This window comes from Cupriavidus sp. PB-02 (assembly GCF_058252315.1).
On sequence record NZ_CM177694.1, the window covers coordinates 2942842 to 3000037 of the forward strand.

Sequence of the window (57196 nt, forward strand, 5' to 3'; positions counted from 1 at the left end):
CTCCTCGCCGCGCGCGGTCAGCATGATGATGGGGATCTGGCGGGTGCGGTCGTTGGCTCGCAACTCCTTGGCGAAGTTAGCACCCGACTTGCCGGGGAGCATCCAGTCCAGCAGCACCAGGTCAGGCAGCACGTCGCTCATCAGCGACAGCGCCTGCTCGGCGTTGTAGGCCCGGATCGGATAGTGCCCCGCGTGCTGCAGGTTGACGGCGATCAGTTCAGCGATCGCCGGTTCGTCTTCGACAACGAGAATACTGCTTGGCATGTGTATCGTTCTCCGTATAGAACCCGTTTCATGATGTAACGGATTCTTAGGCCGCTCAGCTCAGCGCTTCGCGCTCCATGTCCTCGCGCGAGACATGGCGGACGTCCGTCCCCTTGACAATGTAAATGATAAATTCCGCGATGTTCTTGGCGTGGTCGCCGATGCGCTCGATCGCCTTGGCAATGAACAGGAAGTCCAGTGCGACCGAGATCGTACGCGGGTCTTCCATCATGTACGTGATCAGCTTGCGCACGAAGCCGCGGAATTCCTCGTCGATGGCCTTGTCGTCCTTGACGATGCGCGCCGCCGCCACGGTATCCAGGCGGGCAAAGGCGTCCAGCGCCTGGCGCAGCAGCGAGATCGCCATCTCGCCCGAGAGCTTGACCTCGGCGTAGTTGATGCTGTGTGCCGACGCATCTTCCATGATGTGCTTGGTGCGCTTGGCGACCTTCTCGGCCTCGTCGCCGGCGCGCTCGAGGTTGGTGATGGTCTTGGAGATGGCCATCACCAGGCGCAGGTCGCGCGCGGTCGGCTGGCGCCGGGCAATAATGTTGCCGCAGTCGGCATCGATCTCGACTTCCAGCGCATTGAGCTGCTGCTCGCGGGCGATGACCTGGTCGGCGACCTCACCGTCGAAATCGGACAGCGCGCGCATGGCGAGCTCGATCTGCGACTCGACCAGGCCGCCCATCTGCAGCAGCTTGGTATTGATCGCGTTGAGGTCGGCGTCGAACTGGGTCGACAGGTGCTTGTCTGGCATGGGATTCTCCTGGCCGCTGTTTGTATGCTACGCCTTGCGGTGACAATCGGCCGAATCAACCGAAGCGGCCGGTAATGTAGTCTTCCGTTTCCTTGCGGTGCGGCTTGATGAAGATCTTCTCGGTTTCGCCGAACTCGATCAGCTCGCCCAGGTACATGTAGGCGGTGTAGTCCGAGCAGCGCGCCGCCTGCTGCATGTTGTGGGTAACGATCACGACCGTGTACTCGTCCTTGAGCTCGGCGATCAGTTCTTCGATGCGGCCAGTGGAGATCGGGTCCAGCGCCGAGCACGGCTCGTCCAGCAGCAGCACTTCCGGGCGGATGGCGATGCCGCGCGCGATGCACAGGCGCTGCTGCTGGCCGCCGGACAGGCCGTAGCCCGACTGGTTCAGCTTGTCCTTGGCCTCGTTCCACAGCGCCGCCTTGGTCAGCGCCCATTCCACGCGATCATCCATTTCCGAGCGCGACAGCTTCTCGAACAGGCGTACGCCGAAGGCGATGTTGTCGTAGATCGACATCGGGAACGGCGTCGGCTTCTGAAACACCATGCCGACCTTGGCGCGCAGCAGGGCGATGTCCTGGCGCGCAGTCAGCAGGTTGTCGCCGTCCATGTTGATCTCGCCTTCGGCACGCTGCTCGGGGTACAGCGCATACATCTTGTTGAAGGTGCGCAGCAGCGTCGACTTGCCGCAGCCCGACGGCCCGATAAAGGCCGTGACCTTGCGGTCGGGGATCGACATGTTGATGTTCTTCAGCGCATGGAACTGGCCGTAGTAGAAGTTCAGGTTGCGCACGTCGATCTTGGCGCGTACCGAATCGGGAATGTCGATGACGGTGGATGTCATTGCGTTTCTCGCTTGCAGTCTTTGGGGCAGGACGGGTTGCGTGGTCCGGCCGCTTATTTCTTGAACAGGATGCGCGCCAGGATATTCAGGGCCAGCACGCCGATCGTAATCAGGAACACACCCGCCCAGGCCAGCTGCTGCCATTCGGTGAACGGGCTCATGGCGAAGCGGAAGATCGTCACTGGCAGGTTGGCCATCGGCTTGTTCAGGTCGCTGGTCCAGAACTGGTTGGACAGCGCGGTGAACAGCAGCGGCGCGGTTTCGCCGGCGATACGGGCCACTGCCAGCAATACCCCGGTCACAATCCCGGCGTACGATGACTTCACCGTGATCGACATCACCATCTTCCACTTGGGCGTGCCCAGGGCGAAGGCGGCCTCGCGCAGCGCGTTGGGCACCAGGTTCAGCATGTTCTCAGTGGTTCGCACCACGATCGGCACCTGCAGCAGCGCCAGCGCGCAGATCCCGGCCCAGCCCGAGAAGTGGCCCATGCGGGTCACCACCAGCGCGTAGACAAAGAGGCCGATCACGATCGACGGCGCCGACAGCAGGATGTCGTTGATAAAGCGGATAAAGCTGGCCAGCGGCGAGCTCTTGCCATACTCGGCCAGGTAGATGCCGGCCAGGATGCCCAGCGGCGTGCCGAACAGCGTGGCCATGCCGACCATCACGAAGCTGCCGAAGATGGCATTGGCCAGGCCACCGCCGGCGGTGTTGGGGGGCGGCGTCATCTGCGTGAACAGGTTCAGCGAGAGGCCACCCACGCCCAGCGTGACGGTGGTCCACAAAATCCACGCCAGCCAGAACAGGCCGAAGCCCATCGCCACCAGCGAGGCGGTCAGCGCATACAGGTTGGTGCGGCGGCGGCGCGCCTGCAGCCGGGCACGGATGGCATCCGCGTCAGGGCGGACCGCCGGAATCGATACGCTAGAGGTAGACACGGCTTGGCTCGCGTGGCTCATTTGGTACCCTCATTCTTTGCCAGTCGCAGCAGCAGCAGCTTGGACAGCGCCAGCACCACGAAGGTAATGAAGAACAGGATCAGGCCCAGCTCCATCAGCGCGGCGGTGTGCAGGCCGGCGCCGGCTTCGGCGAACTCGTTGGCGAGCGCCGAGGTGATGCTGTTGCCCGGCGAGAACAGCGAGGCGCTGTCCAGCAGGTTGGTATTGCCGATCACGAAGGTCACGGCCATGGTTTCGCCCAGCGCGCGGCCCAGGCCGAGCATGACGCCGCCGATGACGCCGGCGCGGGTGTATGGCAGCACCACGTTCCACATCACTTCCCAGGTGGTGCAGCCCACGCCGTAGGCGGATTCCTTGAGCAGCACCGGCGTGACTTCGAACACGTCGCGCATCACCGAGGCGATGTACGGGATGATCATGATCGCCAGGATCACGCCCGCGCACAGCAGGCCGATGCCCAGCGGCGCGCCCTGGAACAGCTTGCCGACCACCGGCAGCTGGCCGACCGTGGCGGCCAGGGGCTTCTGGAAATACTCGCCGAAGATCGGCGCGAACACGAGCAGGCCCCACATGCCGTAGACGATCGACGGCACCGCGGCCAGCAGTTCGATGGCGGTGCCGAGCGGGCGGCGCAGCCACGCCGGCGACAGCTCGGTCAGGAACAGCGCGATGCCGAAGCTCACCGGCACCGCGATGATCAGCGCGATCAGGGAGGTCACGATGGTGCCGTAGATCGGCACCAGCGCACCGTAGACATCGGCGGGGGGATCCCACTCCGCGGTCCACAGGAAGCGCGCGCCGAAGGTCTGGATCGACGGCCAGGCGCTGATCGCGAGCGAGACGATGATGCCGCCCAGCAGCAGCAGCGTCACGATGGCGGCGCCGCGCGTCAGGCCGCCGAACAGGATATCGCCGGTGCGGCTCGGGGGCTGGACGTTGCGGATCTCGGAAGGGGTAGTCGCCATGTTGGGAATTCAGGGTGGATCGCCGCTCCCGCCTGGGCGGGAGCCCGGTGTCCGGGCCAGTTTCGGGCAGCCCGGACACCGGCCCCGCATTCACGCGGGGCCGACGATGCCGTCAGATCAGTACAGCGCCTTGCCCGAGGCGTCCTTGACGCTGGTCTTCCAGGTCGAGCGGATCTGGTTGACCACGTTTTCCGGCAGCGGCACGTAGTCCAGGTCGGCCGCCATGTTGGCGCCGCTCTTGTAGGCCCAGTCGAAGAACTTCAGCACTTCCGCGCCCTGCGCAGCCTTTTCCTGGTTCTTGTGGACCAGGATGAAGGTCGCGCCGGCGATCGGCCACGCATCCTTGCCCGACTGGTTGGTCAGGATCTGGTAGTAGCTCTTGCTCCAGTCGGCACCGGCGGCGGCGGCCTTGAAGGCATCGTCGCCCGGCTTGACCACGGCACCCGATGCGTTCTTCATGTTCACGTGGGTCATCTTGTTCTGCTTGGCGTAGGCGTACTCAACGTAGCCGATGGCGCCGTTCAGGCGCTGCACGAAAGCGGCCACGCCTTCATTGCCCTTGCCGCCGGTGCCGCCACCCGGCCAGTTGACCGTGGTGCCCTCGCCCACCGAGCTCTTCCAGTCGGGGCTGACCTTGGACAGGTAGTTGGTGAAGATGAAGGTGGTGCCCGAACCATCGGCACGGCGCACCGGCAGGATGTCCTGGTTCGGCAGCTTGGCTTGCGGGTTCAGCGCCTTGATCGCGGGGTCATCCCACTTCTTGATCTTGCCCAGGTAGATGTTGGCCAGCACCTCGCCGGTGATGGTCAGGTCGCCCGGCTTGATGCCTTGCAGGTTGATCACCGGCACCACGCCACCAATCACGGTCGGGAACTGGACCAGGCCCTGCTTGTTCAGTTCCTCGTCCTTCAGCGGCGCGTCCGAGGCGCCGAAATCGACCGTCTTGGCGCCGATCTGCTTGATGCCGCCCGACGAGCCGATGGATTGATAGTTGACCTTGTTGCCCGTTGCTTTTTGGTATGCGTCGGCCCACTTGGAATACACGGGCGCCGGGAAAGAAGCGCCTGCACCGGTAATTTCCGCCGCGAACGCAGTGCCTGCTACCACCATCGAAACGATGCCTGCCACGGCAGTCTTGACCAGCTTCATATGTCCTCCAGAGAACATTGGTTGGGAATGACAAATTTTTGACAAGACGAACTCTAAGCCCCCCATATGACAATTCCGTGACATCTTTAAATCTTCTCGAAACCCACTGCCAGCAAGGGATCACGGGCGCCAGCGCACTGTCATGACGCCGAAATATGACGGCGGTTAATTGCGTTCCAGCACAAAAAAACGCCGGGACTGGCCCGGCGTTCTTCGTGAGGGTGAGGCGTATCAGGCGCCCAGCGCGTCTGCCAGGGTTTTGGCTGCGCGCTCGGCCATCTCGGCCTGTTCGGCCTCGACCATCACGCGCACCACCGGCTCCGTACCCGAAGCGCGGATCAGCACCCGGCCGCGACCTTCCAGCTGCGGCTCGATGGTTGCGCGCGCGGCCTGCAGGCCGGCATGCGACTGCCAGTCGAAGCCCTTCTGCACACGCACGTTGATCAGCGTCTGCGGGAACAAGTCCACGCCTTCCAGCAGCTGCGCCAGCGTCTTGCCGCTGCGGCGCAGCGCCGCCAGCACCTGGAGCGCCGACACGATGCCGTCGCCGGTGCTGTGCCGGTCCAGGCACAGCAGGTGGCCGGAGCCTTCGCCGCCCAGCGTCCACTTGCGCTTGTTCAGCTCTTCCAGCACATAACGGTCGCCCACCTTGGCGCGCACGAACTCGACACCCTGGCGCTTGAGCGCCAGCTCCACCGCCATATTGGTCATCAGCGTGCCGACGGCACCCGGCACCGACTGGCCAACGGCCTGGCGGTCGCGCACGATCAGGTACAGCAGTTCATCGCCGTTGTAGAGGCGTCCGCTCGCGTCCACCACCTGTAGCCGGTCGGCGTCGCCGTCGAAGGCCAGGCCCAGGTCCGCGCCATTGGCCCTGACCGCCTCGATCAGCTTGGCCGGCGCGGTGGCACCGTAGCCGTCGTTGATATTGCGGCCGTCCGGCTGGTTGCCGATGGAAACGACGTCGGCGCCCAGTTCATGGAACACATGCGGGGCGATGTGGTAGGCCGCGCCGTGGGCACAATCGACCACCAGCTTGAGCCCGTGCAGGTCCTGCTCATGCGGGAACGTGCTCTTGCAGAATTCGATATAGCGGCCGGGGGCATCGTTGATGCGGCGCGCGCGGCCCAGTTCCTCGGAAGGCGCGCATACCATCGACTCCTCCATGGCGGCCTCGATTTCGGCCTCTACCTCATCGGGCAGCTTGTCGCCATCGGCGGAGAAGAACTTGATGCCGTTGTCGTAGTACGGGTTGTGGCTGGCCGAGATCACCACCCCGGCCGACAGCCGCAGCGCGCGCGTCAGGTAGGCGATGCCGGGGGTGGGCAGCGGCCCGGTCAGCAGCACGTGCACGCCGGCCGAGGTGAAGCCGGCTTCCAGCGCGGCTTCCAGCATGTAACCGGAAATGCGCGTGTCCTTGCCGATCAGCACGGTCGGGCGACCCTGCCCGGTCCTGGCCCCGTGGGCCAGCACCTTGCCGGCGGCATGGCCCAGGCGCATCACGAAATCCGGCGTGATCGGCGCCTCGCCAACCCTGCCCCGTATGCCATCCGTCCCGAAGTACTTGCGTGTCATTCGCTGATTCCCTTTCCGTTCTCTGTTCGTTGCTCCGTCAGGCGCTCTCTGGCGCTCTGTCCTGCACTTTTCCGGCGATGCGCCTCAGACCCCACCGACGGCTTCGTTGCGCACCGCCCACCAGGTCTTCACGGCATCCACCGTCTGCCCGACATCATGCACCCGTACGATAAATGCTCCGCGCTCTACCGCACACACCGCCGCGGCAATGCTGGCAGCGATCCGTTGTTGCGGCGCGCGCCCGCCGAGGATCGCACCTAGCGTGGATTTGCGCGAGATGCCCGCCAGCACCGGCAGGCCCTCCAGCGCCAGCCGCGGCAGTTGCCCCAGCAGGCGCAGATTATGATCGGGCGTCTTGCCGAAGCCAAACCCCGGATCGAGGGATAGTCGGGCGTCGTCGATACCGGCAGCGCGCAGCGCGGCGATGCGTTCGGCCAGGAACTCGGCCACCTCGGCGACCACGTCGTCGTAGTGCGGGTCTTCCTGCATGGTCTGCGGGTCGCGCTGCATGTGCATCACGCACAGGCCGGCCTGGCCGGCTTCCGGCGCCGCCAGCGCCTCGACCGCGCCCGGCATGCGAAAACCCCAGATATCGTTGATGAGATCGGCTCCGGCCGCAAGCGCGGCGCGCATGACCTCGGGCTTGTAGGTGTCGATCGACAGCGGCTTGCCGCAGTCGCGCAGCGCTTCGACCACCGGGATCACGCGGGCCAGCTCGTCTTCCAGCGGCAGCGCGGCCGAGCCCGGGCGGCTGGACTCGCCACCGATATCAATGATGTCCACGCCCTCCGCGATCATCTGCTCGGCATGGCGCAGCGCCGCATCGCGGCTGGTGTGCTGGCCGCCGTCGGAGAACGAATCGGGCGTAACGTTGAGGATGCCCATCACCAGCGGGCGCTGGTCCAGCGCAAAGCGAAAGCGTCCGCACTGAAAGTACCGGGTCTGAGAAGTCTGCTGCAAGGTCGGAATACTTGAGGAAAGTCTGTGCGCGAACCCGTCGCGCAAAAAGAAAAGCCGGTGCACCAGGCACCGGCTTCGGGTACAGCCACTACACAGCTACCACCATTACGTCGTCAGGCCGACGAAATCGCGGGATCAGGCCGTGGCAGGCGCGTTGGTCGGCGCCACCGGCGAGCCGCCCGGAGGCGTGCTGCCGCCGCCGTTCTGGCCCGACGCGCTGCGCGGCGGACGCGGCGGCTTGCCGGCCATGATGTCGTTCACCTGGTCGGCATCAATGGTTTCCCATTCCATCAGCGCGTTGGTCATGGCCTCGACCTTGTCGCGGTTCTCTTCGAGCAGGCGCTTGGCCAGCGCATATTGCTCGTCGATGATGCGGCGGATCTCAGCGTCGACCTTCTGCTGCGTGGCTTCCGATACGGTCTTCGACGACAGCTTGCCGAACATGCCGTCCTGCTCGGTGTCCACGTAGACCATGGCGCCAAGCGAGTCGCTCATGCCGAAGCGGGTCACCATATCGCGGGCGATCTTGGTGGCACGTTCGAAGTCGTTGGAAGCGCCGGTGCTCATGGCGTTGAGGAAGACCTCTTCCGCCGCGCGGCCGCCGAAGAGGATGGCGACCTCTTCCAGCATGCTGTCCTTGTACTTCGAATACTTGTCATGCTCCGGCAGCTGCCAGGTCACGCCCAGCGCCCAGCCACGCGGCATGATGGTGACCTTGTGCACCGGGTCAGCCTTGGGCAGCAGCTTGGCCACCACCGCATGGCCCGACTCGTGGTAAGCCGTGGCCCGGCGCTCTTCTTCGCGCATGACCGTCGACTTGCGCTCCGGACCCATGTAGATCTTGTCCTTGGCATCCTCGAAGTCCTGCATGTCGACCACGCGCTTGCTCCGGCGGGCGGCAAACAGCGCGGCCTCGTTGACCAGGTTGGCCAGATCGGCGCCCGAGAAGCCCGGGGTGCCGCGCGCGATGATCGAGGCGTCGACATCGTTGCCGATCGGCACCTTGCGCATATGGACCTTCAGGATCTGCTCGCGGCCGCGGATATCCGGCAGGCCCACGTAGACCTGGCGGTCGAAGCGGCCCGGACGCAGCAGCGCCTTGTCCAGCACGTCGGCACGGTTGGTCGCGGCGATCACGATCACGCCCGAGTTGGCCTCGAAGCCGTCCATCTCGACCAGCATCTGGTTCAAGGTCTGCTCGCGCTCGTCGTTGCCGCCGCCCATGCCGGCGCCACGATGGCGGCCGACCGCGTCGATTTCATCGATGAACACGATGCAAGGGGCCTGCTTCTTGGCGTTCTCGAACATGTCGCGCACGCGGGCCGCGCCCACGCCAACGAACATTTCCACGAAGTCGGAACCCGAGATACTGAAGAACGGCACCTTGGCCTCGCCGGCGATGGCGCGCGCCAGCAGCGTCTTGCCGGTACCCGGAGGGCCGACCAGCAGCACGCCGCGCGGGATACGGCCGCCCAGCTTCTGGAACTTCTGCGGGTCCTTCAGGAAGTCGACCAGTTCGACCACTTCTTCCTTGGACTCGTCGCAGCCGGCCACGTCCTGGAACGTGACGGCGTTCTGGTTCTCATCGATCAGGCGCGCACGCGACTTGCCAAATGAGAAGGCGCCGCCTTTCCCGCCGCCCTGCATCTGGCGCATCATGTAGAACCAGAACACGATGATCAGCAGGGTCGGCCCAAGGTAATACAGGGCCTGGACCAACACGTTAGGTTCGTCGTCCGCCTTGCCGGTCACCTGGACGCCGTACTTCATCAGGTCGCCGACCATCCAGATGTCGCCCGGCGAGATGATGGTGTACTTGGCGCCTTCCTTAGGCGAGACCACCAGGTTGCGGCCCTGCACGTCGACACGCGACACCTTGCCGTTCTTGGCGTCATCCATGAACTGCGAATAGGTGACGCTGTCCTGCGCACGGGGCTTGTCGAACTGCTTGAAGACGGTAAACAAAACCAGCGCGATCACGAGCCAGATTGCCGCCTTTTGAAACAGGTTGTTATTCAAGGCCGAACTCCTTTGCAATTGCCTTGCCAACGGATAGCTGCATTGTAATGCAGCGCCCGCCCTCGGGGGGAAACAGCGAAACTATGACGCCAATAGCAGCGGGTGGGGCACTTTCCCCTTCTTTTTTCGCCCTGGCCTGGATCGGGGTCGGAATCGGTCAATCCACCGTCTTGAGGTAACGCCCAAGGATAAAGGTCTCGGAAGACTTGTCTCGCGACGCCTTGGGCTTGCGTTTCGCGACCAGTTTGAACTGCCGTTTGAACTTCTCCACGATCTGGCTGTAGCCGCTCCCGTGGAAACACTTTACCAGTAATGCCCCCTCCGGCTTCAGATGGGCCTGCGCAAATTCCAGCGCGAGGTCGCACAGGTACTCGATCCGGGCCGAATCCGCGGAAGCCACACCCGACAAGTTGGGGGCCATGTCGGACAATACAAGGTCGATCTTGTCGCCGCCGGAGGCGTCCAGCACCACACTTTCGAGCTGGCGGAATACCGCTTCCTCACGGAAATCGCCCTGGATAAAAGTGACGTCGGCGACAGCCTCCATCGGCAGCAGGTCGATCGCGACCACGGCGCCGTCGATCTTGCCGTCCCTGGCCCGCGGCGACGCCGCCAGCTTGTTGCGGGCGTACTGGCTCCAGCTGCCAGGCGCCGCGCCCAGGTCGACGATCACCTGGCCCGGACGGATCAGCTTGTCCTGCTCGTCGATCTCCTTGAGCTTGTACGCCGCGCGGGCGCGATACCCCTCCCGCTGCGCCATCTTCACATACGGATCGTTGATGTGGTCGTGCAGCCACGAATGGTTAAACTTGTTTTTTGCCATGCCTAATACCAGCCCTGTTACCTGCCTGTTCCCCGCCCCCGTTGCCTGCCAACGCCGCGCGCCGAAGGATTTTCTACTGTTTTGATGATTTTGCCGCCCGACAGTGCCGGATTGACGGATAATACGCGCCAATCCGCATCCCGACCGCCGGCGAACCCCATGGGCCCCGCCGGTTTGCCGCCCCGGGCGGTCGTCGGAAGCCTGCCCTTGCCCGGCCGCCGTGTCCATGATTGCCGGCGTGGGCTGCAGCGCCAGATTTCCCAGCGCCTCAGCGCTCTATCCCTATTTAAAGCGCCTAATAATTCAGCGCCAACCTATGCCCGCTCTACAACTCGTCCCTGCCCAGCGCTCCGACCTGCGCTCCCGTGCCCATGCCCTGAACCCGGTCGTGATGATCGGCGCTGAAGGCCTGACCCGCAACGTGCTCGCCGAGATCGACCGCAGCCTGGCTGCCCATGACCTGATCAAGATCCGCGTGTTCGGCGATGACCGCGAAGCCCGCGTCGCCATCTACGAAGAGATCTGCGACGCGCTGAGCGCCGCGCCGATCCAGCATATCGGCAAGCTGCTGGTGATCTGGCGTCCGGGCGAAGCGCGCCTGAAGGAAAACCAGCCGGAAGACCTGGGCCGGCATGCGCCAGTCCGCCGCGGTGGCGCCGCCCCGCGCACGGTTACGGTCAAGAAGCCCAGCGCCGCGCCGAACCGCCGCCCGACCCGCAAGGAAGTGACGGTGCTCGGCAATGAGCGCGTTACCGCCGGCGGCAATGTGAAGCGTTCGCGCGCACGCCCGACCAGCCAGAAGAAGAAGGCACTGGGGTAATCACCCCGGCAGCCTGTGCAGGACAGGTCCGCCGCCCGGCGGCCCTGACTCCGGCGCGCCACCACCGTGGCACCGCCGGGAAAGCCGGGCTCACTCCCCGGCCGAACGCGGCGCCGAAGCGCGCCACACCAGCACCAGCGCCAGCAGGCTCTGCACCAGGTAGAAGGCGCTCGATACGCCGTGCAGCATGCCGAATTGCGCCTTGTAAGGCGATTCCGAGACCCCGACGCCCAGCGCCAGCGCCTTTTCCTTCAGGCTGCCCATGAACGGCTGGGTGCCGAAGTAGCCGACCAGCACGCAGCACAGCATGCCCAGCACCAGCCAGCGCAGCGCGCGGTAGCGATTGGCGCCGCGCCGGATCATCACGTTGCACAGCACCAGCTGCAGCACGCCGATGGTGACGCCGACGATGGCCTCGGTATGAAACAGGTGACCGGCGATCATGCCCGCCATCTCGCGGCTGGGCAGCACGGAAAACAGTGTCGGCGCCACCATGTAGCCGACCGTCCAGAGGCTGCCCGCCCATACCACCGTCAGCAGCAAAAAGATGCGGTGCGGCAGCGGTGGCAGGCTGTTATAGGAAGATGAGAACACAAGCCGGTCTTTCCGGTGGCCGGGCAAGCGCGAAGCGAGCCGGCCGGACCGGCGTCAGATATAGCGGACAGTAATGACTTCGTACTCGCGCTCGCCGCCAGGGGCCAGCACGGTCGCGACGTCGCCTTCGAACTTGCCGATCAGCGCACGCGCGATCGGCGAGCTGACCGAGATCTTGCCGGTGTCGAGGTCGGCCTCGTCATCGCCCACGATCTGGTAGCTGACGGGCCTGCCCGACTCGAGGTCTTCCAGGTCAACGGTGGCGCCAAAGACGATGCGGCCGTCGGTGTCGAGCTGGGTCGGGTCGATGACCTGCGCAGCGGAGAGCTTCGACTCCACTTCCAGAATGCGACCCTCGATAAAGGCCTGCTTTTCCTTGGCGGCGTCGTACTCGGCATTTTCCGAGAGATCGCCCTGGGCGCGGGCTTCCGAAATGGCATTGATCACCGCCGGACGCTCGACAGCCTTGAGGCGCTGGAGCTCTTCCTTCAGGAGCTCGGCGCCACGCTTGGTAATCGGAATGGTGCTCATGTCTCGTTCAACAAAAAAATGAGCCGCAGCGGAGCTGGAGCCATCCCCGGCAATGCTGCCAGGGCACTTCCGCTCAACCGCGGCTTTCAGACAGGATCGAACGCGGGCACGCCGGTTCGATCGACGAATTTGACGTAGTTTAGGCCAAGAAGCCCGCCGGCATCAACTCCGGCGGGCTTCCGGGCATCTGACCGGGCGCAAGCGCCCGATCGGTGGCGATGTGCCGCCTGCCTTACCTGGATAATCCTCAGGCCAGCGAGGCGTGCAGCCCCTGCAGGTCATAGACCTCCAGGCTTTGCATATGTTTCAGCCCCTCCACCGCGGCGCGGGCACCGGCGATGGTGGTGTAGTACGGCACGCGATTGGCCAGCGCCGAGGTACGGATCGAGCGCGAATCGGCGATTGCGGTGCGGGTTTCGTCCACCGTGGTGAACACCAGCGCCAGTTCGCCGTTCTTGATCATGTCCACGATATGCGGACGGCCGTCCTTGACCTTGTTGACCGTCTTTACCGGGATACCGGCGGCCTCGATGGCCGACGCGGTGCCGCGGGTGGCGACAATCGGGTAGCCCATGTCGTGCAGCATGCGGGCCACGCCGACGGCGCGCGGCTTGTCGCTGTCCTTCACGGTGATCAGCACGGTGCCCTTCTCCGGCAGGCGCGAACCCGCGGCCAGCTGGCTCTTGAACAGTGCTTCGCCGAACGCCTTGCCCACGCCCATCACCTCGCCGGTCGAACGCATTTCAGGCCCGAGCACCGGGTCGACGCCAGGGAACTTGTTGAACGGGAACACCGCTTCCTTGACGCTGTAGTACGGCGGGATGACCTCTTCGCCGATGCCCTGGTCGTCCAGCGACTGGCCGGCCATGCAGCGCGCGGCGATCTTGGCCAGCGACAGGCCGGTGGCCTTGGACACGTACGGCACGGTACGCGAGGCGCGCGGGTTCACTTCCAGCACGTAGACGGTATCGACGCCGTTGTTCTGCTGGATCGCGAACTGCACGTTCATCAGGCCGACCACGTTCAGGGCCTTGGCCATCGCGGCAGTCTGGCGCTTCAGTTCAGCCACGGTCTCGGCCGACAGCGAGTACGGCGGCAGCGAGCACGCGGAATCGCCCGAGTGCACGCCAGCCTGCTCGATGTGCTCCATCACGCCGCCGATGAATACGCGCTTGCCGTCGGAGAGGGCATCGACGTCGCACTCGATGGCGTCGTTCAGGAAGCGGTCCAGCAGCACCGGGGAGTCGTTCGACACCTTGACGGCCTCGCGCATATAGCGCTCGAGGTCGCGCGGCTCGTGCACGATTTCCATCGCGCGGCCGCCCAGCACGTACGACGGGCGAACCACCAGCGGGTAGCCGATCTCTTCGGCCAGGCGCAGCGCTTCGTCCTCGGCACGCGCGGTACGGTTGGGCGGCTGGCGCAGGCCCAGCTCCTGCAGCAGCTTCTGGAAGCGCTCGCGGTCTTCGGCCGCGTCGATCATGTCGGGGCTGGTGCCGATGATGGGCACGCCGTTGGCTTCCAGGTCCAGCGCCAGCTTCAGCGGGGTCTGGCCGCCGTACTGAACGATCACGCCAACCGGCTTTTCCTTGTCGACGATTTCCAGCACGTCTTCCAGCGTCAGCGGCTCGAAGTACAGGCGGTCCGAGGTGTCATAGTCGGTCGACACGGTTTCCGGGTTGCAGTTGACCATGATGGTCTCGTACCCGTCCTCGCGCAGCGCCAGCGCGGCATGCACGCAGCAGTAGTCGAACTCGATGCCCTGGCCGATCCGGTTCGGGCCACCGCCCAGCACCATGATCTTCTTCTTGTCGGTCGGATGCGCCTCGCACTCGCCATGCTCGGCCTCGTAGGTCGAGTACATGTAGGCGGTGTTGGTGGCGAACTCGGCCGCGCAGGTGTCCACGCGCTTGTAGACCGGGCGCACGTTCTGGGCGATGCGCGCCTCGCGCACGGCCTTGGCGTCGGTCTTCAGCAGCTTGGCCAGGCGGCGATCGGAGAAGCCCTTCTGCTTCAGGAAACGCAGCTCGGCCGTCGACAGGCTGTCCAGCGTGCGCGACTTGACCAGACCTTCGGTCTTGATGATGTCTTCGATCTGGGCCAGGAACCATGGGTCGATGTCGGTCTCGGCATAGACCTCTTCCAGCGACATGCCCAGGCGGAACGCGTCGCCCACGTACCAGATGCGGTCCGGACCGGCTTCGCCGATCTCCTCGACGATCTCGTCGCGGTCGGTGGACTTCTCGTCCAGGCCGTCCACGCCGACTTCCAGGCCGCGCAGGGCCTTCTGGAACGATTCCTGGAAGGTGCGGCCCATGGCCATCACCTCGCCCACCGACTTCATCTGGGTGGTCAGGTGGCTGTCGGCCTGCGGGAATTTCTCGAAGGCGAAACGCGGCACCTTGGTGACGACGTAGTCGATCGACGGCTCGAACGAGGCCGGGGTCGCGCCGCCGGTGATCTCGTTCTTCAGCTCGTCCAGCGTGTAGCCCACGGCCAGCTTGGCCGCGACCTTGGCGATCGGGAAGCCGGTGGCCTTGGAGGCCAGCGCCGACGAACGCGACACGCGCGGGTTCATCTCGATGACGATCATGCGACCGTCCTTCGGGTTGATCGAGAACTGCACGTTGGAGCCGCCGGTGTCCACGCCGATCTCGCGCAGCACGGCCAGCGAGGCGTTGCGCAGGATCTGGTATTCCTTGTCGGTCAGGGTCTGTGCCGGGGCTACGGTGATCGAGTCGCCGGTGTGGATGCCCATCGGATCCAGGTTCTCGATCGAGCAGATGATGATGCAGTTGTCCTTCTTGTCGCGGACCACTTCCATCTCATACTCTTTCCAGCCCAGCAGCGACTCTTCGATCAGCAGCTCGCGCGTCGGCGACAGGTCCAGGCCGCGCTTGCAGATCTCTTCAAACTCTTCGCGGTTGTAGGCGATGCCGCCGCCGCTGCCGCCCAGCGTGAACGACGGGCGGATCACGATCGGGTAGCCGCCGCTGCCGGTTTCCTGGGCAATGCGCGACTGCACGGCCATGGCTTCGTCCATCGAGTGGGCGATACCCGACTTGGCCGAACCCAGACCGATCTTGGTCATGGCGTCCTTGAACTTCTGGCGGTCCTCGGCCTTGTCGATGGCCTCCGGCGACGCGCCGATCAGCTCGACCTTGTACTTGTCCAGCACGCCGTGGCGATGCAGGTCCAGCGCGCAGTTCAGCGCAGTCTGGCCGCCCATGGTCGGCAGGATCGCGTCCGGGCGCTCCTTCTCGATGATGCGCTCGACCACTTCCCAGGTGATCGGCTCGATGTAGGTCACATCGGCCGTGTTGGGATCGGTCATGATGGTCGCCGGGTTGGAGTTGACCAGGATGACCTTGAAGCCTTCCTCGCGCAGCGCCTTGCAGGCCTGGGCGCCGGAATAGTCGAACTCGCACGCCTGGCCGATGATGATGGGGCCCGCGCCGATGATCAGGATGCTCTTGATGTCTGTGCGTTTTGGCATTGCACGCTCTCTTTGTTGGCCGGCCCGCTTGCATGCGGGCCGCGCCGGTAATCAGGGAATCCGTCCGGATTCGAAAATGTCAGCTTGTCCGCCGCTGCGCCTAGTTCACGGTGGCCGTCGCCAGCTTGGCGCCGAAGCCGATGAACATTGCGCCCACCCCGCTCGACATGCCCGCCGACAGGCGCCGGCGGCGCCGGAATGCGTCGGCCAGCTTCGCGCCCACGAAGATGATCGTGGTCAGGTAGGCGAAGCTGCAGAACTGGGCGACCAGACCCAGCACGGAGAACGACAGCACCGGGTAGCCGAAGGCCGGGTCGACGAACTGGATGAAGAACGAGATGAAGAACAGGATCGCCTTCGGGTTCAGCAGGCTGATCAGCAACGCCTTGCGGAACGGGTCGGACTGGTCGGCCTTGCTAACCGGCGCGGTGGCGGCCGCATCGCCGCGCGCGGCCCAGTTGCGCACCGCGCCGCGCAGCATGCTGAAGCCGATCCACGCCAGGTAGGCCGCGCCGACGTACTTCACCACGTAGAACAGCGCCGGGCTGGCCTTAAGCAGCGAGGCCACGCCCGCCGCCGACAGCACCATCAGCACGAAGTCGCCCAGGAACACCCCGCATGCGCCCTTGTAGCCGGCGCGCACGCCGCGCTGCGCCGCCACCGACAGCACGTACATCGAGTTCGGCCCCGGCAGCAGCACGATGAAGATCGTGCCCAGCACATAGGTCCAGAAATCGGTGATGCCGAAGGCGGTATGCATGAAGGCGTTCATGGGATGTCCGTGAGGTCTGCGCTGTTCTTCTTGCGTCCGCTTACTTGCGCGCGTCCGTCATCAACTTGATGAAGCGATCGAACAGGTAAGCCACGTCGTTCGGGCCGGGCGACGCTTCCGGGTGGCCCTGGAAGCAGAAGGCCGGCTTGTCGGTCAGCGCGAAGCCCTGCAACGAACCGTCGAACAGCGACTTGTGCGTCACGCGCACGTTCGACGGCAGCGTGTCGGCATCGACCGCGAAACCGTGGTTCTGCGACGTGATCACCACGCGGCCATCGTCCAGGTCCTTGACCGGGTGGTTGGCGCCGTGGTGGCCGAATTTCATCTTCAGGGTCTTGGCGCCGACCGCCAGGGCCATGATCTGGTGGCCCAGGCAGATGCCGAAGGTCGGGATGCCGCGCTCGATGAACTCGCGCGTGGCGGCGACGGCGTAGTCGCACGGCTCAGGGTCGCCGGGGCCGTTGGACAGAAACACGCCGTCCGGATTCAGCGCCAGCGCGTCGGCGGCGCTTGCCTGTGCCGGCAGCACCGTCACCTTGCAGCCGCGCTCGGCCAGCATGCGCAGGATGTTGAACTTGACGCCATAGTCATAGGCGACCACGTGGAACTGCGGCTTGTCCTGCTTGCCGTAGCCCTCGCCCAGCTTCCATTCGGACTGGGTCCACTCGTACGGTTCCTTGACCGAAACCACCTTGGCCAGGTCCATGCCGGCCAGGCCGGGGAACGAGCGGGCCAGGTCGATGGCCTTCTGGACGTTGTCTTCGCCGGCCAGGATGCAGCCGTTCTGGGCGCCCTTCTCGCGCAGGATACGCGTCAGCTTGCGTGTATCGATGCCAGCGATCGCCACCACCTTTTCCTGCTTCAGGTAGTGCGCGAGGGTGTGCTCCTTGCGGAAGTTCGAGGCCAGGATCGGCAGATCCTTGATGATCAGGCCGGCGGCATGGACTTTCGTGGCTTCGACATCCTCAGGATTGACCCCGTAGTTACCGATATGCGGATACGTCAGCGTGACGATCTGCCGGGAGTAACTCGGGTCGGTGAGGATTTCCTGGTAACCGGTGATGGCGGTGTTGAACACCACTTCGCCGATGGTATGGCCGGAAGCGCCAATGGAATAGCCACGAAAGACCGTGCCGTCTGCTAGCGCGAGAATGGCGGACGGAAAAGACGGTAACACGGGTAGGCTCCTGCTGGACTCACCCCGTGCCCGACCAATCGACGCCTCGTGCCTCCCAGGCTGGATCCGTGACGGCGGCAGCGGCATTGCGCCGATGCGGTCGGATCCGGTCGCGCCATGCTCTTTGCGTCACATTAAAAGTGGCGGGCAAAGGCGGCGCGGATGGGGGCGGCGGAAGGTGGAAAGCGGTAGGCGCTAGGGTGAAGGGTTCTGAAAGCGAAACTTTCGAATTATATCCCGCGCCACCCAATTTCTCAAGTTTTCAAGGACTTGCACGCGCCGGGGGCGTCGTCGCCACCCGGCCCGATATGCTACTCGGCGGTATGTCGCCACCGAGTGTCGTGCATCGGTGGCGACACTAAGCCTGCGGCGGCACCACGGCTGTCACCTCGATTTCCACCTTGGCGCGCGGCTCGACCAGGTCGGACACCTCGACCGCGGTCATTGCCGGGAAGTGCCGGCCGATGATGGCCCGGTAATGTTCGCCAATCGCCCCATAGGCGCCGACGTATTCTGCCTTGTCCTTCACATACCAGGTCATGCGCACGATATGTTCGGGGCGCGCCTCGCCTGCGGCCAGCACGTCGACCACGTTGCGCAGCGCCTGCGCCACCTGCAGGCCGAAGTCGTCGGTCTCGAACTCGCATTTGCCGTTCCAGCCGATCTGGCCGCTGACAAAGACGAGGCGACTGCCGACCTGCATTTCGGTCAGCGTGCCGTTGGCGTAGCCACGCGGGGGCGCCCAGTCGGGCGGTTGCAGGATCTTCATGGTGCTTCTTCCTGTTGATATCTGGATAAGTGGATGGAATTCCTGGATTCAGGCCGTATCGACCAGGTAGGCCGACATGGCCTCGCGCACGGCATCTGGCAACGGCTGCGGAGCAATCGAGCCGGTATCGACGCAGACCAGCCGCTGCGTCACTTCCATGCGGGTATCGTCATGCGGGCCGGCGAAGCGGATCGCGAGGGTAAAGCTGGACTGGCCCAGCTTCAGCACGCGCAGCTCGCGCGTCAGCACCTCGCCCAGCCGGCTGGGCGCCAGGAAGCGGCACTCCAGCTCGGCGGTCGGCACGCCGGCGCGGCCCTCGCCATGCATGGCATCGAAGGGCCAGCCCAGCGCCTCGCCGAACCAGTCTTCGATCAGGTCGTTGAGCATCTCGAAATAGCGCGGGTAGAACACGATGCCCGCGGCGTCGCAGTGCTTGAAGCGCACCAGCACGGTGTTGCGGAAGACGTGGCTCATGGCTTCCCCGCGCCGTTGCTGTTACCGCCAGTGCCGCCGTTGCCCTGCTCCGCCATCTGGCGCAGCCGGAAGCGCTGCAGCTTTCCGGTCTCGGTGCGGGGCAGCGCCGGCACGAACTCGATGCGGCGCGGGTACTTGTAGGGCGCGATCTGGCGCTTGACGTAATCCTGCAGCGCGGTGCGGGTGGCGTCGTCCGCTGCCACGCCTTCGCGCAGCACCACATATGCCATCACCACCTGGCCGCGCCCGTCGTCGGGCGCGCCGACCACGCCGCATTCGGCCACCGCCTCGTGCTGCATCAGCGCGCTTTCCACTTCCGGGCCGGCGATGTTATAGCCGGCCGAGATGATCATGTCGTCCGAGCGTGCCTGGTAGAAGTAATAGCCGTCCTCGTCGACGACGAAGGTGTCGCCCGGCAGGTTCCAGCCAGCCTTCACGTAGTTGGCCTGGCGCGGGTCGTCCAGGTAGCGGCAGCCGGTGGGTCCCTGCACCGCCAGCTTGCCGACCTGCCCGGGCGGCAAGGGCTGCATGTCCTCGTCGACGATCTGCGCGACATAACCGGGCACCACGCGCCCGATCGCGCCGGGCTTCACGTCCGCGCCGGCGCTGGAAATAAAGATGTGCATCATCTCCGTGCCGCCGATGCCGTCGGTCATCTCGATGCCGGTGGCCGCCTTCCAGCTCTGGCGCGTGGCGTCCGGCAGCGCCTCGCCGGCCGACACGCTCTTCTTCAGGCTGCTGAGGTCGAAGCGCGGTGCCAATGCGGCCATCTGGCGGTAGAAGGTCGGCGCGGTGAAGACGATGGTGGCACGGAAATCGTGGATCAGTTCGAGCAGCGTTTCCGGCGTCAGCTTCTCCGCCAGCACGGTGCTCGCGCCGATGCGCAGCGGGAAACACAGCATGCCGCCCAGCCCGAAGGTAAAGGCGATCGGGGGCGTGCCGCAGAAGATATCGTCCGGCTGCGGGCGTAGCACGTGGCGCGGGAACAGGTCGCACATCGCCAGCACGTCGCGGTGGAAGTGCATGGTGCCCTTGGGCTGGCCGGTAGTGCCGCTGGTGAAGGCGATCAGGCAAATATCGTCGCTGGCGGTGTCGCAGGCATCGAAGGTATCCGGCTTGCCCGCCATCGCGGCTTCCAGCGAGCCCTCGCCTTCGCCGTTGAAATACAGCGCGCGCGCCAGGCTCGCACAATGGAATTCGCCGCCCGCCTGCTGGTTGGCGTCGAGTTCCTCGCGCAGTCGCGCATCGCACAGTGCGGCGCTCACTTGCGCCTTGTCGATGATCTGCTTCAGTTCCTTGGCACGCAGCAGCGGCATGGTCGGCACGGCGATCAGCCCCGCCTTGATGGTGGCGAGCCAGCTCGCGGCCATCATCAGGTTGTTGGGGCCGCGCAGCAGCACGCGGTTGCCCGGCACCAGCCCCATGTCTTCGACCAACACATGGGCGATGCGGCTTACCAACGCCGCGAGCTGCGCGTAGGTGACCGTCTCGATCTTGCCGTCGCGGCGGTGGCGAATGGCGATGCGCTCGCCGTGGCCTTCGCGCACATGGCGGTCGACCAGTTCCACCGCGCTGTTCATCCGCTCGGGGTAGTCGGTGCCGGCATTGAAGCGGAACACCGGCCACATGTCCGGGGGCGGCAGGCGGTCGCGGGCGAAAGTATCGAGGTGGGCTGTGGTCGCCATGACTTGTCTCCGGTCTGCTCTCTGTGTCGATACGGCAGTTCTTGGTCGCTGGGTGGCCGGCGCTGCCGGCTCAGGCCTTGCGGCCGGCGAGCGTCTCGCGCGCAATGATCAGTTTCTGTACTTCGGTGGCGCCTTCATAGATGCGCAGCGAGCGGATCTCGCGGTACAGGCTTTCCACCCGCGTGCCGACCTTGACGCCGAGCCCGCCGAACATCTGCACCGCGCGGTCGATCACCTGCTGTGCGTTCTCGGTGGCCACCATCTTGGCCATCGCGGCTTCGCGCGTGGTGCGCTGGCCCTTCACGTCGCGCAGCCATGCGGCGCGGTATGTCAGCAGCGCCGCCGAGTCAATCGCCGTGGCCATATCGCCGATGGCGGCCTGCGTCAGCTGCAGGTCGGCCAGCACGCCGCCGAACATCGGGCGCTCGCAGGCACGCGCCAGCGCATCGTCCAGCGCGGCGCGGCCGAAGCCCAGCGCTGCCGCCGCGACCGAGGCGCGGAAGATATCGAGCGTCATCATCGCCACCTTGAAGCCCTGTCCCGCTTCGCCCAGCAGGTTGCCGAGCGGCACGCGGCAGTTGTCGAAGCGCAACGTGGCGAGCGGGTGCGGCGCGATCACGTCGATGCGCTCGGCGATGGTCAGGCCCGGCGTATCGGCATCGACCACGAAGGCGGAGATGCCGCGCGCGCCCGGCGCCTCGCCGGTGCGCACGAACACGCAGTAGAAATCCGCGATGCCGCCGTTGGAGATCCAGGTCTTGGCGCCGTCGATCACATAGTGGCTGCCGTCTTCCGACAGCCGCGCGGCGCATTGCATCGCGGCAACATCGGAACCGGCATCCGGCTCGGATAGCGCAAAGGCAGCGATCGCTTCGCCGCGCGCCACGCGCGGCAGGTAGCGCGCACGGACCGCATCGCTGCCGGCCAGCGAGATCGCGCCCGAGCCCAGCCCCTGCATCGCAAAGGCAAAGTCGGCCAGGCCATCGTGGCGCGCCAGCGTTTCGCGCAGCAGGCACAGCGAGCGCGAATCCAGCGCGGGCAGCGCGCCGCCGTGCGCGGCCGGCACGCAGTAGCGCAACCAGCCGGCTTCGCCGAGCTGGCGGACCAGTGCGCGGCAGGCGGCGTCGGTATCGCTGTGGTCGACATGCAGATGCTGCGCGCACCAGGCGTCGAGCTCACGCTCCAGCGTGCGGTGGGCGTCGTCGAACAGCGGCAGGTCGAGATAGGTCTTGTCTGACATCGCAGTTCCCCGGGGCTCAGTCGCCTTCAAACACAGGCTTCGACTTGGCGACGAAGGCCTCGTAGGCGCGGCGGAAGTCGCGCGTCTGCATGCAGATGGCCTGGGCTTCGGCCTCGGCCTCGATGGCCTCGTCCAGCCCCATATTCCATTCCTGGTGGAGCAGCTTCTTGGTCACGCCGTGGGCGAAGGTCGGGCCGACGGCAAGTTGCGCGGCCAATGCCTGCGCCTGTGCCAGCACCGCCTCGGACGGATGCAGTGCGTTGAAGAAGCCCCACTGGAGGCCCTCCTCCGCGCTCATCGAGCGGCCGGTGTAGAGCAGCTCGCTGGCCCGCCCCTGCCCGATCACGCGCGGCAGCAGCGAGCACGCGCCCATGTCGGCACCGGCCAGGCCGACGCGCACGAACAGGAAGGCGGTCTTGGCCTGCGCCGTGCCCAGGCGCATGTCCGACGCCAGCGCCATCATCGCGCCCGCTCCGGCACAGATGCCGTCGACCGCGCTGATCACCGGCTGCGGGCAGGCGCGCATCGCCTTGACCAGGTCGCCGGTCATGCGCGTGAAGTCGAGCAGCTCCGGCATGGTCATTTGCGTCAGCGGTCCGATGATCTCGTGCACGTCGCCGCCCGAGCAGAAATTGCCACCAGCGCCGGTCACAACGACCGTCTTGATGTCGCTGGCGTAGCACAGCGCGCGGAACAGGTCGCGCAGCTCGGCATAGGAGTCGAAGGTCAGCGGATTTTTGCGCTCCGGCCGGTTCAGCGTAATGGTGCCGACCTTGCCATCGTCGGACACCGACCACAGGAAGTGTTCAGGCTGGTAGCCGGCAAAGCTGCGCTTGTGGTGGCGCATGTCGAGTGCGATCTCTGTCATGTTCTCTCTCAGGTCTTTGTTCTGTCGTTGTCAGCCGGCCATCACCTCGCCGCCGGCCACCGGGATCGCCTGCCCGGTGATCGCTGCGGCGGACGGCTGGCACAACCAGGCCACGGCGTCGGCCACTTCCTCGGGCTGCACCAGGCGGCGCTGCGGATTGCGCGCGGCCAGTTCGGCGCGCGCCTGTTCTTCAGTGCGGCCAGTCTTGCCGACGATATTGGCCACCGCATCGCGCACGATGTCGGTTTCGGTATAGCCGGGGCAGACCGCATTGACGGTGACGCCCTTGGCCGCCGTCTCCAGCGCCAGCGCGCGGGTCAGGCCGATCACGCCATGCTTGGCCGCGCAGTACGCGCTGACGTAGCCATAGCCGATCAGCCCCGCCGTGCTCGCCACGTTGACGATGCGGCCCCAGCCGGCGTCGAGCATCGCCGGCAGCGCCGCCTGCGTGCACAGGAAGGTGCCGGTCAGGTTGACGTCGAGCATGCGCTGCCACAGCGCGGCGTCGGTCTTCAGGAACGGGGCGCTGTGCGCCTGGCCGGCGTTGTTGACCAGCATCGACACCGGGCCCGCCTGTTCCGCGGCCGCGGCGAAGGCACGTGCCACGCTGTCGGCATCGGCGATATCGGCGGTGACGAAGAACACGGCGGCGCCTGCGGGGGCATGCTCGCGCAGCGTTTGCACCGTCGCCTGCAACGTGCCGGCATCGCGGCCCAGCAGCGTGACGCCGGCACCATCGGCCAGCAGCCGCCGCGCGATCGCGGCGCCGATGCCGCGGCCGCCGCCGGTGACCAGCGCGTGGCGCCCGGCCAGTGAAGCTGTGCTGCCTGTCATCCCTGCTTCTCCTGCGCAGCCGCGCGTTCGAGATTGGTTTCCAGCTGGCGCTTGCCGGCCTGGTATTGCTTGGGCCAGGCGATATCGCGGTATCCGATCCGCGCCGCTTCCTGCAGCGTCCAGGCCGGGTTGGCCAGGTGCGGGCGCGCGATCGCGCACAGGTCGGCTCGGCCGGCGGCGACGATCGAGTCGACATGGTCGGCCTCGAAGATCGCGCCCACCGCGATGGTGGCGATGCCGGCCTCGTTGCGGATGCGGTCGGCGAACGGGGTCTGGTACATGCGGCCGTAGGTCGGGGCCTGGTCGGGGCTGACCTGTCCGGACGAGCAGTCGATCATGTCGGCGCCGGCGGCCTTGAAGGCGCGCGCGATTTCCACCGCATCGTCGGGCGTGATGCCGCCTTCGACCCAGTCGTGCGCGGAGATGCGCACCGACATGGGCTTGTCTTCAGGCCACACCGCACGCACCGCCTTGAACACTTCCAGCGGATAGCGCAACCGCGCCGCCAGCGAGCCGCCGTATTCGTCTTCACGGGTATTGGTCAGCGGCGAGATAAAGCTCGACAGCAGGTAGCCGTGCGCACAGTGCAACTCGAGCCAGTCGAAGCCGGCTTCGGCGGCGCGCCGTGCGCTGGCCACGAAGTCGTCGCGCACGCGATCCATGTCGGCACGCGCCATCTCGCGCGGCGTCTGCGATTCGCCCGGCAGGTAGGGCAGCGGCGATGCCGAGATTACCGGCCAGTTGCCCTCCGGCAGCGGATGGTCCATCGCCTCCCAACCGAGCTGCGTCGAGCCCTTGCGGCCCGAGTGGCCGATCTGCATGGCGATACGCGCATCGCTGTTGGCATGCACGAAGTCGACGATGCGCCGCCAGGCGTCGCGCTGTTCATCGTTCCACAAACCCGGGCAGCCCGGCGTGATGCGCGCGTCGGGCGACACGCAGGTCATCTCCGCCACCACCATACCGGCGCCGCCCAGCGCGCGCGAGCCCAGGTGGACCAGGTGGAAATCACCCGGCACACCGTCGGTACACGAGTACATCGCCATCGGCGACACCACCACGCGGTTCTTCAGCGTCACGCCGCGCAGGCGGAACGGCGTGAACATCGGCGGCAACGGCTGGGGCTCGCGCAGCTTCAGGCTTTCCTGCGGCACGCCGGCCTGCTGGGCAAGCCAGTGCTCGAACTGCGCCACGTAGCCAGCATCGCGCACGCGCAGGTTCTCGTGCGAGATACGTTGCGAGCGGGTCAGCAGCGAATAGGCGAACTGCTCTGGCGGCAGGCTGCCCGCGTAGCGCTCGACGTTCTCGAACCACTCGGTCGAGTTACGTGCGGCGTTCTGGATCTTCAGCACTTCCACGCCGCGGGTCGCTTCGTAGCGCGCTAGCGCATCCGGCAGGCCGTCGTGGCCACTGCTGCGGATTTCTTCCGCCAGGTCGATTGCATCTTCCAGCGCCAGCTTGGTACCGGAGCCGATCGAGAAATGCGCGGTATGCGCGGCATCGCCCATCAGCACCACCGGCACGCGGCGGCCGTCGGGCAAGGTGTTCCAGTGCACCCACTGCCGGCAGATCACGCGCGGGAAGCGGATCCAGATCGCCGAGCCGCGCAGGTGCGCCGCATTGGTGATTAGCTTGTTACCGTCGAGATAGCGTGCGAACAGCTTCTCGCAATAGGCCACGCCCTCTTCCTGGCTCATCTCCTCGATGCCGGCCGCACGCCAGACGGGTTCCGGCGCCTCGACGATAAAGGTCGAAGTGTTGTCGTCGAAACGGTAGGCATGCGCCTGGAACCAGCCGTGCTCGGTCTTCTCAAAGGCAAAGGTAAAGGCGTCGAACAGCTTGTGCGTGCCGAGCCAGACAAAGCGGCACTGGCGTGTGTCGATGTCGGGCTGGAAGGTCTGCGCGTAGCGGGTGCGGATGCGGCTGTTCAGGCCGTCGGAGGCGATCACCAGGTCGGCCTGGTATTGCATCGCCAGCGCCTGGTCGTCGCTGACGTCGGTCTCGAACACCAGCTTTACGTCCAGCGCTTCGCAGCGGGCCTGCAGGATATTGAGCAGGCGCTTGCGGCCGATGCCGATAAAGCCATGGCCGCCGGAGCGGATGGTGCGCCCGGCGATATGGATGTCGATATCGTCCCAGTGATTGAAGGCGGCATTGATCTCGGCGGCGCTGACCGGATCGGCTTCCTTCAGGTTGTCCATGGTGGCGTCGGAGAACACCACACCCCAGCCGAAGGTATCGTACGGCCGGTTGCGCTCGACCACGATGACCTCGTTGGCCGGGTCCTGCAGTTTCATCAGCAGGCCGAAGTACAGTCCGGCCGGGCCGCCGCCAATACAAAGCACTCGCATCGTTTCGTCTCCTGCCGGCCGCGCCGCCATGTAGATCACGTCTAAATATTTTATGCTTCAAATATTAGACTGCATCACGACACATGGCAAGTACGCGATGCGGAGTGCCCGGCAAGACACCCCGCACCCGCCGGGCGCCTCAGACCTTCAGCGCTGACTGGATCTGTTCCAGCGCCCCCGGATCCTCGATCGTGGTCAGGTCGCCGGGGTCGCGCCCTTCCGCTACCGCCTGCATGGCGCGCCGCAGCAACTTGCCGGAGCGCGTCTTGGGCAGCGCGTTGACAAAGAATACGCGCGCTGGCCGCGCCACGGCGCCGAGCTGTTGCTCCACCGTCTTCATCAGGTCGCCTTCCAGCGCCAGCCGGTCCGCCGTCGTTGCCGTGCGCGCGGGATCGCGGGCGATGCAGAACGCCATCGCCACCTGGCCCTTGAGCGCGTCCTGCACGCCCACCACTGCCACCTCGGCCACGGCTGCGTTCGAAGACAGGCTCTCCTCGATCTCGCGCGTGCCCAGCCGGTGTCCGGCCACGTTGATCACATCGTCGGTGCGGCCCAGGATAAAGACGTAGCCGTCCTCGTCGCGCACGCCCCAGTCGAAGGTGGAATAGCACAGGCGGTTCGGCACCGCCTGCCAGTAGGTGCGCACGAAGCGGTCGTCATCGCCCCACACCGTGCTCATGCATCCGGGCGGCAGCGGGCCATCGATGGCGACCACGCCCTTCTGGTTGGACGGGCATTCCTCGCCGGTGTTCTCGTCGACGATCTTCAGGTCGTAGCCATAGGCCGGCACGCCGGGCGAGCCCAGCTTTGGCGGCAGCGGCTCGATGCCGCGCTGGATCGCGAGGATCGGCCAGCCGGACTCCGTCTGCCAGTAGTTGTCGACCACCGGCTTGCCCAGGCCGTCCTGGATCCAGCGGGCGGTGGGCTCGTCCAGCGGCTCGCCGGCCAGGAACAGCAGGCGCAGGCTGGACAAGTCATAGCGCGTGAGCCAGGCCGGGTCCTGCTTCTTCAGCACGCGGATCGCAGTCGGCGCGCTGAACATCAGGTTGACCTTGTACTGCTCAACCAGCCGCCACAGGATGCCGCCGTCAGGGCGGATCGGCGTGCCTTCATACATCAGCGTGGTCATGCCGGCCAGCAGCGGGCCGTAGACGATATAGCTGTGCCCCACCACCCAGCCGATGTCCGAAGCGGTGAACATGGTGTCGCCGGGCTTGCCGCAGAAGATGTATTCCATCGACGTGGCCAGCGCCACCGCGTAGCCACCGGTATCCCGCTGCACGCCCTTGGGCTTGCCGGTGGTGCCGGAGGTGTAGAGCACGTAGGACGGCTCGCTCGATTCCAGCCACACGCACGGCACCTGCTCGCCGGCGACGCGATCGCGCCAGGCGGCGTAGTCTTCGTCGCGACCTTCGGTGCGGGGCATCCCGGCCAACTGGCGGTCCACCAGCAGCACCTTCTCCGGCTGGTACGAGGAGAGCCGGATGGCCTCGTCCAGCAGCGGCTTGTACGGCACCACCTTGCCGCCGCGCGAGCCGGCGTCGGCGCTGATCACCACGCGCGGCTGTGCATCGTCGATGCGCGCCGCCAGGCTGACCGAGGCGAAGCCGCCAAATACCACCGAATGGATCGCGCCGATGCGCGCGCACGCCAGCATCGCGAACGCGGCCTGCGGGATCATCGGCATATAGATCAGCACGCGGTCGCCCTTCTGCACGCCCAGCGCCTGCAGGATCGCGGCCATGCGGTTGACCTCGTCGTGCAGCTCGGCGTACGTGAAGCTGCGGGACTGGTCGGTCTCGGTGGAGATCCAGTGCAGCGCGGGCTGGCTGGCGCGGGCCGCCAGGTGGCGGTCGACCGCGTTGTGGCACAGGTTGGTGCGCCCGCCCACGAACCAGCGCGTAAAGGGCGCGCGGCTGTTGTCGAGAACCTTGTCGAACGGGGTTTCCCAGTCGATGCGCGCCGCCTGTTCGGCCCAGAACCCCTCGGGGTCGGCCAGCGAACGGGCATGCACGGCATGGCTTGCCGTCATGGCTGTCTCCTCCGCGTCAGCGGTTGTTGTGATGATGGCGGTAGTTTGCCACCGGCGCGGCCGCGCGGGGATGGACTTTGGGAGGGGTGCCACGCCAAGGTCCGTTGCAGGCACAAACCCGGCACAGACCCGGGCACAAAAAAAGAGGGCGTGCCGCCGGCATCGCCCTCTTGCTCTACACCCCGCCGGCTCGCGCCGGCGCCCTGGCTTGCGTCAGCGCGCCTTGGCACCCTTGCTGCCGGGCTTGGCCGACGCCTTCACCGCCGGGCCGGACTTGGACTCGCGCGCCACGCGCGCCGGCGCCGCCTTGGTGGTGCGCCGCGGCGAGGCCTCGACCACCACGCGCTTGCGCGGCTCGGCCTTGCCCTTGGCCGAGACCCGGACCACACCGCCCTTGCCGGCCTTTACGCTCCGTTCCGCGCGTTCGGAGCGCTCTTCACGGTCGGCCCGGTCGGCCTGCTCGGCCCGCGCCGCCCGCACCGCGCCGGCGCCACGCACCGGCACCATCAGCACCAGGCTCTGTCCGGCCACCAGCTTGGTGCCGGACAGCTTGTTCCACGACTGCACCTGCCGCGCCGACACGCCATAGCGGCGCGCCACCGAGGCCACCGTATCGCGCCGCCCGGCGCGTACCACCACGCGGCGCGCGTCGGGCAGGTCAGGCTCCATTGCCAGCATCGCGCTGTCGGCCAGGCTCGCGCTGATGTCCTGGTCGTGGCGCCCCGAGCGCGGGATCATCACGGTCGAACCTGCCTTCAGCCGCATGCCCTTGGGGATGCTGTTGATCTCGCGCAGCGTATCGGCGTCGACGTTCAGCCGCGCCGCCAGGGCTTCGACGCGCTCGCGGCCATCCACCGTCACCGCGGTCCAGCTCGAGAGCCCGCCGCGGTAGGTGTTCAGGTTGTACTGGAAGCGCTCGGCATTGTCGAACGGCAGCAGGATCTGCGGATTGGACGCGCCCAGGATCACCGGCCGGTTGAACGACGGGTTGAGCGCCTTGAACTCTTCCACCGACATGTCTGCCAGCTTGGCCGCCAGGTTGACGTCGATATCGCGCGAGGTGGTCACCGTGACGAAGTACGGGTGGTCCGGGATCTCGGGCAGCTTGACCCCGTACGCCGCCGGGTTGGCGATGATGTTCTTGACCGCCTGTAGCTTCGGCACGTAGTAACGCGTCTCGTTGGGCATGGTCAGGCTGGCGTAATCGGTCGGCAGCCCGCGCGCCTGGTTGCGCGCGATCGCGCGCGACACCGCACCCTCGCCCCAGTTGTACGCCGCCAGCGCCAGGTGCCAGTCGCCGAACATGTCATAGAGCCGCGCCAGGTAGTCCAGTGCGGCGTCGGTCGAGGCCAGCACGTCGCGGCGCTCGTCGCGGAACATGTTCTGCTTGAGGTTGTACGACTTGCCCGTGCTCGGGATGAACTGCCACATGCCGGCTGCCTTGGCAGTGGATTGCGCCTGCGGGTTGAACGCGCTCTCGACAAAGGGCAGCAGGGCCAGCTCGGTCGGCATCTTGCGCCGTTCCAGCTCCTCGACGATGTGATACAGGTACCGGCTTGAACGCCCGACCATCCGCTCCATGTATTCCGGCCGCTGCGCATACCACTGGGTGCGGTCGTCGACCAGCGTGCCCTCCAGATCCTCCATGGCGAAGCCGCGCCGGATACGGTCCCAGATATCGGTGGACGGCCCGCGCAGCCAGTTCAGGCCGCCCTGGTCGACATTGATGGTGGAAGTGGTAGAAGAAAGCGCCGACTTGTCGCTGAGGGTATTGAGCGGATCCTGGCGCTTGGCAGTCTGGGCGGTCGGGGCGCCGTTGGCATCGGCGTCAGGCGGCGTGGGGGTGCTGGCGCAGGCTGCAAGCAGCGCCGCGCAGGCCACTACCGCCAGTAATCGACCAATTTTCATTAAGTTCTCGAATCGTGACGCTAAAAGGTTGCGTGATGCTAAAAAAAACGGCCTATCGCGTCAATCAGATTTTCTACATAGCAAGGCCGCGCCATTCCTTGCCAGACAAGGGGCGACGGCCGGGACTGCATTATATTCAGTCAGCGGAAATTATCCTTCCAGCCGCGCAGTGCGCCGAAGGCAGCGGCGTCGCTATCGGTACTTCCGCCCTGCGCCACCACCGCGTCACGCACCGCTGGCTCGCGCGAACGCAAGAAAGGATTGACCGCGCGCTCGTGGCCGATGGTGGTCGGCAGCGTCGGCTCACCTGCCTCGCGCAGCGCGGCGACCCGGTCCTCCCACGCCGCCAGTGCGGCATTGCCGGGCTCGACTGCTCGCGCAAAGCGTACGTTGCTGCGCGTGTACTCATGCGCGCAATAGACGCGGGTATCGGACGGCAGGGCCGACAGCTTGTCGAGCGACGCCAGCATCTGCGCCGGCGTGCCTTCGAACAGCCGCCCGCAGCCGCTCGCGAACAAGGTATCGCCGCAGAATACCGCGGGACCGGCCTCGCCCAGCTCGCCCACATAGGCGATGTGGCCGGCGGTGTGCCCGGGCACGTCCAGCACGCGCAGCGTCAGCGCCGGCTCGGCCAGTGTCACCACATCGCCTTCGCGCAAGGCCTGGGTGCGCCCGCCGATGCGCTCGCGGACCGGCCCCAGCACCGGCATCGCCTCGCTTGACGGGGTACGCGGGTGTGCCGCCAGCAACTCCGCCACGCCGCCCTGGTGATCGCCGTGGTGATGGGTGATTACAATAGCGCCCAGAGCCAGCCCCTTTTGCGCCAGGAAACGCTCCACCGGCGCAGCCTCGCCGGGATCGACCACGGCGGCGCAACGCCCGTCGTGGATGGCCCAGATATAGTTATCCTGGAATGCCGGGATCGGCTCAACCTTCAACATGCGCGTGCTCCTATGTCCAATCGTCCCACTCGCCCGATTGTAAGCTGGGAAGACTGGCTGGCCTCGCCTCCCGGTGAGTACATGCTGCGCTGGGAAGCCCAGCAGTATGACCGGACCGTGGCCGACGTCTTCGGCTACCACGCAGTGCAGTTAGGCCTGCCTTACATCGACACCCTGCGCGAGAACCGGATGCCGTTCTCGGCGCTGGCGCTGGACCCGTCCAGCGGCCCGCACGGGCCGCGCGCGGCACATCCGGACGCGCGCCAGCTGCTGTGCCGCTTCGACGAGCTGCCATTCGACGAGCAAAGCATCGACCTGGTCACCCTGCCCCATATCCTCGAGTTCACAGAAGACCCGCACGAGGTGCTGCGCGAGGTCTCGCGCGTGCTGATGCCCGAGGGGCGCGTGGTGATCACCTGCTTCAACCCGATGAGCCTGTGGGGCGCGCGCCAGGGCATGAACCGGCTCGGCGCCACGCCCTTCCTGCCCACGGACGCACAGCAAATCGGCTTCGTGCGCATCAAGGACTGGCTCAAGCTGCTCGGCCTCGATATCATCCGCGGCCGCTTCGGCTGCTACTGCCCGCCCTACCGCACCGACCGCTGGCTGCAGCGCGCCGCCTTCATGGAAAAGGCCGGCGACCGCTGGTGGCCGATTTTCGGCGCGGTCTATATGATCTCGGCCATCAAGCGCGTGCGCAATGTGCGCCTGGTCGGCCCGGCCTGGAAGAGCAAGCCGGCGCTGTCGCCGGTGGCGTCGCCCGTGGCCACGCCCACCGGAACGCACGGCAAGACGCCCGGCAAAGCGCGCTGACGCCGCGCGCCTTTTCGCCTCATTCGCCTTCAATGCGCCGCCCGCCACGCGGGCGGCCACTACGGAAACACATGGAAGAAGTCACGATCTACTCCGACGGCGCCTGCAAGGGCAATCCCGGCCGCGGCGGCTGGGGCGCGGTGCTCGTCGCCGGCACCAGCGAGAAAGAACTGTTCGGCGGCGAGCCCAACACTACCAATAACCGCATGGAAATGACCGCGGTGATCGAAGCGCTGCGCGCGCTCAAGCGGCCCTGCACGGTGCGGGTCTACACCGACTCGCAATATGTCCAGAAAGGCATCAGCGAATGGCTGCCCGGCTGGAAGGCGCGCGGCTGGAAGACCGCCGACAAGAAGCCCGTCAAGAACGCCGACCTGTGGCAGGAAATGGACGCGCTGGCGCAGCAACACCAGATTTCCTGGCACTGGGTGCGCGGCCACAACGGCCACCCCGGCAACGAGCGCGCCGATGCGCTGGCCAACCGCGGCGTCGAATCGATCGGACGCTGACGCCTCGCCACAACAACAACCGCGGGGCGCACGCGCCGCTCCGCTAGAATGCCCGCCATGCGACAAATCGTTCTCGATACCGAAACCACCGGCCTGAATGCCGCCACCGGCGACCGCCTGATCGAAATCGGCTGCGTCGAGCTGCTCAACCGCCGCTTGACGGGGCGCCACCTGCACTTCTACGTCAACCCGGAACGCGACATCGACGAAGGCGCGATCGCCGTGCACGGCATCACGCTCGAGTTCCTGGCCGACAAGCCCCGCTTTGCCGACGTCGTCCACGAGATCCGCGAATTCGTCGCCGATGCCGAGCTGATCATCCACAACGCACAGTTCGACCTGGGCTTCCTCGACATGGAATTCCAGCTGCTGGGCCTGCCGCCCTTCCGCCAGCACGCCGGCAATGTGATCGATACCCTGCGCGAAGCGCGCCAGATGTTCCCCGGCAAGCGCAACTCGCTCGATGCACTGTGCGACCGCCTGGGCATCAGCAACGCCCACCGCACGCTGCACGGCGCACTGCTCGATGCCGAACTGCTGGCCGAGGTCTACCTGGCCATGACGCGCGGGCAGGATTCGCTGGTGATCGACATGCTCGACAGCAACGCCGCCAACGGCAACGCGATCGCTTCGGCCGACCTGTCACGCCTGGTGCTGCCCGTGCTGCGCGCCAGCGAAGCCGAACAAGAGGCTCACCTCGCGCTGCTAAAGGGCCTGGACAAGGCCAGCGGCGGCAAGACGGTCTGGCAGGAAGCCATCGCGGACGAGCCGGGAAGCCTTGCTGCCTGACAAAAAATCAAAAAAGGGCTTTACAAGATACAGGGGCCTCGGCATAATCTCATTTCTCCGCTGCACGACGGCAACGACGACGCAGCAGCAGGGGTGGTTAGCTCAGCGGTAGAGCACTGCCTTCACACGGCAGGGGTCACAGGTTCAATCCCTGTACCACCCACCAGATTCGGAAAAGCCAGCCTTGCGCTGGCTTTTTTTCATTTCTGCCTCGCCCTCCCTCTTCCCCGCCGAAACACTCGCGTTCCCGCAGACAAGGTTCGTCTCATTTCCCGCCCGGTGCGTGCTAGCTACCTTGATGGCTCCGACAGCCAACGGAGCCCGACATGCCAATCGCTTTTCCCCTCACGCCAGCGGAGCAGGAACCCGCCCTACCCTGGACCGGCCGCAGCCCGGTCTGCGCCGGCTGGTTCGAAATGCGCCCGGCCCGCGTGCCGCGCGACGCGCGGCCGGTCTATGACGAAGACATGGATTGCATCATCGGTTACCACCGCAGCTTTGCGTCGGTGGCGTCGACCTATGACCTGGCGGGTGATGTCGTGGCGCTCAATGAGTGCGTGGACGAGGATGGTGGCGTGCCTGCATCGCTGCTCGTCGCCGGCGCGCTGTGGCGACCGCGCGTGCGCGGCATCACGCGCAGCGGCGCCCAAGGCGAAGGACTGGCGGCGCCTGCAACGACGCTGACGCGGCTGCGCGGCCGCTTTATCGCGCTGGCACGGCAGCCGCTGCATTTCACGCTGGCGGCGCTGGCGGACATGCAGGAGCCGGAGCGCTTTGTGCCGCTGCATATCCTGCGGCTGGCGATCCGCTGTGGCACGCGGCTCGCCGCTGGCGGCATGGCCGCGGCCGATGCCGCCCGTTTTATCGCGCCGATCACGCGGCGCGGTGCGGCGGCCGTGCTGAAGCTGACGCTGCGCCCCGGCGACCACACCGTGCTCCGCGTTCGCACTTGGCCGGTGGCGGGAGCGGCGGCATGAGCGCCGCCGCAAACCAGCCGGGCCGGCTAGCGGCGCCAGGCTCCGGCGTCGGCTACGACCGTGGCAAAGCGGTCGTTCAGCGCAGCCAGCGTGCTGCGGTGCAGATCCGCTGCGGCCACCGGCGGGCCGCCCAGCGGGTCCGGCAGGTCGCGCGTGGCGCAGGCGGCGGCGACCACGGTGGTGCGGTAGCCGTGGTCGAGCGCCGAGCGCACCGTGGCGCTGACGCACATATGGGTCTGGAAACCGGCCACGATCAGTTCCTTGCGGCCGATGGCGTCCAGTTCGGCAGCCAGGGTCGTGCCGGCAAAACTGTTCGGCAGGCCCTTGGTCACGGTATGCTCTCCCGCCTGCGGCGCCAGGCCTTCGATAAAGGCGGCGTACGGCCCGGTCGGGTCGAACGCGGGGCTGCCGGGGCGGGCGTGGTGCGCGACATGGATGACCGGCGTACCGTGGCTGCGCGCCAGCGCCAGCAGTTCGGCAAAGGCCGCCACGGCCGCGGGCATGCCCACCAGCGGCAGGCTGCCGTCGACATATTCGCGCTGGTGGTCGATCAGGACCAGGACGGCGGCGTTCCAGGCGGAGGGAATGCGGCTGGCGCCGGCCATGTCGAGCAGGGTGGTTGGTGTTGTCATCTGCGTTTGGGCTTGGAGAAATCAGGTGACGGGCCCGCCGGGTCGCGCGGGGCTGAGACTTGCATGCTAATGGCAAGACCCGATCCCAGCCACGCGCCCCCGTGGCGCTGCGGCAACCATTTGAGCGCAATGCTGCGGAGTTGCCGGCACATTGGCGGGCGCGCGCAGTTTATGTTGCAAACAGTTGCGAATTCGACCTTGACATCTGCTAATCTCAAAACCGAGTCCCGCCAAATGGGCGGGGCCAGCAGCAGAATGCCTCAGGAACGGGAAACGGATAAGTCGGGTCAGTGCGCAGAAGAAAGAAGTCAATCATGCAGCACTCTTTGAAGTACCGGATGGCGTTCGCCACTGCGGGTGTGGTGACGCTGATCATCGTGCTGCGCGCCCTCTACGCCCAGTACTACGCCTACGACAGCCTGAAAGGGCTGTTGCAGGAGCAGCAGGACACGCTGGTCCGGCTGGTGGCCGAACAACTCGACGAAAAACTGCAAGGCCGCGCCACAGCACTGCGGCGCTTGGCGCGCCAGCTCTCCCCGATGCTTTCCGCCAGGCCGGCCGACCTGCGCCGCGCTGCCGAAGGTGTGATCGACATACCAGACACCTTCAACGCCGTCTTCCTGGCCACCCCGGACGGGCAGATGGTGTTCAGCACTGCCGTGCCAGACGGCGTGCGCCTGCGGCTGGACGAGCGCGACTACTTCCGCGATATCCGGCGCGGCCAGCAATTTGCCGTGTCGGACCTACTTCAGGGCAAGCTGACCAACGCGCCCGGCGTGGTCCTCGCAGTGCCGTTGCATGGGCCGGGCGGAGAACTACGCGGCGTGGTCGGCGGCGTGCTGAACCTGTCGGCCAACAATTTCCTGCGCGAACTTGCGCACGCCCGCGCGGGCATCACCGGCAGCTTTTGCCTGGTCTCCGCGGGATCCACGCCCCGTTATGCGATGCACCCCGACCCCGCCCGCGTGCTGACGCCGGCGCTGGCGGTCGGCGAAGCCTGCGGTGCCGAGCAGCCTGCCTCGTATTCGGAGGTGCTGCGGCCAAGACAGCCGATCGTGGCGCGCTACCTGCTGGCGTCCAACGGCTGGGAACTGGTCTCGGTGCTGCCGGCGTCCGAAGCCTATGCGCCGCTGATCGACGTACGCGAGCGCACCTTCATCGTTGCCGCCGTGTCCTTGCTGGTGGCCGCCGCGCTGATGTGGCTGGTGATGCGCCACCTGCTCGAACCGCTGCAGCGGCTGCACCGGGCCGTGCGCCAGATCGCCACCAACCCGGCCGCACTGGCGGACCTGCCCACCGGCCGCCCGGACGAGATCGGCGAACTCGCCACCACCTTCGCCGAGGTGGTGGCGCAACTATCCGAGCGCGAAGCCGCACTGAAGGCGGCCAAGGATCGCGCCGCCGAGAGCGAGAAGCGCATCGAGGCGATCGCCAACCATGTACCGAATTTCGTCTCGTTCATCGACATGCAGCAGCGCTATGTCTTTGTCAACCAGGCGTACGCGCAGCACTATGGCCTGCCGGCGCAGCAGATCGTCGGGCTGTCGCTGCGCGAATTGTGGGGCACGCAGGAGTACCTGGCGTGCCAGCCCTATCTGGAACAGGCTTGCGCTGGCCGCGTCGTGACCTTCACACGCGAAAGCGCCGACGGCAACGAATGCATGGAGGTCACCTACCAGCCAGCCTGGAACGATGCGCAGGACTCGATGATCGGGTTGCATATGTTCGGGCGCAACGTCACCCACGAGCGCGAAAAGCTGCGCAACCTGGAGGCGCAGACCGTCTCCGACTACCTCACCGGCCTGCTCAACCGCAAGGGCTTCGACCGCCGCCTGGCCGAATGCATGGGGCGCACGAGCGCCGGCGGGCGGCCGCTGGGGCTGCTGCTGGTCGACCTGGACGACTTCAAGGCCGTCAATGACAACTACGGCCACCCGGTCGGCGACCGGCTGCTGATGGCCTTCGCGCAACGGCTGCGCGCGTGCGTGCGCAAGGGCGATGCGGTGGCGCGCATCGGCGGCGACGAGTTTGCGGTGATCGTCGACGGTGTTGCCGACCGGCATGCGCTGGAGGCCGTGGCCAACGCCATCGTGCAGGCCGCGCGCATGCCGTTCCTGGTCGACGGGCACACGCTCGCGGCCACGGCCAGCGTAGGCTCGGCGCTGCACAGTGCCAGGCATGCGATGACCGTCAGCGAGCTGTTCATGCACGCCGACATGGCGCTATACGATGCCAAGCGCCACGGCAAGGCGTGCCATGCGGCGCAGGCCGAAGCGTTGGCCGAGGTACTGGCCGAAGCGCAAGCGGCCGAGAAGGTGGCCGAGAAGGCGGCCCCCTCCCCCGAGCCATCCGGCCTGACGACTTAGGCCAAGGCGCAGGACAGCAGGAAAGTCAACGGGCGCCAGCGGCGCCCGTTGCAGTCGATCAGGTGCGCGGAGCAGACCCCGAGGCCCGCTCCGGCCAGCTTATCGCACCCGCCCTTCTTTCCACGCCTGCAGCAGCTTGTCGTAGGGAATGGTTTCTCCCTTCGGCTTTTCGTTGTCCAGCTTCTTCCACGGCGCGTGTTCGGCGGACAGCCACTTGGCCGGATCGCCCTTCGGGTTGAGCTTGGGCGCGCAGTTGCTCATGCCGGCGCGCTGCAGCCGGGCCATTACCTGGTCCATTTCCTCGGCCAGCGTGTCCATCGCGGCCTGCGGGGTCTTCTCGCCGGTGACCGCGGTGGCGACGTTCTTCCACCACAGCTGGGCGAGCTTGGGATAGTCAGGCACGTTGATGCCGGTCGGCGTCCAGGCGACGCGCGCCGGGCTGCGGTAGAACTCGACCAGGCCGCCGTACTTGGCCGCGTTCTTGGTCAGGTAGTCGTGGTGGATGTCGCTGTCGCGGATAAAGGTCAGCCCGGTCAGCGACTTCTTCAGCGACACCGTCTTGGACGTGACGAACTGTGCGTACAACCAGGCCGCCGCCAGCTTGTTGGGGTCGGTACTCTTGAAGAAGGTCCACGAGCCCACGTCCTGGTAGCCGTTCTGCATGCCCTGCTTCCAGTACGGGCCATATGGCGACGGGGCCATGCGCCACTTGGGCGAGCCGTCGGCATTGACCACTGGCAGGCCCTTCTTGGTCATGTCCGCGGTGAATGCGGTGTACCAGAAGATCTGCTGCGCGACCTGGCCCTGCGCCGGCACCGGGCCGGCCTCGGAGAAGGTCATGCCCATCGCCTGCGGCGGGGCGTACTTCTTCATCCAGTCGATGTACTTGGTCAGGGCATAGACCGCCGCCGGGCTGTTGGTGGCGCCGCCGCGCGAGACCGAGGCGCCGACCGGCGTGCACTTGTCGTCGCCCACGCGAATGCCCCATTCATCGACCGGCATACCGTTGGGCAGGCCCTTGTCGGCGGTACCGGCCATCGACAGCCAGGCGTCGGTGAAGCGCCAGCCCAGCGACGGGTCCTTCTTGCCGTAGTCCATATGGCCGTAGACCTTCTTGCCGTCGAGTTCCTTCACGTCGTTGGTGAAGAAGTTGGCAATATCTTCGTAGGCGGACCAGTTGGTCGGCACCCCCAGGTCATAGCCGTACTTGGCCTTGAACTTGTCCTGCAGGTCCTTGCGCGCGAACCAGTCGGCGCGGAACCAGTAAAGGTTGGCGAACTGCTGGTCGGGCAGTTGGTACAGCTTGCCATCCGGTGCGGTGGTGAACTTGGTGCCGATGAAGTCCTTTACGTCCAGCCCCGGGTTGGTCCATTCCTTGCCGGCACCGTTCATGTAGTCGGTCAGCGGCAGGATCGAGCCATAGCGGTAGTGCGTGCCGATCAGGTCCGAGTCCGAGATCCAGCCGTCGTAGATGGACTTGCCGGACTGCATCGAGGTCTGCAGCTTCTCGACCACGTCGCCTTCCTGGATCAGGTCGTGCTTGACCTTGATGCCGGTGATCTCCTCGAACGCCTTGGCCAGCGCCTTGGATTCGTATTCGTGCGTGGTGATGGTCTCGGAGACGACGCTGATCTGCGTGACACCCTTGGCCTTGAGCTTGGCGGCGGCATCGATAAACCACTTCATTTCCGCCTGCTGCTTGTCCTTGGCCAGCGACGAGGGCTTTCCACATCACCGCTTTCGCATGATGCATGCGCACAGATCTTGGCTTTACGCTCGTTTTAGCAACAAAACGAACATAAAACAATAGTGCAGCGCATCATTTGTTTTCGTTTCTGTTTGAACTAGAATCCCGGCATGACCCTTAATCCCCGCCAGACCGCCCTGCTCGAAGAAGTCCGCAGCCAGGGCTTTGCCTCCATCGACGAACTTGCGCGCAAGTTCGGCGTGACGCTCCAGACGGTGCGCCGCGACGTCAATTTGCTGGCCGAGACCGGCATGCTAGCGCGCTTTCACGGCGGCGTGCGGGTGGAAGGCTCCACCACCGAGAACATCGCCTACCGGCAGCGGCAGGTGCTCAACGCGGAAGGCAAAGTGCGCATTGCGCGCGCGGTGGCCGCGGCGGTGCCGGAAGGCTGTTCGCTGATCCTGAACATCGGCACCACGGTGGAAGAGATTGCGCGCGGGCTGATGCACCATCGCGGGCTGCGCGTGATCACCAACAACCTGAACGTGGCCAACATCCTGGCCGACAACCCCGATTGCGAGGTCATCGTTGCCGGCGGCGTGCTGCGCTCGCGCGACCGCGGCATCGTGGGCGAAGCCACGCTGGAATTCATCCGGCAGTTCAAGGTGGATATCGGGCTGATCGGCATCTCGGGGATCGAGACCGACGGTACGTTGCGCGACTATGACTTCCGCGAGGTCAAGGTGGCGCGGACCATCATCGAGCATTCACGCGAAGTGTGGCTGGCGGCGGACGCCAGCAAGTTCAACCGCCAGGCGATGGTTGAGCTGGCGCATGTGTCGCAGGTCGACCGGTTCTTTACCGACGAGCCGCTGGCGGCGCCGTTCGACCAGATCCTGGCCGACAGTGGGGTGAAGTGTGTGGTGGCGGGGCGGGAGTGAGCCGCACGTACGGCATCCCCGCGCAGGCGGGGATGTGGCGGCGTTGCGCACGCAGCGCTCCCCCGTGTGCGGGAACGCCGGGATGAAGGACTTACTTGAACACCACAGTCTTGTGGCCGTTCAGCAGGACGCGGCGTTCGGCGTGCCACTTGACCGCGCGCGCCAGCGCCACGCATTCCACGTCGCGGCCCACTGCTGTCAGTTGCTCCGGATCCATGCTGTGGTCGACGCGCTCGATTTCCTGCTCGATGATCGGACCTTCGTCCAGCTCGGCGGTAACGTAGTGCGCGGTGGCGCCGATCAGCTTCACGCCGCGATCGTGCGCCTGGTAGTACGGCTTGGCGCCCTTGAAGCTGGGCAGGAACGAGTGATGGATATTGATCGCGCGCCCTGCCAGCTTGCGGCACAGGTTGTCGGACAGCACCTGCATGTAGCGCGCCAGCACCACCAGGTCGATCTTCTGCTCTTCCACCACCTCGAACACGCGCGCTTCCTGCGCTACCTTCTGTTCGGCCGACGCGTTCATCAGCGGCAGGTGGAAGAACGGCACGTCGTACGACGCGGCCAGCTGGTAGAAGTCGCGATGGTTCGACACGATGGCCGCGATCTCGACCGGCAGGCCGCCCACCTTGGCGCGGAACAGCAGGTCGTTCAGGCAGTGGCCGATCTTGGACACCATGATCATCACGCGCGGCTTGACCGCGGCGTCGTTCAGCTCCCACTGCATGCCGAACTGGTCGCCCACCGGCGCGAACGCGGCCTTCAGTGTGTCCAGGTCCGGGCCGCCGGCGGCGGGCATGAAGTGCACCCGCATAAAGAAACGGCCGGCGTACTCGTCACCGTACTGGTCCGAATCGACGATATTGCAGCCGTGCTGGAACAGCAGGCCCGAAACGGCGTGGACGATGCCCGGCTGGTCAGGGCACGAAAGGGTCAGGATGAATCCGGTGTTGCTCATGATGTGTTGTTCTGTCGGAGGGGCGCGGCGCGGGGCCGGGAAACTCAGGTCAGCGTGGTCCGCGTGGTCAGCGTGGTCCGCGTGGTCCGCGGGGAAGAAAACCGCGGCACCAGCTCAGGCGCGACGATCATCGCTGCCGAGCCAGCCGCGCCGGCGAAGGGCATCCAGCGTCACCAGTGTCGCATCGACCGTCATGGCGCCGCTCGACATGATAGCAAGCAATGCGGGCAGGCCGACGCGCCTGTGTTCGCTAACCTCCCCATCCTGGTTGCGCGGGGTGAAGGCGGGCGGCAGCAGCAGATCATAGACGTAGACCTGTTCCCACTGCACGCCTTCGGGCAGGTCGCGCAGGACCTTGATCATGCCGTGCGCCTGCGCGCCCTGCGCCAGCGCGGGCGGGATGCCGGATTCTTCCTCGCACTCGCGCACCAGAGTCGCCAACGGATCGCTGCCGTGCGGCATGCCACCGGCGACCAGGTTGTCCCACATGCCGGGGTCGACCGCCTTGGCGGGGCTGCGCCGCGAGATCCACAGCGCGGGGCCGCCGTCGACCTCACCATCAACGATGCCGTTCATGTGCGAGGCGAAGGTCAGCAGCCCGAGAAAGCGCGCCACCGCTCGCTCCACCACGGCCACCGCGGGCGCGTCCAGCGCCGGGGTGACCGCGAACAGTTCATGGCGCCAGCCGCGCACATGCCCTGCATCGGCAAGTCGGTGCGCCAGCGCTTCCAGCGCGGCGCTGCGCACGTCGAAATCATTGCGCCCAGGCAGCAGCTCCGCGGCAGCAGCGTCGTCTTCAGGTCCGAGGATGCAGCCCATGCCGCGCAGGATGCCGGCATGCGCACGCGGCAGCCAGCCGACCTGCTGTCCGGCCACCATCAGGCGCAGCTTGCTGGCGGCATCGAAGCGGCTTCGCGCCGCCAGCGACGCGGCGATCCGCACGGCGTGGCTGGCATCGGCACCATCGCCGGCGAGGTCCCCAGGCTGCATCGAAGTCATTTTGGCCATCACGAATCCAGGCGCCGGCTGGGCCGGCGCGCCTTGTCATTTTCAGGATTGAACGCATGAACCAGCAAGCAGCGCAGGCGCAGCGCCCCGCCCCGCCCCAGTCCGCCGAGTCGCAGTACGTGCTGGCGCTCGACCAGGGCACCAGCAGCTCGCGGGCCATCCTGTTCGACCATGAGGGCAACGTGGTGCGGCTGGCGCAGCGCGAGTTCCGCCAATATTACCCACATCCCGGCCACGTCGAGCACGACCCCTACGAAATCTGGCAGTCGCAGCTGGCGGTGGCGCACGCGGTGCTGTCCGATGCCGGCATCTCGGCCTCGCAGGTGCGCGCCATCGGCATCACCAACCAGCGCGAGACCACCGTGCTGTGGGACCGCAAGACCGGCGAGCCGGTCGGGCGCGCGCTGGTCTGGCAGGACCGCCGCACCGCGCCGATGTGCGAGGCGCTGCAGGCCGCCGGCCACGGCGAGCTGTTCCGCGAAAAGACCGGCCTGATCATCGACGCCTACTTCTCCGGCACCAAGCTGCGCTGGATGCTCGACAACATCGAGGGCGCGCGCGAGCGCGCCCAGCGCGGCGAGCTGGCCTTCGGCACCGTCGACACCTGGCTGATCTGGCAACTGACCGACGGTGCGCGCCATGTCACCGACGCCTCCAACGCCTCGCGCACGATGCTGTTCAACATCCACACGTTCGCGTGGGACGACGCGCTGCTGGCGCTGCTCGACATCCCGCACGCGCTGCTGCCCGAGGTGGTGCCGTCCAGCGGCGAGGTGGCGCGGACCTCGGCGCGCCTGTTCGGCGTGGAGATCCCGATTGCCGGCATCGCCGGCGACCAGCAGGCCGCGACCTTCGGCCAGGCCTGCCTGTCGCCCGGCATGGCCAAGAACACCTATGGCACCGGCTGCTTCCTGCTGATGAATACCGGGTCGCAGCCAGTGACTTCGCACAACCGGCTGCTGACCACCATCGGCTGGCAGTTCGGCGGCCAGACCCAGTATTGCCTGGAAGGCGGCGTGTTCATGGGCGGCGCCACCATCCAGTGGCTGCGCGACGGACTCAAGATCATCAACAGTGCGCCCGAGGTCGAGCCGCTGGCGCGCCAGTGCGACGACACCGGCGGCGTGGTGCTGGTACCCGCCTTTGCCGGCCTGGGCGCGCCGCACTGGGACGCCTTTGCGCGCGGCACGCTGGTCGGCATGACGCGCGGCACGGGCCGGCCGCAGATCGCGCGCGCGGCGCTGGAGTCGATCGCGCTGCAGAGCGTGGACGTGCTCGAGGCCATGCAGAAGGACGCCGGCATCTCGCTGGCAGAGCTGCGCGTGGACGGCGGCGCCTCGCGCAGCGATCTGCTGATGCAGATGCAGGCGGACCTGCTCGGCACCCCGGTGGTACGCCCGCGCGTGACCGAGACCACCGCGCTGGGCGCCGCCTACCTGGCCGGCCTGGCCACCGACTACTGGAGCGACCCGTCGCAGATCGCGCAGCAATGGCAGGTGGAACAGCGCTTCGAGCCGCACCTGTCGGCCGACGAGCGCGGCCACCGGCTTGCGCGCTGGCATCGCGCCGTGGACCGCTCGCGCGACTGGGCACGCGAGGACGAGGCCGAGCGCGGCGGCCACGGCTGACGGCCGCCTTTTCCCTTTTTCGCTACAACGCCAGCCAACCAGCACACACCCCCGATAAGCGTCATGCAAAGAATCACCACACCGATCGAGCCCCCCAAGCGCGCCGCCCTGCTCGCCACCCTGGAGCGCGAGCCGCGCTGGGACGTGATCGTCATCGGCGGCGGCGCCACCGGCCTCGGCACCGCGGTCGACGCCGCCTCGCGCGGCTACCGCACGCTGCTGGTCGAAGCCGCCGATTTTGCCAAAGGCACCTCGAGCAAGGCCACCAAGCTGGTCCATGGCGGCGTGCGCTACCTGGCCCAGGGCAATATCAGCCTGGTGCGCGAGGCACTGCACGAGCGCGGCCTGCTGGCGCGCAACGCCCCGCACCTGGTGTGGCCGCTGGGTTTCGTGGTACCGGCGTACCAGATGTTCGACCAGCCCTTCTACGGCATCGGCCTGAAGGTCTACGACATGCTGGCCGGCAACCTCAACCTGGCCGGCAGCCGCTGGCTGAACCACCGCGAGGTGCTGGCCGCGGCGCCCAACCTGGCCGAGCATGTCAGCGGACGTCCGCTGCGCGGCGGCAACCTGTACTTCGATGGCCAGTTCGACGATGCGCGGCTGGCGGTGGCGCTGATGCGCACGCTGTTCGACGTCGGCGGCACCGCGGTCAACTATATGCGCGTGACCGGACTGAGCCAGCAAGGCGGCGTGATCAGCGGCGTCACGGTGCAGGACGTGCTGGGCGACGCCACCTTCCGGCTGCGCGCGGACTGCGTGATCAATGCCACCGGGGTCTGGGTCGACGCCATCCGCCAGATGGAAGACGGCCACGCGCGCACCATGGTCGCGCCCAGCCAGGGCGTGCACCTGACGCTGCCGCGCAGCTTCAATCCCGGAGGGCGCGCCATCCTGATCCCCAAGACCGACGACGGGCGCGTGCTGTTCGTGGTGCCGTGGAACGGCCACACCATCGTCGGCACCACCGACACGCCGCGCCGCGACCTGCCGCTGGAACCGGACGCCGGCGCTGACGATGTCGATTTCATCCTGGAGACCGCATCGCGCTACCTGGCCAAGGATCCCACGCGCGCCGACGTCACCAGCGTCTGGGCCGGGCTGCGGCCGCTGGTCAAAGCCACCGGCGAGGCGTCGACCGCATCGCTGTCGCGCGAGCATACGATCCTGGTGTCCAAGGCCGGTCTGATCACCGTCACCGGCGGCAAGTGGACCACCTACCGCAAGATGGCCGAGGACGTGATCGAAACCGCGATCCAGCGCCAGATGGTGCGCGCCGCGCCCTGCGTGACCGCCGAACTGCCCCTGCACGGCGCCGCGGGCCTGCCGTCGGACCTGCCGCCGCCGGACTCGGTATCGCCGGACCGCTACTACGGCAACGAGCTGGAAACGCTGCGCGCCCTGCCCGGCTACGACCGGATGCTGGCGCCCGCGTCCGGGCTGACCGAGGCCCATGTGCGCTTCGCCGCCCGGCACGAGCTGGCCCGGCGCGTCGAGGACGTGCTGGCGCGCCGCAACCGCGTGCTGTTCCTGGACGCACGCGCCGCCGTGGCAGCCGCGCCGGCCGTGGCCGCGATCCTGGCCGAGGAACTCGGCGAGAACGAAGCCTGGCAGGCGCGCGAGATCGAAAGCTTCCGCGCACTTGCCGCCGGCTACATGCTGGGCTGAGCGGGCTGCCGGCGGAACTGCCGCCGCCGGCACCCGTCTGACCTGCCCGGCACGCAACCCCTCCGCAAAGGCAACCCGATGACGAACCGCCCGCCCCTGATCCTCGCTCGCACCCTCGCACTGCTGGCAACTGTTGGCGCCTGTGCCACCGCCCATGCCGCGCGCGCCCCCGGCATCGACGGGGTGCGTTTCCAGGAGGTGCGCACCGTGCACTACCAGTGCGACGGCGGCAAGACACTGTCGGTGCGCTACTTCAACAGCGCCGACAACCAGGCGGCCGTATTCCGCCTTGACGGCAAGCCGGTGCTGGCGGTCACCACCGTGTCGGCGTCCGGCGCGCGCTATGTCGGCGGGCGCTACGAGTGGTGGACCAAGGGCGAGGAAGGCACGCTGCGCGACCTGATGCAGGGCGAGAATGCCACGCCCGCGCTGGGCGGCTGCCACGCCAAACCCTAGCGGCCGGCGCTGTCGCACTGCATCCTCTTTTGATGCAGCGGCGTTCCGGGCGATAATGCGGGGATTGAATCAGGGAGAACACCATGGACGAGATTGAAGATCTGTCCGATCTGCCGATGCCCCGCTTTATCTGGGGCTTCGCCGTTATCGCAGGCAAAGGCGGCGAGGTCATGCACGACGAGTTCGAGTATCTGACCCACACCCGCAGCCCGCGCTTCACCTGCCGGGTAGTCGAGCTTGAAGACATGCCGGCGGAAAGCGAGGAAGACGCCATCGACGGCCGCATCGTCCACGACGACGACCCGAGCCGGATGTTCTATATCACCGACGCCGGCATGGCGCTGGTCAACTTCCACCTGTTCGACAAGATGCCGGACAAGCAGAAGTTCAAGCGCATCTGCGACGAGGCCATCGCCAACTGGATGCTGCGTCGCGAATTCCTCGACGACGAAGAAGAGGACTGACGCCGCGGGGGCACGGGCAGGCGGCGGCCTAGGCTGCCGCCCGGTAATCAGCCCTCGCCCTGCTCCGGCGGCAGCGCGCCGCCCAGCAGTTCATTGAGCAGCCCGGTCATGCCGCCCGGGTGCTCGGCGGCAAGCGCCTGCAGGCGCTTCGCCAGCGCGCCGTCCAGCTTGCACGCAAAGGGCACCAGGCCCTGCTCCTGATCCAGCCGGCGCTGCTCGCGCCGGTCCGGGCGCGCGGCGGCGCCACCGGGGATACCGCCCCGGCCCGCCCCAGCCTGCTTCAGGCTGTTGGCGATCTTCAGGCCCTTGTTTTTTTCCAGGTCCGTTTTCTTCACGGCGTCATCCGAAAGTCTGTCGAGGCCGGTATTGTACGCACCCCCGGCACACACCGGCGCCAAAGCACCAGGCCATCGGCGCCATGGCCGGTCCTAGTCGTTGCACACCTCGATCAGTTCGGCGGCCACCCGCTGGATTTCCGCATATATGGAAATGGCGTCCATCGGCCCGGTGCAGCCCACGGCCGTGGCCTGGCTGGCGTCCGCGCCGGGAGGCAGGAACACGAATGCCATGCCGGGCTGCCAGCCGGGATGCTTGCGCAGGCTGTCATTGAGGATGTCGAGATACTGCGCGCGCGTGAAGACGTGCTTTGCCATTGCTACCTCCGGAGCCACTGCCGATGCGCCGTGCGGGCGCGGGAGTCATGGCGGGGATCGTAGCATGGCAGTACCGGCCGGCGTCACCTTGCGGCGCCGGCCGGCGGGCGGATCAGCACTCGCCCTTCTTGGCGTGGCCAGGTGGGCAGTGGTAGCCCTTGTCCTTGTGGCCTTTATCCTTGTGGTCCTTGTACCCGCCCTGGTCCCAGCGGCCAGGCACCAGCACCCAGCCGTCGCGCGACTGGATCCACCGCGGCGACTCATAGACATAGCCGGGGCGCTCGCGATCCCAGCGGCCCTTCTTCCAGGCGTGCTTGTGGTGGTGGTCGTCCCAGTCCCAGTAGCCGGGCATCCACACATAGCCAGGGCGCGGCGCGGGCACGACCTCGTACATCGGGGCCGGCGGTGGCACGCCGATGGCAATATTGACCGACACCTGGGCCATCGACGTGGCACTGAACGTCAGGCCCGAGCCCAGCACGGCTGCTACCAGGATGGCCCTGGCGGGCCGGAGCACGCGATGTGTCATGGAAGCCCTTTCTTGTGGAGGAACATGCGCACAGTCTAGCGCGCACGCCTTGGCGCGCAATGTAAGAAAGGGTTTCCGATTATCACAACGACGCCGGCGCGCAACAGTGTCTCGCGCGCCGGCGGACTAGTGATCTTCAGCCATCGCCTTGAGTTGGGCCTCGCCCGCGACGCGCGCGGCGTCAGCCGTGGTAAAGGTGTCATCCGAGACGATGGCGCGGCGAATCTGCTGCGCGCCGAAGTCAACCAGCGCGATGATCCACACATAGCGCCCCGCCTGGGGTGCGGTCTGCACGAAAGCTTTCAGGTTGGGCCGGGATTCACTTGCCATGATCCATCTCCTTGCTTGAGGACCAGCTTGGGACGAGCCTGAGACATGCCGCAGCACAGCTGTGCTGGGAACTCTAGCACATGGCCCGCGCACTTACCGGGCACCGGCCTCGTTGCCGTAGGCACGCAATTCGCGCGCCCGCGCCGCCGTCATCCGGGCCATGCAAGACGCGCCCGCCACCCGCGCCGCCGTGCCGCCGGCCGGATCCGCCACATAGGCGCAATTGGCATCGCGGAACTGCAGCCACTCGCGCTGCGCCACCCGCAGCAAACCCGTGCGCGGCGCCACCAGCCGGCGTAGCAAGCCCTGGTAGGCGGTATTCAGCGCAATGTCCTGTTGCCGCAGTTCGGCCGAGGTACAGCCGAGCATGTCGGCCGTCGACCCGGCCTTGGCCATGCAGCGCTCGTATTCCGCGCTCAGGCCATTGCTTTCCGTGGCGCTGGCTGGCGTGGACGCCGCAGTGAGGGTGAAGATGGCAAGGCAGGCGATGGCGCGCATATGGGTTCTCCCTTTCCTTGGTGGCGTGACGCAACGTGGCGGAGGCGTCCGGTACCGCTCAGGCCAGCCAGCGTCCCAGCGTGGCTACCGCGATATTGACCAGCCCGAGTACCAGGTTGGTCCCCACAGCCTGCCGGATCCGGTTCAGGGCGGCACCGGCGGCCGGCCAGTCCTGCGCATCCACGGCCCGGCTCAGCACGCGGTACGGACCAAACCAGACATAGCAGAAAACCACCGCCATGACGATGCCGATGCCCGCCATCAGATGCCAGTTGCGTGGGGCACCGGCCATGCCCACGGCGACCATCATCGCCACGCCGCTCAGCACGATGACGATCACCGCGGCCCAGACCCAGGGGAAGAAGCGGCCGAACACGCCGCGCCACAGCCGCAGCCGCGCCGGCGGCTCCAGCACGCTGCCGGCCACCGGCCGCAGGCACAGGTAGGCGAAGAACATGCCGCCCACCCAGATGGTGACGCTGGCAACGTGCAGGAAGCGGAGCAAGGGGTCGGCGATCATGGCGGCATGCGGCGGCGAGGCGCGCTTGGGGGGTGGAAGGGGACGAAGGGGCGAAGCCACATTCTATGTGTTGTGTCCGCCACGGCGAAGACCTGCAAGTCGCGCCGCCACACTTCAGGAAAACCTCCGGGAACCGATAAACGTTCCGTAACATCCAGCGCCGCTTGCGGGCTACACGAAAACGCTGCTTCCGAAGCCCGTTTTTTGGCCCCGCGCGCGTCATTCTTGAACGCCTGATCGCCCGAAACACGCGCCCGAACAATACCCGCGGCCGTGGCCAGCCAGCACGCCTCAGCCGCACCGCAAACCCATCCCTGACCATGGCTCCTGCCCCAGCCAGCGCCCTTTCCCGTGCCGATCTCACGCATCCACGCCCGCTGCTGCGCCGTTGCCTGCCGGCCCTGCTCGCCGCGACGCTGGCCGTGCTGCCCGCGATGCTGCCGCCGGCGGTGACCGCGCAGCCCGCGCCGCAGCGCACCGACCTGGTCGCGCGCGTGGTCTTCAGCCTGCTCGGCTACGCGCGCTGGCCCGTGGAGCGCGACACGGTGCGCCTGTGCGTGGACAACGCCAGCCGCTATTCCGCGCGGCTGATGGAGGGCGGCACGCTCGCCAGCGGGCGGCCGGTGCAGACGCGCCAGGTCGACGTGCTGGCCGACATGCTGCACCCGGCCTGCGATGCGCTCTATGTCGGCGCGATGAACGACGCCCGACGCAAGCGCCTGTCGGCCGAACTGACCGGCCGTCCGGTACTGGTGGTCACCGAGGAAGACTTCGAGTGCGAGGTGGGCAGCATGTTCTGCCTGAACATCCGCGACAACCAGGTCTTGTTCCGCGTCAACCTCGACACGCTGGCCCGCAGCGGCGTGCACGTACACCCCGGCGTGCTGCAACTGGGACGCCGCAAGGGAGCGCCGTCATGAGGGCGCGCAAGCCGGCGCCGGGCACTCCGGTCCGCCCCACACTCTACAGCGTGCTGCGCCGCATCCACCTGGGCGTGGCGCTGATTGCCGTATTCACCGCGGGCGTGTCCCTGACCGCGCTCGGCATGACCGCGCTGCGCGTCTATGCCGACCACAACGTGCGGCTTGTGGCCCGCTCCATCGCCTATACGCTGGAGGCGCCGGTGGTCTTCCACGACCAGGCGGCCACTGGCGAAACGCTGGCGGTGATCGCCGCGTCCGAGGACATCGCGCGCGCCACCGTCTACGACCGCGACAACCGCGTGCTGGCCGAGTGGCGGCGCCCCGGCCAGCCGCAGCTGACTGGCCTGCCCCACGCGCTGGGCGAGTGGCTGAGCATGGGCGCCGTCGACCAGCCGATCCTGCACCAGGCACAGCAGGTCGGCGTGCTGCGCGTCAGCGGCGACCCGCGCAACCTGCTGCACTTCCTGCTGCAGGGCGCTCTGGGCCTGCTGGGCTGCCTGCTGCTGACCGCGGTCGGCGCGCACTACCTGGCCAGCCGGCTGCTGGTGCAGATCGTCGAACCACTGCGCAACCTGATGCGAGTGGCACACGCGGTGCGCTCCGAGCGCGATTTCGCACAGCGCACGCCACCCGCCAGCATCGAAGAACTCAACGCGCTCAGCGAAGACTTCAACGGCCTGCTGGACGAACTACAGACCTGGCAGAACCAGCTGCAGCACGAGAACCGCTCGCTCGCCCACCGTGCCAACCACGATGCGCTGACCGGCTTGCTCAACCGCGCGGCCTTCGTCGAGGCGCTCGAGCGCGCCGTGCGCCATGCCGCCGCCAACGACGAGTACGCGGCGGTGCTGTACCTGGACAGCGACGATTTCAAGCGCATCAACGACCACCACGGCCATGCCGCCGGCGACGCGGTGCTGGTGGCCGTGGCCCAGCGCATCCGCGCCAGCCTGCGCGCCGGTGACACCGTGGCACGCATCGGCGGCGACGAATTCGCGGTGCTGGCCGCCGCGCTGCGCGCGCCCCGCGACGCCATCCATATCGCCGAACATATCCTGCAGGCCATGGCCGCCCCGATCGCCCTGCCCGACGGCAGCACGGTGCGAGCGTCGCTGAGCATCGGCCTGGCCGTCTTCCCCGTCCACGCGCAAGGCAGCCAGGCGTTGCTGCACGCTGCCGACGCCGCCATGTACGGCGCCAAGCGGCGCTCCGGCGGCATCTGGCAAAGCGCCGAACCGCGCCTGGACGTCACGCTGTGAGAATCCTCATGACCGAACCTTCTGCCCTGCGCTGTTTGATGCCGCGCTGGAAATTCTGGACGGCAAGGCCGTCTTCAGTCCCCGAACGGATTGGGCGCGCGGTTCTCCAGCGCTTCGTTCAGGTCGAACTCGTCGCGCACCTTGTCCACCACCGCGCGGATGCTGGCCTCATAGCCAGTAGCGTTGCCGAAGCCTGTCATATTCCAGTTGCGGCCGCGGGCATCTCGGGGATGCGGCACCGGGGCCGGTACCCGCACTTTGGCCCCGTCCTCACCGATTTCATAGATTTCCTGGATGCGCCGGCTCACCTCATCCTGCAGGGCATGCCGGCCGCGCTCGCGCTTGGCCATGACTGACTCCACGATGGATCCGGGGCCATCCTAGCACGGGGGTACGGGTAAGCTCAAAGGGCCGTCTTGGCCGCCTGGTAGGCAGCGTAGAGGCGCTGGAAAACCGGCCCCGGCACACCCTTGCCAACGGTGCGGCCGTCGATCGTCACCACCGGCAGCAGCTCCTTGCTGGCTGACGACAGCAGCACCTCGTCGGCGGCAAACACCGCTTCCTTTGCAATCCGGCGCGCCTCCATTGGAATCTCCAACGCCGCGCAGATCTCCTCCATAAAGCCGTAGCGGATGCCTTCGAGGATCAGGTTGTCCTTGGGCGGCGCCAGCACGCGGCCATCGCGCACCACCCAGACGTTGGACGACGACGCCTCCGTCAGCCAGCCATCCCGGAACTGGATCGCCTCGGTCGCGCCATGCTCCGCCGCATGCTGCGCGGCCAGCACGTTGCCCAGCAGCGAGGTCGACTTGATCTGGCAGTTCAGCCAGCGCCGGTCCTCCATCGTCACGCACGCCACGCCCTGCTCGCGCATCTGCGCCGATGGCAGTGCCATGGGGTTGGTCATGATCAGCACCGTCGGCACCACTTCCTTCGGGAAGGCATGGGCACGCTTGGCCACGCCGCGCGTCACCTGGATGTAGACCATCTGGTCTGACATGCCGTTGGCCTCCACCACCTCGCCGATCAGTTCCATCCACTGACCCGCACTGTGCGGATCGGGAATCCCGATGGCCTCCAGACTGCGATGCAGCCGCGCCAGATGCTGCGCGCCGCGGAACGGCTTGCCGCCGTAATACGGGATGACTTCGTAGATACCGTCGCCGAAGATGAAGCCGCGGTCGAGGACGGGGATGCGGGCTTCGGAGAGTGGGGTCAGGGTGCCGTTGAGGTGGACGACGGGGTCGGTCATGGTGGGCTTGAACGGAAGAAATGGAGGGAATGCATTGATTGTTCCACACCGCTCTCGGGAGGCTTATGCAAGATTCGCATGACGGCGCCGTGGTCCGCGGCGCGCGAATCGCGACTCCATGGCACACCAGAACCAAAACCCGTAAAGCAAAAACCCGCAGGGCTTGCGCCGTGCGGGTTTTGTCTGAATTCTGGCGGAGAGAGGGGGATTCGAACCCCCGATGGGCTATTAACCCATACACGCTTTCCAGGCGTGCGACTTAAACCACTCATCCATCTCTCCGGGAAGTCCGCGATTATAGCAGAGTTGTCCGACGAATCCAGTGCTTCGTCGCGATACTTCGCCTTACCCTGCCCTACCCCTTGCGCAGGTAGGTCACCAGCCGGTCGATCACCGGCGCATTGCGCGGCGTCAGCAGGCTGACAATGATGGCCACGGCAAACCCCGCGGGCACGCCAAAGGCGCCGGACGCGATCGGGTCGACGCCGAACCAGCGGTTGCCGAAAATGCCGGTCATCTTCGTGAAGAACGGATAGTTGACGAAGATGTAGTACACCGCCACGGCCAGCCCTGCGGCCATGCCGGCCACGGCGCCGGCGGCGGTGGTGCGGCGCCAGAAGATGCCGAGCACCAGCACCGGGAAGAAGCTGGATGCGGCCAGCGAGAAGGCTGCGCCCACCAGGAACAGGATATTGCCCGGCCGCAGCGAGGTGACGTAAGAGGCAAACAGCGCTACGCCAAGCAGCACGATCTTGGCGGTCGTCACCCGCCGCTGATGGCTCGCCTGCCTGTCGACCATGTGATAGAAGACATCGTGCGACAGCGCATTGGCGATCGTCAGCAGCAGCCCGTCGGCAGTGGACAGCGCCGCCGCCAGCGCCCCGGCCGCGATCAGGCCGGAGATCACGTACGGCAGCCCGGCGATTTCCGGGGCGGCGAGCACGATCATGTCGGGCTGCAGCAGGATTTCGGCCCACTGCACGATGCCGTCGCCGTTGACGTCGCGGATGCCGAATACCGGCGGGTCGACCTTGCGCCATTGCACCACCCACTGCGGCAGCTCGGCATATGAGGTGCCGACCAGGTGCGTAAAGAACTCGTACTTGACCAGCGCCGCCAGCGTGGGCGCGGACACATAGAGCAAGGCGATGCAGAACACCGCCCAGGCTACGGAATTGCGCGTTTCCTTGACCGACGGCGTGGTGTAGAGCCGCGTCAGGATATGCGGCAGGCTGGCGGTACCGACCATCAGGCAGAACACCAGCAGCACGAAATTGAGCCGCTTGGTCTTGCGCTCCTGCTCCGACTCCGCGGGATAAGGCTCGGTGGAGGACAGCGAATGGCGGCTGCGCGCGAGCGCATCTTCGCGCTGCTGATTCCATTGCTGCTGCGCGGTGCCCGCATCGCGCGGGAACTCCAGCCGCTCGCGCTCCAGTGCCTTGAGCTCGCGCAGCGGGGCGTTGCGCGCACGCAGGTCCTGCAGGCGCGCGTCTAGCGCGTCGCGTTCCTGCATGAAGGAATCCGGCAGCCGGGCGATGCGTTCCTGCAGCAGGATGGCCTGCTGCTTGTAGTATTCGCGCACGGCCTGCTCGGCGGGCTCGCGTTCGAGTTGCTGCTCGCGCGCGTCGAGCTGCGCCAGCAGCGTGCCGTAGCTCAGTTGCGGCAGCGGTTCCTGGTGGTGCTTCCACGCGATCATCGACACCGTAACCAGGAAGGCGGCGATCATCATGATGTACTGCGCCACCTGGGTCCACGTGACCGCGCGCATGCCGCCGAGGAACGAGCAGACCAGGATGCCCGCCAGCCCGAAGAAGATGCCGACGGCAAACTCCACGCCGATAAAGCGCGTCACCACCAGGCCCACGCCCTGGATCTGCGCCACCAGGTAGACGAACGAACACAGCGAGGCCGCCAGCACGGCGATGGCGCGCACCGGCAGGTTGCCGCCGGGCTTGCCGTTGCCGTAGCGCGCGGCAAGGAAATCGGGGATGGTATAGCCGCCGTACTTGCGCAGGTATGGCGCCAGCAGAAAGGCCACCAGGCAGTAGCCGCCGGTCCAGCCCATCACATAGGCCAGGCCTTCATAGCCGGACGAGAACAGGATGCCGGCCAGGCCGATAAAGGACGCGGCGCTCATCCAGTCGGCCGCGATCGCCATGCCGTTGAACAAGGCCGGCACGCGCCGCGAGGCGACGTAGTACTCGTTCAGGTCCGAGGTGCGGCAGATCAGCCCGATGCAGGCATAGATCGCGATGGTGACAAACAGGAAGACATAGCCGAGCCACAGCGCATCGGCATTGGAGCGCTCCAGCAGCCCCATCATGGCGACGAAACCGAACAGCCCTAGCGTGAACAGGCCGTAGTACAGCAGCAGCCGGCGGCGAAAGCGCGACTGGGCATCGGGCATGGGGGCGGCGGTCCGTGGTCGGTGGGGCGCTATCGTAACAAACCCGCCGGCGCGCGGAAACGCGGCGGCGGGTTCGGCGGCAGATGCACGGCTACGGGATTACTGCGCCTGCTTGAGCTGCTCCAGGATCGCCGGGTTCTCCAGCGTCGAGGTGTCCTGCGTGATTTCCTCACCCTTGGCCAGCGACCGCAGCAGGCGCCGCATGATTTTGCCCGAGCGCGTCTTGGGCAGGTTGTCGCCAAAGCGGATGTCCTTGGGCTTGGCGATCGGGCCGATTTCCTTGCCGACCCAGTTGCGCAGCTCGGTGGCGATCTTGACGGCCTCTTCGCCAGTGGGACGCGCGCGCTTCAGTACGACGAAGGCGCAGATCGCCTCGCCGGTCATGTCGTCCGGGCGGCCCACCACCGCGGCTTCGGCCACCAGCGAGTTCGCCACCAGCGCCGACTCGATCTCCATCGTGCCCATGCGGTGCCCCGACACGTTCAGCACGTCGTCGATGCGGCCCATGATGGTGAAGTAGCCGGTGTCCTTGTCGCGGATCGAGCCGTCGCCGGCCAGGTAGAGGTTGCCGCCGAGCTCCTCGGGGAAATAGCTCTTCTTGAAGCGCTCCGGATCCCCCCAGATGGTGCGGATCATTGCCGGCCACGGGCGCTTGACCACCAGGATGCCGCCGTTGCCGTTGGGCAGGTCATGGCCGGTCTCGTCGACGATCGCGGCCATGATGCCCGGCAGCGGCAGCGTGCACGAGCCCGGCACCAGCGGCGTCGCGCCCGGCAGCGGCGTGATCATGTGGCCGCCGGTCTCGGTCTGCCAGAAGGTGTCGACGATCGGGCAGCGCTCGTTGCCGATGTTCTTGTAGTACCACATCCAGGCTTCGGGGTTGATCGGCTCGCCCACGGTGCCGAGCAGGCGCAGGCTGGACAGGTCGTATTGCTTGGGGTGGATCTTCTCGTCGGCCTCGGCGGCCTTGATCAGCGAGCGGATCGCGGTCGGCGCGGTGTAGAAGATGCTGACCTTGTGGCGCGCGATCATGTCCCAGAAGCGGCCGGCGTTGGGGTACGTGGGCACGCCTTCGAACACCACCTGGGTGGCGCCAGCGGCCAGCGGGCCATAGGCAATATAGGTATGGCCGGTGACCCAGCCGATGTCCGCGGTACACCAGAACAGGTCGTCGGGCTTGATGTCGAAGGTCCACTTCATCGTCATCAGCGCCCATAGCAGGTAGCCGCCGGTGCTGTGCTGCACGCCCTTGGGCTTGCCGGTGGAGCCGGAGGTGTAGAGCACGAACAGCGGATGCTCGGCGCTCACCGGCTCGGCTTCGCAGGTGTCCGGCTGGTCCGCGCTGACGTCTTCCATCCAGCGGTCGCGGCCTTCGGTCCAGGCCACGTTGCCGCCGGTGCGGCGGTAGACGATCACGTTCTTGACGGCGTCGCAGCCGCCCAGTGCCAGCGCATCATCGGCGATCGCCTTCAGCGGCAGCGCCTTGCCGCCGCGCATCTGCTCGTCGGCGGTGATCAGCGCCACCGCGCCGACGTCCACTAGCCGCTCCTGCAGCGACTTGGCCGAGAAGCCGCCGAACACCACCGAATGCGTGGCACCTAGCCGTGCGCAGGCCTGCATCGCCACCACGCCTTCGATCGACATCGGCATGTAGATCACGACCCGGTCGCCCTTCTTGATGCCAAGCGACTTCAGGCCATTGGCGAAGCGGCAGACCTTGCCATGCAGCTCGCGGTAGGTGACGCGGCTGACGGTGCCGTCGTCGGCCTCGAACACGATCGCGACCTTGTCGGCGTTGCCGTTCTGCAGATTGCGGTCCAGGCAGTTGTAAGACGCGTTGAGCTCGCCGTCTTCGAACCACTTGTAGAACGGCGCGTTGCTCTCGTCCAGTACCTTGGTGAAGGGCTTGTTCCAGTGCAGCAACTCACGCGCGTGGCGGGCCCAGAAGCCCTCATAGTCGCGCTCGGCTTCTTCGCACAGCGCCTGATAGGCCTCCATGCTGGGGATCGCGGCTTGCCTGGCGAATTCCTCGGGCGGGTTGAACACGCGATGCTCGTGCATCACCGATTCGATAGCGGACATAGGTCTTGTCTCCTGACTTTGGACTGGCTTTGGCTGCCACGTTACGCCCGACGCCTTACTGAAACCTGACGCTCGGCGGCTGCGCGCGCCCACGGCACGGTTGGGGCAGTTCCCGGTGCGCATGCTGCAGCGCAGCAGGAACAGTCCAGCCATCGGGGGCGAAAGTGCGGCCTTCTCCATTAGGCTAGCACAGCTATAATGCCGCGACCCCTATACCTGAACGCGGCGCTGACCCTTGCCGCGCTCCCCAGGCCCACCAGCCCGCCGTGCCATATGCCGGCCCGCACGCCGGACGACCGAGGCAGTAACCTGTGTCCGCCAACCCTCCCGTCCAGACCTCCGCCTCCCCCCCCGTCTACGCCCTCTTCCTGATCGCCTCGATGGCGCTGGTCGGCAGCAATGTCGGACTGGGCAAATCGATCATCGCGCATGTGCCGGTGCTGTTGTTCGCGCTGCTGCGCTTTGTCATCGCCATCATCTGCCTGGCGCCGTGGTACCGGCCGGCGCGCATGCGCCGCGTCTCGCGCGGCGAATGGCTGAACCTGTTCCTGCAGGCGTTCTTCGGCACCTTCCTGTTTACGCTGCTGATGCTCAACGGCGTGCGGCTGACCAGCGCCATGGCCGCAGGCGTGATCACCAGCACCATCCCCGCCACGGTGGCGATCCTGTCCTGGCTGCTGCTGCGCGAGCGGCTGTCGCGGCGCACGGTGGCATCGGTGCTGCTGGCGGTGGCCGGTATCGCCGTGCTCAATATCGCCCGCGGCGACTCGCATGGCACCGGCAGCGGCAGCCAGGCCTGGCTGGGCAACCTGATGATCCTGGGCGCGGTGGCGTGCGAATCGATCTACGTGATCCTGTCGCGCCGGCTCACGCAAACGCTGGCAGCAATCGAGATCTGCGCCTATACGCACCTGATCGGCGGGCTGCTGATGCTGCCGCTGGGCCTGGCGCCGCTGCTGACCTTCGATGCCTCGACGGTACCTACGCAGACCTGGCTGATGCTGCTCTGGTATGCGCTGTCGGCCAGCGTGTTC

52 protein-coding genes, 2 tRNA genes and 1 pseudogene (2 of these 55 running past the window's edge) are annotated in these 57196 nt (G+C 66.5%); 15 read left to right on the plus strand and 40 right to left on the minus strand.

All coding sequences use genetic code 11. From position 1 onward, the window contains the following. The 10 genes from phoB to AC10V3_RS13805 form a co-directional block, all read right to left on the minus strand. Positions 1 to 264, minus strand: the beginning of a protein-coding gene (phoB, locus tag AC10V3_RS13760) for a phosphate regulon transcriptional regulator PhoB (RefSeq protein ID WP_022535813.1). Its footprint begins 444 nt before the window's first position; only the first 264 of its 708 coding nucleotides appear in the window; the start codon lies at positions 262 to 264; the stop codon falls past the left edge of the window. 55 nt (positions 265 to 319) lie between these two features. After that, the gene (phoU, locus tag AC10V3_RS13765; protein WP_022535814.1) at positions 320 to 1024 is read right to left on the minus strand and encodes a phosphate signaling complex protein PhoU; all 705 of its coding nucleotides are present in this window, start codon (positions 1022 to 1024) and stop codon (positions 320 to 322) included. A gap of 55 nt (positions 1025 to 1079) precedes the next feature. After that, on the minus strand, positions 1080 to 1868 hold the full coding sequence (gene pstB / locus AC10V3_RS13770; protein WP_022535815.1) for a phosphate ABC transporter ATP-binding protein PstB: 789 nt from the start codon (positions 1866 to 1868) through the stop codon (positions 1080 to 1082). 53 nt (positions 1869 to 1921) lie between these two features. After that, entirely contained in the window at positions 1922 to 2830 is a 909-nt protein-coding gene (pstA, locus tag AC10V3_RS13775) for a phosphate ABC transporter permease PstA (RefSeq protein WP_022535816.1), read from the minus strand. After that, positions 2827 to 3795: a phosphate ABC transporter permease PstC gene (pstC, locus tag AC10V3_RS13780; protein ID WP_022535817.1), complete on the minus strand. Its 969-nt coding sequence runs from the start codon at positions 3793 to 3795 to the stop codon at positions 2827 to 2829. The genes pstA and pstC overlap by 4 nt, the downstream gene beginning before the upstream one ends. A gap of 117 nt (positions 3796 to 3912) precedes the next feature. After that, positions 3913 to 4944: a phosphate ABC transporter substrate-binding protein PstS gene (gene pstS, locus AC10V3_RS13785; protein ID WP_022535818.1), complete on the minus strand. Its 1032-nt coding sequence runs from the start codon at positions 4942 to 4944 to the stop codon at positions 3913 to 3915. Between the two features lie 231 nt (positions 4945 to 5175). After that, complete coding sequence (gene glmM, locus AC10V3_RS13790) at positions 5176 to 6519, minus strand: phosphoglucosamine mutase (protein WP_022535819.1); 1344 nt, start codon at positions 6517 to 6519, stop codon at positions 5176 to 5178. 84 nt (positions 6520 to 6603) lie between these two features. Continuing rightward, complete coding sequence (folP, locus tag AC10V3_RS13795) at positions 6604 to 7479, minus strand: dihydropteroate synthase (RefSeq protein ID WP_041681099.1); 876 nt, start codon at positions 7477 to 7479, stop codon at positions 6604 to 6606. 135 nt (positions 7480 to 7614) lie between these two features. Further along, positions 7615 to 9498, minus strand: coding sequence for an ATP-dependent zinc metalloprotease FtsH (ftsH, locus tag AC10V3_RS13800; RefSeq protein ID WP_022535821.1), 1884 nt, complete (start codon positions 9496 to 9498; stop codon positions 7615 to 7617). 157 nt (positions 9499 to 9655) lie between these two features. Continuing rightward, positions 9656 to 10321 (minus strand): RlmE family RNA methyltransferase, encoded by a 666-nt coding sequence (locus AC10V3_RS13805; protein ID WP_022535822.1) that lies wholly within the window; start codon positions 10319 to 10321, stop codon positions 9656 to 9658. Positions 10322 to 10637: 316 nt separating this feature from the next. Here AC10V3_RS13805 and AC10V3_RS13810 point away from each other — a divergent pair, with 316 nt between their 5' ends. Further along, positions 10638 to 11141: a YhbY family RNA-binding protein gene (locus tag AC10V3_RS13810; protein WP_022535823.1), complete on the plus strand. Its 504-nt coding sequence runs from the start codon at positions 10638 to 10640 to the stop codon at positions 11139 to 11141. Between the two features lie 90 nt (positions 11142 to 11231). Here AC10V3_RS13810 and AC10V3_RS13815 read toward each other — a convergent pair whose 3' ends face one another. From AC10V3_RS13815 to gloB, 15 genes are all read right to left on the minus strand, one after another. Then, the gene (locus AC10V3_RS13815) at positions 11232 to 11735 is read right to left on the minus strand and encodes a DUF4149 domain-containing protein (RefSeq protein WP_022535824.1); all 504 of its coding nucleotides are present in this window, start codon (positions 11733 to 11735) and stop codon (positions 11232 to 11234) included. Between the two features lie 54 nt (positions 11736 to 11789). Beyond that, positions 11790 to 12266 carry a transcription elongation factor GreA gene (gene greA / locus AC10V3_RS13820; RefSeq protein ID WP_022535825.1) on the minus strand — a complete coding sequence of 159 codons (477 nt, stop codon included), beginning with the start codon at positions 12264 to 12266 and terminating at the stop codon, positions 11790 to 11792. 247 nt (positions 12267 to 12513) lie between these two features. Then, positions 12514 to 15762, minus strand: coding sequence for a carbamoyl-phosphate synthase large subunit (gene carB, locus AC10V3_RS13825; RefSeq protein ID WP_022535826.1), 3249 nt, complete (start codon positions 15760 to 15762; stop codon positions 12514 to 12516). 100 nt (positions 15763 to 15862) lie between these two features. Next, positions 15863 to 16534: a leucine efflux protein LeuE gene (gene leuE, locus AC10V3_RS13830; protein ID WP_022535827.1), complete on the minus strand. Its 672-nt coding sequence runs from the start codon at positions 16532 to 16534 to the stop codon at positions 15863 to 15865. A gap of 40 nt (positions 16535 to 16574) precedes the next feature. After that, positions 16575 to 17711 carry a glutamine-hydrolyzing carbamoyl-phosphate synthase small subunit gene (gene carA / locus AC10V3_RS13835; protein WP_022535828.1) on the minus strand — a complete coding sequence of 379 codons (1137 nt, stop codon included), beginning with the start codon at positions 17709 to 17711 and terminating at the stop codon, positions 16575 to 16577. A gap of 358 nt (positions 17712 to 18069) precedes the next feature. Continuing rightward, the gene (locus tag AC10V3_RS13840) at positions 18070 to 18480 is read right to left on the minus strand and encodes a RidA family protein (protein WP_022535829.1); all 411 of its coding nucleotides are present in this window, start codon (positions 18478 to 18480) and stop codon (positions 18070 to 18072) included. 48 nt (positions 18481 to 18528) lie between these two features. Next, complete coding sequence (locus tag AC10V3_RS13845) at positions 18529 to 18954, minus strand: acyl-CoA thioesterase (protein WP_022535830.1); 426 nt, start codon at positions 18952 to 18954, stop codon at positions 18529 to 18531. Further along, positions 18951 to 20639 carry an AMP-binding protein gene (locus tag AC10V3_RS13850; protein ID WP_022535831.1) on the minus strand — a complete coding sequence of 563 codons (1689 nt, stop codon included), beginning with the start codon at positions 20637 to 20639 and terminating at the stop codon, positions 18951 to 18953. The genes AC10V3_RS13845 and AC10V3_RS13850 overlap by 4 nt, the downstream gene beginning before the upstream one ends. Before the next feature lie 70 nt (positions 20640 to 20709). After that, positions 20710 to 21879, minus strand: a complete 1170-nt coding sequence (locus AC10V3_RS13855; protein ID WP_490922330.1) for an acyl-CoA dehydrogenase family protein — start codon at positions 21877 to 21879, stop codon at positions 20710 to 20712. Between the two features lie 16 nt (positions 21880 to 21895). Beyond that, a complete protein-coding gene (locus AC10V3_RS13860) occupies positions 21896 to 22747 on the minus strand; it encodes an enoyl-CoA hydratase family protein (protein ID WP_490922331.1) in 852 nt (283 codons plus the stop codon). A gap of 30 nt (positions 22748 to 22777) precedes the next feature. Beyond that, complete coding sequence (locus AC10V3_RS13865) at positions 22778 to 23581, minus strand: SDR family NAD(P)-dependent oxidoreductase (protein WP_022535834.1); 804 nt, start codon at positions 23579 to 23581, stop codon at positions 22778 to 22780. Continuing rightward, a complete protein-coding gene (locus AC10V3_RS13870; protein ID WP_490922332.1) occupies positions 23578 to 25932 on the minus strand; it encodes a bifunctional salicylyl-CoA 5-hydroxylase/oxidoreductase in 2355 nt (784 codons plus the stop codon). The genes AC10V3_RS13865 and AC10V3_RS13870 overlap by 4 nt, the downstream gene beginning before the upstream one ends. 139 nt (positions 25933 to 26071) lie before the next feature. Then, complete coding sequence (locus AC10V3_RS13875; protein ID WP_490922333.1) at positions 26072 to 27964, minus strand: propionate--CoA ligase; 1893 nt, start codon at positions 27962 to 27964, stop codon at positions 26072 to 26074. Between the two features lie 213 nt (positions 27965 to 28177). Further along, the gene (locus AC10V3_RS13880) at positions 28178 to 29872 is read right to left on the minus strand and encodes a transglycosylase SLT domain-containing protein (protein WP_022535837.1); all 1695 of its coding nucleotides are present in this window, start codon (positions 29870 to 29872) and stop codon (positions 28178 to 28180) included. Positions 29873 to 30012: 140 nt separating this feature from the next. Next, a complete protein-coding gene (gene gloB, locus AC10V3_RS13885; RefSeq protein ID WP_022535838.1) occupies positions 30013 to 30813 on the minus strand; it encodes a hydroxyacylglutathione hydrolase in 801 nt (266 codons plus the stop codon). Positions 30814 to 30825: 12 nt separating this feature from the next. Here gloB and AC10V3_RS13890 point away from each other — a divergent pair, with 12 nt between their 5' ends. From AC10V3_RS13890 to AC10V3_RS13910, 5 genes are all read left to right on the plus strand, one after another. Beyond that, positions 30826 to 31626, plus strand: a complete 801-nt coding sequence (locus tag AC10V3_RS13890) for a class I SAM-dependent methyltransferase (RefSeq protein ID WP_022535839.1) — start codon at positions 30826 to 30828, stop codon at positions 31624 to 31626. Positions 31627 to 31697: 71 nt separating this feature from the next. After that, on the plus strand, positions 31698 to 32135 hold the full coding sequence (gene rnhA / locus AC10V3_RS13895; RefSeq protein ID WP_022535840.1) for a ribonuclease HI: 438 nt from the start codon (positions 31698 to 31700) through the stop codon (positions 32133 to 32135). Positions 32136 to 32192: 57 nt separating this feature from the next. After that, positions 32193 to 32924: a DNA polymerase III subunit epsilon gene (dnaQ, locus tag AC10V3_RS13900; RefSeq protein WP_041681100.1), complete on the plus strand. Its 732-nt coding sequence runs from the start codon at positions 32193 to 32195 to the stop codon at positions 32922 to 32924. 91 nt (positions 32925 to 33015) lie between these two features. After that, positions 33016 to 33090: transfer RNA gene (locus AC10V3_RS13905), tRNA-Val, on the plus strand. 160 nt (positions 33091 to 33250) lie between these two features. Then, positions 33251 to 33901 (plus strand): hypothetical protein, encoded by a 651-nt coding sequence (locus AC10V3_RS13910; RefSeq protein ID WP_490922336.1) that lies wholly within the window; start codon positions 33251 to 33253, stop codon positions 33899 to 33901. 26 nt (positions 33902 to 33927) lie between these two features. Here the strand turns inward: AC10V3_RS13910 and AC10V3_RS13915 are convergent, their stop codons facing one another. After that, positions 33928 to 34533, minus strand: a complete 606-nt coding sequence (locus AC10V3_RS13915) for a cysteine hydrolase family protein (protein ID WP_490922338.1) — start codon at positions 34531 to 34533, stop codon at positions 33928 to 33930. 314 nt (positions 34534 to 34847) lie between these two features. On the opposite strand from AC10V3_RS13915, the gene AC10V3_RS13920 reads away from it, so the two are divergent. Continuing rightward, complete coding sequence (locus tag AC10V3_RS13920) at positions 34848 to 36899, plus strand: sensor domain-containing diguanylate cyclase (RefSeq protein ID WP_490922340.1); 2052 nt, start codon at positions 34848 to 34850, stop codon at positions 36897 to 36899. A gap of 99 nt (positions 36900 to 36998) precedes the next feature. Here AC10V3_RS13920 and AC10V3_RS13925 read toward each other — a convergent pair. After that, positions 36999 to 38624 (minus strand): annotated as a pseudogene (locus AC10V3_RS13925) (ABC transporter substrate-binding protein); the annotation flags it as partial. A gap of 132 nt (positions 38625 to 38756) precedes the next feature. On the opposite strand from AC10V3_RS13925, the gene AC10V3_RS13930 reads away from it, so the two are divergent. Beyond that, positions 38757 to 39527: a DeoR/GlpR family DNA-binding transcription regulator gene (locus tag AC10V3_RS13930; RefSeq protein WP_022535873.1), complete on the plus strand. Its 771-nt coding sequence runs from the start codon at positions 38757 to 38759 to the stop codon at positions 39525 to 39527. A gap of 91 nt (positions 39528 to 39618) precedes the next feature. Here the strand turns inward: AC10V3_RS13930 and purU are convergent, their stop codons facing one another. Continuing rightward, positions 39619 to 40485: a formyltetrahydrofolate deformylase gene (purU, locus tag AC10V3_RS13935; RefSeq protein ID WP_022535874.1), complete on the minus strand. Its 867-nt coding sequence runs from the start codon at positions 40483 to 40485 to the stop codon at positions 39619 to 39621. Between the two features lie 114 nt (positions 40486 to 40599). Then, a complete protein-coding gene (locus AC10V3_RS13940; RefSeq protein WP_490922342.1) occupies positions 40600 to 41493 on the minus strand; it encodes an NUDIX hydrolase in 894 nt (297 codons plus the stop codon). 56 nt (positions 41494 to 41549) lie between these two features. Here AC10V3_RS13940 and glpK point away from each other — a divergent pair, with 56 nt between their 5' ends. From glpK to AC10V3_RS13960, 4 genes are all read left to right on the plus strand, one after another. Continuing rightward, the gene (gene glpK / locus AC10V3_RS13945) at positions 41550 to 43121 is read left to right on the plus strand and encodes a glycerol kinase GlpK (protein ID WP_022535876.1); all 1572 of its coding nucleotides are present in this window, start codon (positions 41550 to 41552) and stop codon (positions 43119 to 43121) included. A 63-nt stretch (positions 43122 to 43184) separates the two neighbouring features. After that, on the plus strand, positions 43185 to 44789 hold the full coding sequence (locus AC10V3_RS13950) for a glycerol-3-phosphate dehydrogenase/oxidase (RefSeq protein WP_022535877.1): 1605 nt from the start codon (positions 43185 to 43187) through the stop codon (positions 44787 to 44789). A gap of 78 nt (positions 44790 to 44867) precedes the next feature. After that, positions 44868 to 45245, plus strand: coding sequence for an MliC family protein (locus AC10V3_RS13955; RefSeq protein WP_022535878.1), 378 nt, complete (start codon positions 44868 to 44870; stop codon positions 45243 to 45245). Positions 45246 to 45328: 83 nt separating this feature from the next. Then, the gene (locus AC10V3_RS13960; protein WP_022535879.1) at positions 45329 to 45709 is read left to right on the plus strand and encodes a hypothetical protein; all 381 of its coding nucleotides are present in this window, start codon (positions 45329 to 45331) and stop codon (positions 45707 to 45709) included. 47 nt (positions 45710 to 45756) lie between these two features. On the opposite strand, the gene AC10V3_RS13965 is transcribed toward AC10V3_RS13960, so the two are convergent. From AC10V3_RS13965 to AC10V3_RS13990, 6 genes are all read right to left on the minus strand, one after another. Further along, a complete protein-coding gene (locus AC10V3_RS13965; RefSeq protein ID WP_041681102.1) occupies positions 45757 to 46044 on the minus strand; it encodes a hypothetical protein in 288 nt (95 codons plus the stop codon). A 93-nt stretch (positions 46045 to 46137) separates the two neighbouring features. Next, on the minus strand, positions 46138 to 46362 hold the full coding sequence (locus AC10V3_RS13970; protein WP_022535881.1) for a hypothetical protein: 225 nt from the start codon (positions 46360 to 46362) through the stop codon (positions 46138 to 46140). A 112-nt stretch (positions 46363 to 46474) separates the two neighbouring features. Further along, a complete protein-coding gene (locus tag AC10V3_RS13975; RefSeq protein WP_022535882.1) occupies positions 46475 to 46891 on the minus strand; it encodes a YXWGXW repeat-containing protein in 417 nt (138 codons plus the stop codon). Positions 46892 to 47017: 126 nt separating this feature from the next. Continuing rightward, the gene (locus tag AC10V3_RS13980) at positions 47018 to 47221 is read right to left on the minus strand and encodes a hypothetical protein (protein WP_022535883.1); all 204 of its coding nucleotides are present in this window, start codon (positions 47219 to 47221) and stop codon (positions 47018 to 47020) included. A 93-nt stretch (positions 47222 to 47314) separates the two neighbouring features. Continuing rightward, entirely contained in the window at positions 47315 to 47719 is a 405-nt protein-coding gene (locus AC10V3_RS13985) for a lysozyme inhibitor LprI family protein (RefSeq protein WP_022535884.1), read from the minus strand. Positions 47720 to 47777: 58 nt separating this feature from the next. Next, positions 47778 to 48239, minus strand: coding sequence for a CopD family protein (locus AC10V3_RS13990; protein WP_022535885.1), 462 nt, complete (start codon positions 48237 to 48239; stop codon positions 47778 to 47780). 320 nt (positions 48240 to 48559) lie between these two features. On the opposite strand from AC10V3_RS13990, the gene yfiR reads away from it, so the two are divergent. After that, on the plus strand, positions 48560 to 49159 hold the full coding sequence (gene yfiR, locus AC10V3_RS13995; RefSeq protein ID WP_022535886.1) for a regulatory sequestration protein YfiR: 600 nt from the start codon (positions 48560 to 48562) through the stop codon (positions 49157 to 49159). After that, positions 49156 to 50421, plus strand: a complete 1266-nt coding sequence (gene dgcN / locus AC10V3_RS14000; protein ID WP_022535887.1) for a diguanylate cyclase DgcN/YfiN — start codon at positions 49156 to 49158, stop codon at positions 50419 to 50421. The genes yfiR and dgcN overlap by 4 nt, the downstream gene beginning before the upstream one ends. A 74-nt stretch (positions 50422 to 50495) precedes the next feature. Here dgcN and AC10V3_RS14005 read toward each other — a convergent pair whose 3' ends face one another. From AC10V3_RS14005 to acs, 5 genes are all read right to left on the minus strand, one after another. Then, positions 50496 to 50771 (minus strand): hypothetical protein, encoded by a 276-nt coding sequence (locus tag AC10V3_RS14005; protein ID WP_022535888.1) that lies wholly within the window; start codon positions 50769 to 50771, stop codon positions 50496 to 50498. 53 nt (positions 50772 to 50824) lie between these two features. Then, on the minus strand, positions 50825 to 51673 hold the full coding sequence (locus AC10V3_RS14010; protein ID WP_022535889.1) for a D-amino acid aminotransferase: 849 nt from the start codon (positions 51671 to 51673) through the stop codon (positions 50825 to 50827). Between the two features lie 191 nt (positions 51674 to 51864). Beyond that, a tRNA-Ser gene (locus AC10V3_RS14015) sits at positions 51865 to 51955 on the minus strand. A gap of 73 nt (positions 51956 to 52028) precedes the next feature. Continuing rightward, entirely contained in the window at positions 52029 to 54080 is a 2052-nt protein-coding gene (locus AC10V3_RS14020) for a sodium:solute symporter family protein (protein WP_022535890.1), read from the minus strand. 99 nt (positions 54081 to 54179) lie between these two features. After that, entirely contained in the window at positions 54180 to 56162 is a 1983-nt protein-coding gene (gene acs / locus AC10V3_RS14025; protein ID WP_022535891.1) for an acetate--CoA ligase, read from the minus strand. Between the two features lie 311 nt (positions 56163 to 56473). Between acs and AC10V3_RS14030 the strand changes: the two genes are divergently transcribed. After that, positions 56474 to 57196, plus strand: the 5' portion of a protein-coding gene (locus AC10V3_RS14030; protein ID WP_490922347.1) for a DMT family transporter. The gene runs 249 nt beyond the window's last position; only the first 723 of its 972 coding nucleotides appear in the window; it begins with the start codon at positions 56474 to 56476; its stop codon lies beyond the right edge, outside the window.

Coding starts and splice junctions, on each gene's coding strand:
- AC10V3_RS13910 (WP_490922336.1), top strand. CDS start 33,251: ATGCCAATCGCTTTTCCCCTCACGCCAGCGGAGCAGGAACCCGCCCTA.
- AC10V3_RS13930 (WP_022535873.1), top strand. CDS start 38,757: ATGACCCTTAATCCCCGCCAGACCGCCCTGCTCGAAGAAGTCCGCAGC.
- AC10V3_RS13840 (WP_022535829.1), bottom strand. CDS start 18,480: ATGAAGATCCTGCAACCGCCCGACTGGGCGCCCCCGCGTGGCTACGCC.
- AC10V3_RS13880 (WP_022535837.1), bottom strand. CDS start 29,872: ATGAAAATTGGTCGATTACTGGCGGTAGTGGCCTGCGCGGCGCTGCTT.
- AC10V3_RS13805 (WP_022535822.1), bottom strand. CDS start 10,321: ATGGCAAAAAACAAGTTTAACCATTCGTGGCTGCACGACCACATCAAC.
- AC10V3_RS14005 (WP_022535888.1), bottom strand. CDS start 50,771: ATGGCCAAGCGCGAGCGCGGCCGGCATGCCCTGCAGGATGAGGTGAGC.
- AC10V3_RS13810 (WP_022535823.1), top strand. CDS start 10,638: ATGCCCGCTCTACAACTCGTCCCTGCCCAGCGCTCCGACCTGCGCTCC.
- purU (WP_022535874.1), bottom strand. CDS start 40,485: ATGAGCAACACCGGATTCATCCTGACCCTTTCGTGCCCTGACCAGCCG.
- AC10V3_RS13870 (WP_490922332.1), bottom strand. CDS start 25,932: ATGCGAGTGCTTTGTATTGGCGGCGGCCCGGCCGGACTGTACTTCGGC.
- leuE (WP_022535827.1), bottom strand. CDS start 16,534: ATGAACGCCTTCATGCATACCGCCTTCGGCATCACCGATTTCTGGACC.
- AC10V3_RS13985 (WP_022535884.1), bottom strand. CDS start 47,719: ATGCGCGCCATCGCCTGCCTTGCCATCTTCACCCTCACTGCGGCGTCC.
- pstC (WP_022535817.1), bottom strand. CDS start 3,795: ATGGCGACTACCCCTTCCGAGATCCGCAACGTCCAGCCCCCGAGCCGC.
- AC10V3_RS13970 (WP_022535881.1), bottom strand. CDS start 46,362: ATGGCAAAGCACGTCTTCACGCGCGCGCAGTATCTCGACATCCTCAAT.
- gloB (WP_022535838.1), bottom strand. CDS start 30,813: ATGTTGAAGGTTGAGCCGATCCCGGCATTCCAGGATAACTATATCTGG.
- AC10V3_RS13975 (WP_022535882.1), bottom strand. CDS start 46,891: ATGACACATCGCGTGCTCCGGCCCGCCAGGGCCATCCTGGTAGCAGCC.
- pstA (WP_022535816.1), bottom strand. CDS start 2,830: ATGAGCCACGCGAGCCAAGCCGTGTCTACCTCTAGCGTATCGATTCCG.
- AC10V3_RS13855 (WP_490922330.1), bottom strand. CDS start 21,879: ATGTCAGACAAGACCTATCTCGACCTGCCGCTGTTCGACGACGCCCAC.
- pstS (WP_022535818.1), bottom strand. CDS start 4,944: ATGAAGCTGGTCAAGACTGCCGTGGCAGGCATCGTTTCGATGGTGGTA.
- acs (WP_022535891.1), bottom strand. CDS start 56,162: ATGTCCGCTATCGAATCGGTGATGCACGAGCATCGCGTGTTCAACCCG.
- dnaQ (WP_041681100.1), top strand. CDS start 32,193: ATGCGACAAATCGTTCTCGATACCGAAACCACCGGCCTGAATGCCGCC.
- yfiR (WP_022535886.1), top strand. CDS start 48,560: ATGGCTCCTGCCCCAGCCAGCGCCCTTTCCCGTGCCGATCTCACGCAT.
- AC10V3_RS13845 (WP_022535830.1), bottom strand. CDS start 18,954: ATGAGCCACGTCTTCCGCAACACCGTGCTGGTGCGCTTCAAGCACTGC.
- AC10V3_RS13920 (WP_490922340.1), top strand. CDS start 34,848: ATGCAGCACTCTTTGAAGTACCGGATGGCGTTCGCCACTGCGGGTGTG.
- AC10V3_RS13990 (WP_022535885.1), bottom strand. CDS start 48,239: ATGATCGCCGACCCCTTGCTCCGCTTCCTGCACGTTGCCAGCGTCACC.
- phoU (WP_022535814.1), bottom strand. CDS start 1,024: ATGCCAGACAAGCACCTGTCGACCCAGTTCGACGCCGACCTCAACGCG.
- AC10V3_RS13950 (WP_022535877.1), top strand. CDS start 43,185: ATGCAAAGAATCACCACACCGATCGAGCCCCCCAAGCGCGCCGCCCTG.
- AC10V3_RS13960 (WP_022535879.1), top strand. CDS start 45,329: ATGGACGAGATTGAAGATCTGTCCGATCTGCCGATGCCCCGCTTTATC.
- AC10V3_RS13850 (WP_022535831.1), bottom strand. CDS start 20,639: ATGGCGACCACAGCCCACCTCGATACTTTCGCCCGCGACCGCCTGCCG.
- AC10V3_RS13890 (WP_022535839.1), top strand. CDS start 30,826: ATGTCCAATCGTCCCACTCGCCCGATTGTAAGCTGGGAAGACTGGCTG.
- carB (WP_022535826.1), bottom strand. CDS start 15,762: ATGCCAAAACGCACAGACATCAAGAGCATCCTGATCATCGGCGCGGGC.
- AC10V3_RS13980 (WP_022535883.1), bottom strand. CDS start 47,221: ATGGCAAGTGAATCCCGGCCCAACCTGAAAGCTTTCGTGCAGACCGCA.
- AC10V3_RS14020 (WP_022535890.1), bottom strand. CDS start 54,080: ATGCCCGATGCCCAGTCGCGCTTTCGCCGCCGGCTGCTGCTGTACTAC.
- pstB (WP_022535815.1), bottom strand. CDS start 1,868: ATGACATCCACCGTCATCGACATTCCCGATTCGGTACGCGCCAAGATC.
- dgcN (WP_022535887.1), top strand. CDS start 49,156: ATGAGGGCGCGCAAGCCGGCGCCGGGCACTCCGGTCCGCCCCACACTC.
- AC10V3_RS14010 (WP_022535889.1), bottom strand. CDS start 51,673: ATGACCGACCCCGTCGTCCACCTCAACGGCACCCTGACCCCACTCTCC.
- AC10V3_RS13915 (WP_490922338.1), bottom strand. CDS start 34,533: ATGACAACACCAACCACCCTGCTCGACATGGCCGGCGCCAGCCGCATT.
- glmM (WP_022535819.1), bottom strand. CDS start 6,519: ATGACACGCAAGTACTTCGGGACGGATGGCATACGGGGCAGGGTTGGC.
- greA (WP_022535825.1), bottom strand. CDS start 12,266: ATGAGCACCATTCCGATTACCAAGCGTGGCGCCGAGCTCCTGAAGGAA.
- rnhA (WP_022535840.1), top strand. CDS start 31,698: ATGGAAGAAGTCACGATCTACTCCGACGGCGCCTGCAAGGGCAATCCC.
- AC10V3_RS13940 (WP_490922342.1), bottom strand. CDS start 41,493: ATGGCCAAAATGACTTCGATGCAGCCTGGGGACCTCGCCGGCGATGGT.
- AC10V3_RS13875 (WP_490922333.1), bottom strand. CDS start 27,964: ATGACGGCAAGCCATGCCGTGCATGCCCGTTCGCTGGCCGACCCCGAG.
- AC10V3_RS13865 (WP_022535834.1), bottom strand. CDS start 23,581: ATGACAGGCAGCACAGCTTCACTGGCCGGGCGCCACGCGCTGGTCACC.
- glpK (WP_022535876.1), top strand. CDS start 41,550: ATGAACCAGCAAGCAGCGCAGGCGCAGCGCCCCGCCCCGCCCCAGTCC.
- AC10V3_RS13860 (WP_490922331.1), bottom strand. CDS start 22,747: ATGACAGAGATCGCACTCGACATGCGCCACCACAAGCGCAGCTTTGCC.
- AC10V3_RS13955 (WP_022535878.1), top strand. CDS start 44,868: ATGACGAACCGCCCGCCCCTGATCCTCGCTCGCACCCTCGCACTGCTG.